General features: G+C 62.5%; 42 protein-coding genes (2 of these 42 only partly in view). 13 read left to right on the forward strand and 29 right to left on the reverse strand.

Annotated elements, in window-relative coordinates; translation table 11 throughout:
- The 5 genes from IPM84_02565 to IPM84_02585 all read left to right on the forward strand — a co-directional run.
- Positions 1-53: the end of a CpsD/CapB family tyrosine-protein kinase gene (locus tag IPM84_02565; protein MBK9091655.1), read on the forward strand. Its footprint begins 625 nt before the window's first position; only the last 53 of its 678 coding nucleotides appear in the window; its start codon lies beyond the left edge, outside the window; the stop codon is at positions 51-53.
- Between the two features lie 35 nt (positions 54-88).
- Positions 89-1,162, forward strand: coding sequence for a glucose-1-phosphate thymidylyltransferase (locus tag IPM84_02570; protein ID MBK9091656.1), 1,074 nt, complete (start codon positions 89-91; stop codon positions 1,160-1,162).
- Between the two features lie 47 nt (positions 1,163-1,209).
- Entirely contained in the window at positions 1,210-2,232 is a 1,023-nt protein-coding gene (gene rfbB, locus IPM84_02575; protein ID MBK9091657.1) for a dTDP-glucose 4,6-dehydratase, read from the forward strand.
- A 513-nt stretch (positions 2,233-2,745) separates the two neighbouring features.
- Positions 2,746-6,039, forward strand: coding sequence for a right-handed parallel beta-helix repeat-containing protein (locus IPM84_02580; protein ID MBK9091658.1), 3,294 nt, complete (start codon positions 2,746-2,748; stop codon positions 6,037-6,039).
- Positions 6,029-7,516, forward strand: a complete 1,488-nt coding sequence (locus IPM84_02585; GenBank protein ID MBK9091659.1) for a glycosyltransferase family 39 protein — start codon at positions 6,029-6,031, stop codon at positions 7,514-7,516. The genes IPM84_02580 and IPM84_02585 overlap by 11 nt, the downstream gene beginning before the upstream one ends.
- Positions 7,517-7,810: 294 nt before the next feature.
- Here IPM84_02585 and IPM84_02590 read toward each other — a convergent pair whose 3' ends face one another.
- The 11 genes from IPM84_02590 to IPM84_02640 form a co-directional block, all read right to left on the reverse strand.
- On the reverse strand, positions 7,811-8,896 hold the full coding sequence (locus IPM84_02590) for a COX15/CtaA family protein (protein ID MBK9091660.1): 1,086 nt from the start codon (positions 8,894-8,896) through the stop codon (positions 7,811-7,813).
- Positions 8,897-9,017: 121 nt separating this feature from the next.
- Entirely contained in the window at positions 9,018-10,625 is a 1,608-nt protein-coding gene (locus IPM84_02595; GenBank protein MBK9091661.1) for an ATP-binding protein, read from the reverse strand.
- 106 nt (positions 10,626-10,731) lie between these two features.
- A complete protein-coding gene (locus IPM84_02600; protein MBK9091662.1) occupies positions 10,732-12,738 on the reverse strand; it encodes a hypothetical protein in 2,007 nt (668 codons plus the stop codon).
- A 9-nt stretch (positions 12,739-12,747) separates the two neighbouring features.
- Positions 12,748-14,532 (reverse strand): hypothetical protein, encoded by a 1,785-nt coding sequence (locus IPM84_02605; GenBank protein ID MBK9091663.1) that lies wholly within the window; start codon positions 14,530-14,532, stop codon positions 12,748-12,750.
- Positions 14,533-14,538: 6 nt separating this feature from the next.
- A complete protein-coding gene (locus IPM84_02610) occupies positions 14,539-15,600 on the reverse strand; it encodes a PD40 domain-containing protein (protein ID MBK9091664.1) in 1,062 nt (353 codons plus the stop codon).
- A gap of 250 nt (positions 15,601-15,850) precedes the next feature.
- Positions 15,851-16,837, reverse strand: a complete 987-nt coding sequence (locus IPM84_02615) for a polysaccharide deacetylase family protein (GenBank protein MBK9091665.1) — start codon at positions 16,835-16,837, stop codon at positions 15,851-15,853.
- On the reverse strand, positions 16,827-16,976 hold the full coding sequence (locus tag IPM84_02620) for a hypothetical protein (GenBank protein ID MBK9091666.1): 150 nt from the start codon (positions 16,974-16,976) through the stop codon (positions 16,827-16,829). The genes IPM84_02615 and IPM84_02620 overlap by 11 nt, the downstream gene beginning before the upstream one ends.
- A 139-nt stretch (positions 16,977-17,115) precedes the next feature.
- On the reverse strand, positions 17,116-17,871 hold the full coding sequence (locus tag IPM84_02625; GenBank protein ID MBK9091667.1) for a methyltransferase domain-containing protein: 756 nt from the start codon (positions 17,869-17,871) through the stop codon (positions 17,116-17,118).
- A gap of 61 nt (positions 17,872-17,932) precedes the next feature.
- A complete protein-coding gene (locus IPM84_02630) occupies positions 17,933-19,156 on the reverse strand; it encodes a glycosyltransferase family 9 protein (protein ID MBK9091668.1) in 1,224 nt (407 codons plus the stop codon).
- On the reverse strand, positions 19,153-20,397 hold the full coding sequence (locus tag IPM84_02635) for a glycosyltransferase (GenBank protein ID MBK9091669.1): 1,245 nt from the start codon (positions 20,395-20,397) through the stop codon (positions 19,153-19,155). The genes IPM84_02630 and IPM84_02635 overlap by 4 nt, the downstream gene beginning before the upstream one ends.
- A gap of 9 nt (positions 20,398-20,406) precedes the next feature.
- The gene (locus IPM84_02640; protein MBK9091670.1) at positions 20,407-21,564 is read right to left on the reverse strand and encodes a glycosyltransferase family 4 protein; all 1,158 of its coding nucleotides are present in this window, start codon (positions 21,562-21,564) and stop codon (positions 20,407-20,409) included.
- A 196-nt stretch (positions 21,565-21,760) separates the two neighbouring features.
- On the opposite strand from IPM84_02640, the gene IPM84_02645 reads away from it, so the two are divergent.
- Genes IPM84_02645 through IPM84_02655 form a run of 3 tightly spaced genes read left to right on the forward strand, consistent with a single transcriptional unit; the run spans position 21,761 to position 25,531 of the window.
- Positions 21,761-22,954: a hypothetical protein gene (locus IPM84_02645; GenBank protein ID MBK9091671.1), complete on the forward strand. Its 1,194-nt coding sequence runs from the start codon at positions 21,761-21,763 to the stop codon at positions 22,952-22,954.
- A gap of 6 nt (positions 22,955-22,960) precedes the next feature.
- A complete protein-coding gene (gene selB, locus IPM84_02650; GenBank protein MBK9091672.1) occupies positions 22,961-24,877 on the forward strand; it encodes a selenocysteine-specific translation elongation factor in 1,917 nt (638 codons plus the stop codon).
- A gap of 24 nt (positions 24,878-24,901) precedes the next feature.
- Complete coding sequence (locus IPM84_02655; GenBank protein ID MBK9091673.1) at positions 24,902-25,531, forward strand: LysE family transporter; 630 nt, start codon at positions 24,902-24,904, stop codon at positions 25,529-25,531.
- A gap of 6 nt (positions 25,532-25,537) precedes the next feature.
- On the opposite strand, the gene IPM84_02660 is transcribed toward IPM84_02655, so the two are convergent.
- From IPM84_02660 to IPM84_02670, 3 genes are all read right to left on the reverse strand, one after another.
- Positions 25,538-26,569: an ATP-binding protein gene (locus IPM84_02660; GenBank protein ID MBK9091674.1), complete on the reverse strand. Its 1,032-nt coding sequence runs from the start codon at positions 26,567-26,569 to the stop codon at positions 25,538-25,540.
- 73 nt (positions 26,570-26,642) lie between these two features.
- The gene (locus IPM84_02665) at positions 26,643-27,749 is read right to left on the reverse strand and encodes an ATP-binding protein (GenBank protein MBK9091675.1); all 1,107 of its coding nucleotides are present in this window, start codon (positions 27,747-27,749) and stop codon (positions 26,643-26,645) included.
- Positions 27,750-27,832: 83 nt separating this feature from the next.
- Positions 27,833-30,073 carry a hypothetical protein gene (locus IPM84_02670; GenBank protein MBK9091676.1) on the reverse strand — a complete coding sequence of 747 codons (2,241 nt, stop codon included), beginning with the start codon at positions 30,071-30,073 and terminating at the stop codon, positions 27,833-27,835.
- Positions 30,074-30,359: 286 nt separating this feature from the next.
- Between IPM84_02670 and IPM84_02675 the strand changes: the two genes are divergently transcribed.
- The 4 genes from IPM84_02675 to IPM84_02690 all read left to right on the forward strand — a co-directional run bounded on the left by IPM84_02675 (position 30,360) and on the right by IPM84_02690 (position 37,167).
- Positions 30,360-30,992 carry a sulfite oxidase-like oxidoreductase gene (locus IPM84_02675; protein ID MBK9091677.1) on the forward strand — a complete coding sequence of 211 codons (633 nt, stop codon included), beginning with the start codon at positions 30,360-30,362 and terminating at the stop codon, positions 30,990-30,992.
- A gap of 67 nt (positions 30,993-31,059) precedes the next feature.
- The gene (locus tag IPM84_02680) at positions 31,060-32,631 is read left to right on the forward strand and encodes an AMP-binding protein (protein MBK9091678.1); all 1,572 of its coding nucleotides are present in this window, start codon (positions 31,060-31,062) and stop codon (positions 32,629-32,631) included.
- A gap of 28 nt (positions 32,632-32,659) precedes the next feature.
- Positions 32,660-36,238 carry a helicase gene (locus IPM84_02685; GenBank protein ID MBK9091679.1) on the forward strand — a complete coding sequence of 1,193 codons (3,579 nt, stop codon included), beginning with the start codon at positions 32,660-32,662 and terminating at the stop codon, positions 36,236-36,238.
- Entirely contained in the window at positions 36,235-37,167 is a 933-nt protein-coding gene (locus tag IPM84_02690; GenBank protein MBK9091680.1) for an SWIM zinc finger family protein, read from the forward strand. Before IPM84_02685 ends, IPM84_02690 begins: the two co-directional genes overlap by 4 nt.
- A 227-nt stretch (positions 37,168-37,394) precedes the next feature.
- On the opposite strand, the gene IPM84_02695 is transcribed toward IPM84_02690, so the two are convergent.
- From IPM84_02695 to IPM84_02760, 14 genes are all read right to left on the reverse strand, one after another.
- A complete protein-coding gene (locus tag IPM84_02695; GenBank protein ID MBK9091681.1) occupies positions 37,395-37,772 on the reverse strand; it encodes a hypothetical protein in 378 nt (125 codons plus the stop codon).
- A 287-nt stretch (positions 37,773-38,059) separates the two neighbouring features.
- Positions 38,060-38,533 carry a hypothetical protein gene (locus IPM84_02700; protein ID MBK9091682.1) on the reverse strand — a complete coding sequence of 158 codons (474 nt, stop codon included), beginning with the start codon at positions 38,531-38,533 and terminating at the stop codon, positions 38,060-38,062.
- Positions 38,534-38,564: 31 nt separating this feature from the next.
- Positions 38,565-39,470 (reverse strand): IS982 family transposase, encoded by a 906-nt coding sequence (locus IPM84_02705; GenBank protein MBK9091683.1) that lies wholly within the window; start codon positions 39,468-39,470, stop codon positions 38,565-38,567.
- A 189-nt stretch (positions 39,471-39,659) separates the two neighbouring features.
- On the reverse strand, positions 39,660-41,813 hold the full coding sequence (locus tag IPM84_02710) for an RHS repeat-associated core domain-containing protein (GenBank protein MBK9091684.1): 2,154 nt from the start codon (positions 41,811-41,813) through the stop codon (positions 39,660-39,662).
- Positions 41,723-42,424: a hypothetical protein gene (locus IPM84_02715; protein MBK9091685.1), complete on the reverse strand. Its 702-nt coding sequence runs from the start codon at positions 42,422-42,424 to the stop codon at positions 41,723-41,725. The genes IPM84_02710 and IPM84_02715 overlap by 91 nt, the downstream gene beginning before the upstream one ends.
- A 221-nt stretch (positions 42,425-42,645) precedes the next feature.
- Complete coding sequence (locus IPM84_02720; GenBank protein MBK9091686.1) at positions 42,646-43,209, reverse strand: hypothetical protein; 564 nt, start codon at positions 43,207-43,209, stop codon at positions 42,646-42,648.
- Between the two features lie 525 nt (positions 43,210-43,734).
- The gene (locus IPM84_02725; protein ID MBK9091687.1) at positions 43,735-44,271 is read right to left on the reverse strand and encodes a hypothetical protein; all 537 of its coding nucleotides are present in this window, start codon (positions 44,269-44,271) and stop codon (positions 43,735-43,737) included.
- Between the two features lie 11 nt (positions 44,272-44,282).
- Positions 44,283-44,861, reverse strand: a complete 579-nt coding sequence (locus IPM84_02730; GenBank protein ID MBK9091688.1) for a hypothetical protein — start codon at positions 44,859-44,861, stop codon at positions 44,283-44,285.
- A 257-nt stretch (positions 44,862-45,118) separates the two neighbouring features.
- Positions 45,119-47,161 carry a recombinase family protein gene (locus IPM84_02735; GenBank protein MBK9091689.1) on the reverse strand — a complete coding sequence of 681 codons (2,043 nt, stop codon included), beginning with the start codon at positions 47,159-47,161 and terminating at the stop codon, positions 45,119-45,121.
- Positions 47,148-47,324 carry a hypothetical protein gene (locus tag IPM84_02740; GenBank protein ID MBK9091690.1) on the reverse strand — a complete coding sequence of 59 codons (177 nt, stop codon included), beginning with the start codon at positions 47,322-47,324 and terminating at the stop codon, positions 47,148-47,150. Before IPM84_02740 ends, IPM84_02735 begins: the two co-directional genes overlap by 14 nt.
- A gap of 302 nt (positions 47,325-47,626) precedes the next feature.
- Complete coding sequence (locus tag IPM84_02745) at positions 47,627-52,588, reverse strand: hypothetical protein (GenBank protein MBK9091691.1); 4,962 nt, start codon at positions 52,586-52,588, stop codon at positions 47,627-47,629.
- Positions 52,589-53,155: 567 nt separating this feature from the next.
- A complete protein-coding gene (locus IPM84_02750; GenBank protein MBK9091692.1) occupies positions 53,156-53,686 on the reverse strand; it encodes a hypothetical protein in 531 nt (176 codons plus the stop codon).
- A 27-nt stretch (positions 53,687-53,713) separates the two neighbouring features.
- Positions 53,714-54,319, reverse strand: a complete 606-nt coding sequence (locus IPM84_02755; GenBank protein MBK9091693.1) for a sulfotransferase domain-containing protein — start codon at positions 54,317-54,319, stop codon at positions 53,714-53,716.
- Between the two features lie 131 nt (positions 54,320-54,450).
- The gene (locus IPM84_02760) at positions 54,451-55,878 is read right to left on the reverse strand and encodes a thioredoxin domain-containing protein (GenBank protein MBK9091694.1); all 1,428 of its coding nucleotides are present in this window, start codon (positions 55,876-55,878) and stop codon (positions 54,451-54,453) included.
- Positions 55,879-56,246: 368 nt separating this feature from the next.
- Here IPM84_02760 and IPM84_02765 point away from each other — a divergent pair, with 368 nt between their 5' ends.
- Positions 56,247-57,509, forward strand: a complete 1,263-nt coding sequence (locus IPM84_02765; protein MBK9091695.1) for a family 10 glycosylhydrolase — start codon at positions 56,247-56,249, stop codon at positions 57,507-57,509.
- 77 nt (positions 57,510-57,586) lie between these two features.
- Here IPM84_02765 and glnA read toward each other — a convergent pair whose 3' ends face one another.
- On the reverse strand, positions 57,587-57,671 hold the final stretch of the coding sequence (gene glnA / locus IPM84_02770; GenBank protein ID MBK9091696.1) for a type I glutamate--ammonia ligase. It continues 1,256 nt past the right edge of the window; only the last 85 of its 1,341 coding nucleotides appear in the window; its start codon lies beyond the right edge, outside the window; it ends in the stop codon at positions 57,587-57,589.

Raw genomic sequence — 57,671 nt, forward strand, 5'->3', positions numbered from 1 at the left:
GCGTGTTGAACAATGCCGCGCCTGACCGCAGCTTGCGGCCATATTACAGGTGAAATCAATTGGGAAGCCCTGACAGAGAGGTAGTTTTGTGAAAGGACTCATTTTGAGCGGCGGCAAAGGCTCGCGCCTCTATCCGCTGACATACACGAACGCCAAGCAGTTGGTGCCGGTCGCCAACAAACCGGTCCTGTTCCGGGTGATCGAAGCCATTCGCGATGCCGGTATTCAAGACATCGGCATCGTGGTGGGCGTGGATGACAACGCGCGCCAGGTGCGCGAGGCGGTGGGCAACGGCAGCCGCTGGGGCGTGAAGACGACGTTCATTGCGCAGGAGGTTCCGGCGGGCCTGGCGCACGCGGTCAAGATCAGCCAGGAGTTCCTGGGCGATGATCGCTTCGTCATGTTCCTGGGCGACAATGTCATCGAAGGCGGCATCAGTCCCTTGATCCGCGAGTTTGCCTCCAGCGCGTGGAACAGCCAGATTGTGCTGACGCCGGTGGCCGAGCCGCAGCACTTTGGCGTGGCCGAACTGGACGAGACCCAGCGCATCGTGCGCCTGGTGGAAAAGCCGCGCAACCCGCGCTCCAACCTGGCGCTGGTCGGCATCTACATGTTCGATCATCACGTCTTCGAAGCGGTCAACGGCATCCAGCCATCGTGGCGCGGCGAGTTGGAAATCACCGATGCCATTCAGTGGCTGGTAGATAACGCCTACCAGGTTCATCCCTACGTCCACCGCGGCTGGTGGATTGACACCGGCAAACCGATTGACATGCTGGAAGCCAACAGCCGTGTGTTGGACGAGATCGAACATGTCATGCTTGGCTATGTGGATCGCGATTCGCAGATTGGCGGCAAAGTGACGGTCGAGCGAGGCGCGGAGATCATCAACAGCGTGATTCGCGGCCCGGCCATCATCGGTGAGAACACGCGTATCATCAACAGCTACATCGGACCGTTCACCTCCATCTACCATCACTGCGTGATCGAGGATAGCGAAATCGAGCACAGCATCGTGTTGGAACACAGCCGTATCGTGGGCATTGCGAGCCGCATCGAGGACAGCCTGGTCGGCCGTTACGTCGAGGTGGCACGCTCGCCCATCAAGCCGAAGGCGCTCAAGCTGACCCTGGGCGATCACAGCCGTATCGGCATCCTGTAAAGAGCCGCCGCGGGCAAAAAAGAGAAGATGAAGAGGAATGACTGACTGTGCGTAACTATCTGATTACCGGGGGCGCGGGCTTCATTGGCGCCAACTTCACCCACTACCTGCTGCGTAAATATGCAGACATCAAGGTGGTGGTGTACGACAAGCTGACTTACGCCGGCAACCTGGACAACCTGCTCGACGCGGACGACGATCCGAGCTACGCCTTTGTTCTGGGCGATATTGCTGACGCTGACACGGTGGCCGCGGCTATTCGAGACCATCAGATTGACACCATCGTCAATTTTGCCGCCGAGTCGCACGTAGATCGTTCGATCATGAATCCCGACGCGTTCGTCAAGACCGATGTCTATGGCACGTATGTTTTGCTGGAGGCGGCGCGGCGCTTCAACCTGGAGCGCTACCACCAGATTTCTACCGATGAGGTGTACGGCCATGTACCCGTTGGCTCATCGCGCGAAACCGACCCGCTGGAGCCGCGCTCGCCCTACGCGGCCAGCAAGGCCAGTGCTGATCTGATGGTCAACGCGTACCACATCACCTACGGCCTGCCGGTGACGATTACGCGCGGCTCCAACAACATCGGGCCTTATCAGTACCCGGAGAAGGTCATTCCGCTCTTTGTCACCAACGCAATGGATGACGTACCGCTGCCGCTGTACGGCGACGGCCTGCAGATGCGCGATTACCAGTACGTCGAAGATCACTGCGAAGGCATTGATGCCGTTTTGCAGCACGGTCAGATCGGCGAGGTTTACAATGTGGGTACCGGCAGCGAACTGCGCAATCTGGAGATGACCCACCTGGTGCTCGACACCCTGGGCAAGCCATCCAGCCTGATTCAGCCGGTGACGGACCGCCCCGGGCATGATCGCCGCTATTCCCTGGATGTGAGCAAGCTCAAGGCTTTGGGCTGGCAGCCGCGCCATTCGTGCGCGGAGGCGGTGGTCAAAACGGTGCGCTGGTACCAGGCCAATGAATGGTGGTGGCGCAAGATCAAGAGCGGCGAGCATTACCGCGAGTTCTACCAGCGCCTTTACGCGGGGCGCGAGGTATCGAAATAGGTTTGGGCAGTCTGCCGTAGGTCACGCCTCCGGCGTGACGACACCCTCTCTCGCAGAGCTTGCTTCTCTCATCCAACGTCGTCCGGCCAGGAGGCCGGACCTACGGGAACGGGGAACCGTAGGTCACGTCTCCGGCGTGACGGCGTCGTCTGTCGCAGAGCTTGCTTCTCTCATCCAACGTCGTCCGGCCAGGAGGCCGGGGGGAGCGGGTACGACGCCTCCGCCGCAGAGCTTTTCCAACGTCGTCCGGCCAGGAGGCCGGACCTACGGGAACGGGGAACCGTCGGTCACGTCTCCGGCGTGACGACACCCTCTCTCGCAGAGTTTGCTTCTCTCGTCCAACGTTGTCCGGCCTCCTGGCCGGACCTACGGGAACTGCACCTTCATTCCTGTGACTTCATTCCTGTGACTTCATTACTATTGCCTCTCGTATGATGACCTGATAGACTGATTTCCGGTTATGGTTACTGCTGATCCCATTGTCAGCCTGTAGATTCATTGACGGAGAGGATTATGATTGTCTTGCGTGCCTGGTTTTTCATTATTCTTTCATTGCCGCCATTGCTGCTTCCCGGCGTGCGCGCTGCCCGCGAACCGGCGCTGCCAACCGTTGTGCGCACCGTGTGTCCCGTGGGATGCGCCTATGCCAGCATTCAGGCGGCCATCAACGCCTCGGCCGCGGGCGATCTGGTGGATGTGTTGGCGGGTGTTTACGTCGAGAACGTCATGCTCAAGGCGGGGGTTTCGGTGCAGGGCGCCGACCCCGCGACCACGATCATTGATGGCAATCAGGCCGATCATGTCATCACGTCGCTCGATGCCGCCCTGGGGCCGGATACGGTGGTCAGCGGGTTTACCGTGCGCAATGGCCGATCGGTCGAGGGCGGCGGCGTCGAGTTGTACCGGGCCTCGCCCACGCTGCGCAACCTGATCATCGAGGATAACTTCGCCGGCAACAACTTTGGCGGCGGTATTGCCGTCATCTCCGGCGCCAAACCGATCGTAGAGAACTGCATCATTCGTCACAACACGGCCCTGCGCGGTGGCGGCATCGGCGTGTACGACGCCAACAGCTCGATCACCCTGCGCAACACCACGATCATCAGCAATACGGCCAGCGAAAGCGGGGGCGGTCTGTTCCTCTTTCAGTTGGCAACCGCGACGCTCAGCCAGGTTGTCATCGAGGGGAACCGCGCGACCCGGCGCGGGGGTGGTGCCACTGTTGCGAATCAGAGCACGATGTGGCTCGATCAAGTCACGGTGCGCGGCAACGAATCGGTCACTGGGAGTGCAGGTGGGATCGCGGTTGATCTTGCCTCGCAGGTGACGCTGGAGCGCACGACGGTCATCAGCAACACAGCCCTGTTGGACGGCGCGGGCATCCAGGTGGATCGCTCCACGTTGGTAGTGCGCAACCAGTGTACGTTCGATGGCAATGTGGCCGGCCGCAATGGCGGCGCCCTGGCCACCAGCGGCACGGCAACCGCTGCCAGCCCGGTGACGTTGCAGGACACCATCTGGCGCGCGAATCGGGCGGCCAACCTTGGGGGGGCGGCGCTTTTCAATCCGAACACCAACCTGGTTTTCAGCGGCAACCGCCTGGAAGAGAACCGCGCCCTGAACGGCGGCGCCCTCTACCTGGTGACGATCAGCCCGACCCTGCAAGGCAATCAGTTTCGCCGTAATCAGGCCACGCAGTACGGCGGCGCGGTTGTGGTTGACCAGGGATCAAGCCCGACCCTCTTCGATAATGAGTTCAGCAACAATCAGGCGGCCAACCTGGGGGGGGGCGGCGCTCTGATGCTGCAAAGCGCATCCACGCCGCAGGTGATCAGCAACACCTTTACCAGCAACGTCGCGACCGCGGGCAGCGGCGGCGCGATCGTCATTCTGAACAACGCCAATGCGACGGTGAACGAAAACCGCTTCGAGAGCAATGCCGGCCTGGATGGCGGCGCCGTTTTGGTCTCCGCGGCGCAGGCGCAGATGCAGCGCAACACCTTCAGCAACAATACGGCGCAGCGCCTGGGCGGCGCGTTGGTGACGACGGCCCAGGCCAACCTGATCCTGCAGGACAACGTGTTTAGCGCCAACTCGGCGCAGACCAGCGGGGGCGCCCTGCTCATGCAGGGGAACTCCAGCGGGCTGCTGACGCGCAACCAATGGCTGAGTAACAGCGCCGTGAGCGGAGGCGCCGTCTACCTGATCGCGTCCGGCCCGACGCTGGCGGACAGCCTCTTCCGTGAGAACGTGGTTTCGCAATACGGCGGCGCATTGGTGGCCGATCAAGGCAGCCAGGTGACGCTGCGCGGCAACACCTTCGAGCTGAATGTGGCCGGGCTGAACGGCGGCGCCGCGCTTTTGCAGTCGGCCTCCACGCCGTGGGTGGAGGGCAACCGTTTCTTCACCAACACCGCGGCCTCGGGCGTTGGCGGCGCGTTGATCCTGAGCACTGGCGCCAATGGCGCCGTGCTGGAGAACGATTTCGCTGACAACCTGGGCCTGGATGGCGGCGCCCTCATGATCAGCAGCGCGACGGCGACCATCACGGGTAACCATTTTCGCACGAACACCGCGTTCCGGATGGGCGGCGCGCTGGTGGTGACCGACAATGCCAGTGCGATTGTGAGCAGCAATTGGTTTACAGCCAATACCGCGCTTTCCGATGGCGGTGCGGGGCTTGTGCAGCTTCACTCCAGCGGTCAGTTCAAGCAGAACCAGGTGCGCGACAACGTGGGGGGCGGCAAGGGCGGTGGGCTGCGCATCTTCGATGATGTCAGCATGACCGTGGATGACAACCTGTTTGCCGGTAATCAGGCGCAGGATGGCGGCGCTTTGCAGGTTGAGCAGGCGCAGGTGACGGCTGCACGCAATCGCTTCGAGGCCAACGTCGCATCCTTGCGCGGCGGGGCCGCGCAGGTTGCCGCGGCGGGAGAGCTCACCGTGCGCGCCAGCACGATCGTTTCCAACACGGCCGGCAGCCACGGCGGCGGTCTGTACGCGGCGTCCGGCGCCGTGCTGATCGTGCATGACACCCTCCTGCAGGCCAATCGCGCCACGTCAGCCGGTGGCGCCATTCGTTGGATCAGCGCCGGCGGTGAATTGCGCAACAGCCGCGTGCTTGACAACTGGGCAGGCGCCACCGGCGGCGGAGTCGCCAGCAGCGGCAGCAACCTGCTGCTTTTCGGCAATGTGATACAGACAAACAGTAGTGGTCAGTTGGGCGGGGGCGTCTACCTGCAGGGCGTCTCCCAGCCTGAGCTGCGCAATAACCTGATCGTGAAGAACAGCGCGTCTGTGCAGGGCGGCGGCATTTTTGCCATAGACGGGCCGGTTGCCAACCTGTTGTACAACACGATTACAGACAACGATCTGTCCGGGGCCGGAGAAGGGGTCGGCGTGGCCGGCGGCAGCAGACTCACCCTGCGCGGCAATATCGTCACGCATAATCAGCGCGGCATCGTGGTCAGCAGTAACAGCACAGCGACCCTGGTGCGTAACGATGTGTGGAACAATAGCCAGGCCAACTATGCCGGCATCGCTCCTGGCGCAACCGATTTGAGCGTTGATCCCCGATTTGTCACCGACGCCCTGGGCGATTATTATCTCAGTTGCCGGCGGGCCGGACGCAGCAGTGACAGCTCTCTGCTGGACGCCGGCCCGGACACGGCCGCAACCGTCGGTCTGGCGACGCTGACGACCTGTGGCTTCAATTTGCTCGACCAGGGTCAGGCTGATTTGGGGTATCATTATCCGTTGTTTGTTTATGCATGGGTTCCACGCGCCTTCTTCCCCTATGTCCGTTGATCGCGCCGCGCCGCTGTCGCTGCGTCTGCGCCGCAGTGCGCGCGGGGCCATGCATCGTTTTCCCCACGCGCTGCTCGTGGGGATCATTCTGTTGGGCGCCTGTCTGCGCTTTCTACGCCTGGACTGGCAGGACATCTGGCTGGATGAGGCCTTTTCGCTGCACATGGCGTCCTTGCCCTGGAATGCAACCCTGGCCGCCCTGCAGCAGGACGTTCATCCGCCCTTGTTCTACGCCCTGCTCCATGTCTGGCTCTCTGTGCTGGGAGACAGCGCCTACGCCCTGCGCCTCCTGTCGGTCATGACCTCTGTGCTGGCTCTGCCCGTTCTGTACACCCTGGGGCGGGCGTTGCGACTGGAACGGCCCTGGAGCCGGCTGCTCACCTTTTTGCTGGCCGTGGCCTATTTTCATGTGCGCTTCGCCCAAGAGACGCGTTCCTTCAGCCTGCTGGTGCTGTTGACGCTGCTCTCCATGCTCGGCTTCGTGCGCTGGCTCGCCCGGCGTCAGGCGCGCACACTCCTGCTGACTGCTCTCGTCAGCGCCGCGTTGGTCTACACCCACTACTATGGCCCCCTTGTACTCCTGGTGCAAAGCGCGTGGTTGGCCTGGCATGGGCGCTCCTACCGGGCATGGCTCTGGCCCTGGACGCTGGCCCTGGCCGGCGTGGGGCTGGCCTTCTGGCCCTGGCTGTCCATCGTTCAGCAGCAGGCAAGGACATTGCCCAGTCTGACGCACCAGACGCCTTTCGCGCTTGCCACCCTGGGTGATCTGCTCTACCGCTTTAGCGGCCGTAGTGGTTTGCTCGCCGCGCTGTGCTGTCTGCTGATCGGGCTGCCGAGGCTGGCGGCGCGTTGGCCCGGCGCGGCGCGCGCGCTGGGTTTGACGCGCGCGCGTCCGCCATTGCCCCTGGCGAGCCTGCTGCTGTTGTGGCTGACCCTGCCCGTTCTGCTTCCCCTGTTGTTCAGCGGCCTGGCGGCGACGTTCACCTATCGCAATGCCATCATCAGTCTGCCGGCTTTTTGGCTGTTGGTGGTCATGGGTTGGCGGCAGATTCGTGCGTGGCGCGTGCATGGGGTGTTGTTGGCCCTGGTGTTGACGCTGAGCTTGCCAGGACTCTTCCGCTACTATGTGGAGCCAGACAAAGAACAGTGGCGCGCGGCTGTGGCCTGGATAGCGCAGGTCGCGCAGCCCGGTGATCTCATTTTGTTCGACACCGGCCCCACGCGCCAGCCCTTCGAGATTGCGGCCCGCGCCACGCTCATGACGCTGCCGCGGGAGACCTTTCCCAACTTCGAGGGCGACCCTGCCGCCTTCGTGCGCCGCTACGCCCGCCAGTACCCGCGCATCTGGCTCATCGCCACGGTCTATGGCGAAGCTCGCCTCGACTGGCGCCTGGGTCTGCTGGCGCCCTACTATCGCCTGCAGGGGCTGATGCCCTTCACCGATGTCATGCCGGTCCTCCTCGAACGCCGGCCCTGATCTCGCCCCCCCTTCCCCTCTCCGTACCGCGGAGAGGAGAAGGGGTCGGGGGTTGAGGAGAGGCTCTCGTCCCCCCTTCCCCTCTCCGTACCGCGGAGAGGAGAAGGGGTCGGGGGTTGAGGAGAGGCTCTCGTCCCCCCCTTCTCCTCTCCGTACCGCGGAGAGGAGAGGCTCTCGTCCCCCCTTCTCCTCTCCGTACCGCGGAGAGGAGAGGCTCTCGTCCCCCCTTCTCCTCTCCGTACCGCGGAGAGGAGAAGGGGTCGGGGGTTGAGGAGAGGCTCTCGTCTTTCTACGTCAGGCGGTCGCGTGAATGAGCCGGTGATTGAGAAAGATGGCGGCGGCAAACAGCGTAATGGCCGTGGCCTGGTGCAGCAGCGCCAGCGGCAGCGTCACGTCGAAGAGCACCACGCTGATGCCGAGCAGAATCTGCACGCTGACGATGGCGACCAGGGTTGCCGCACCGGTTCGGGCGCTGCGCAGGCTGTCGTCGCCGGCCGCACGCCGGTAGACGACGTAGGCCAGCGTGAGCACGACAAAGGCCAGCCAGCGATGGATGAATTGCACCGTGGCCAGACTGTCCACCAGGTTACGCCACCACGGCTCGATCAGCGCCAGCAGCCCCGGCGGAACCAGGTAGCCGAACATGAGCGGCCAGGTGTTGGACACATGGCCGGCCTTAAGCCCGGCGGTCAGCCCGCCATAGGTGATTTGCAGGAGCACAACGGCGGTGAGCACCAGGCCGAGGGAGGCAAGGCGTACACGGACGCCAGGCTGAGCGGGTGTGATCCGGTAAGTGTGATTGAGCGCCGTCCACAAACAAAGGGCCAGCAGCGCGAGCGCGGTGAGCAAATGCGCAGTCAGGCGATAGTGACTGACGCTGGGGCGGTCCACCAGGCCGCTGGCAACCATGAACCAGCCCATGAAGGCCTGAAAGAGAAACAGGGCGCCGATGCCGATGTAAACGCCGGATTGACGCCAGGGGATGAAGCCGCGCAGCAGGAAGTAGGCCAGGGGTAGCGCCAGCACCAGCCCCACCAGGCGCGCAATCAGCCGGTGAACGTACTCGACATAGAAGATGGACTTGTACTCGTCCAAAGACATGCCTGCGTTGACTTTTTGATATTCGGGCGACTGCTGATACTTGGCAAATTCCTCCTGCCAGGCTTGTGCTGTCAGCGGCGGCACCACACCGGTAATGGCATTCCACTCAACAATGGAGAGGCCGGAGCGGCTCAGGCGGACGTAACCGCCGACCACCACCATCAACGCGACCATGACCGCCACGGTGTACAGCCAGGTGGTGACGATCGGGCGCGTCTGTGGTTGGGCGGCGGCGCGTGCGGTGTATGGCGCGCCGGACAAAGCAATCGAGTCTTTCATGCAAACTCCTCGAACAACATGGGTTCAGGTTGGCGCATCTTACCACGTTCTCCGCGCAGGAGAGCGTGATCTGTCGCAGAGAGCGCCGTCGCGCCTCTGGCGTGACCTACGGCAGGGTTTCTCACATCCCCCACACGGTGATCGGTCGTCCCTGGCACGATTCATCGCGGCGGAAGATTCTCTCCTCCCACGGTTTGGCCGGCGTGCGGTCGAAAATCACCAGGTGGGCCTCTTCGGCGCCGCAGCGGTCGGCGTACTCCCAGGTCTGCGCCAACCCTTCGGCCAGGGTTGCCTCCAGCGATTTGTGCAGCACTTTCAACTCGATGACGCCGCGCTGGACAGTCGTTTTGCCCTCCGCGTTTGGCGTTGCGGTCGGCCAGAGCACCAGCAGATCGGTGCGCTTGCGTCCCAGGCCGTACTCGCGCTCGACGCGGCCGCCGCCGTTGACGATGCGCTGCAGGAACGCCTGCAGGAGAAGCTGCGGCCCCGCCTCCTTGTAGTCGAACCGCTCGACCCAACTTTCCGAATGTTCGCGGAAGAACTGCTGGAAGGCGGTCAGCAGCCTGGACAAATCCAAGCGGCCGTCGGCTCGGGTGTACCAGGCGGACTGAAAGGTGCTCTCGAAGTTGAGCTGGGTGACAAAGGTTAGCTCGCGGGGGATGATCTCGCCGTAAATGGGATTGGCGATCTGTGGGCCAAAGGCTGTGGGGCGAATCAGGCCCAGGTCGGTCACGTAGCGCATGTCATCCTCGCTGACCGCACGCTCCAATTCGTACCCTTGCAGCATCGGTGCGATGACGCGACGCACGCGCGGTTCCCGCAGCTTATCGGTCAGTTGATCCAGGTGCGTTTCGCGGCGCTGGATCAGGTTCTCCTTCGCTTCCTGGACCATCTCGGCCGTGATGGGCCGGCTGCGGTCGCGGCCCTCCCGCATGGTGAAGGTGGTCTCGTAGGCCAGCGCGTTCACCAGCCAGGGCTGCCCTTGCGTCAAATGCCAGACCGTCGCCAGCGCCTCTGGCTCGAAGACCTGACCGGTCTCCGCGGTGTGCTGCAAGAGCAGGCGCTCCACTTCCGGCTGTGTGAAATCGCCCAGGCGCAGTGACACCGCCTTGATGTTGAACGCGCTGCCACCGGTGATGATCTCCTGGCTCTGGCTCGAACGGATGCGGTAGTCGCGCACGTCGCGCACCCCGCAGAGAATGATCGTCAAGGGAAAATGCGCCGGTCGCTTGTCATAGCCCGCACGCAGTTGGCGCAGCACCGAGATCAGCGTGTCACCGATCAGGGCATCCACCTCATCCAGCAACAAGATGACTGGTTGTGCGCTGTGCTCCGCCCAGCGCGTCAAAAGCTCGCCCAGGGCCGCGTGCGGTCCATTTTCCTGCAATACCTGTTGGGCAATGGCTTTGAGAAACGGCTCATTCAGAAAGTCACGCGCGCGTGAGGCGATTTCGCTGACAATGGCGCGCATCGCCGCGGCGACATCCTCGCGGGCGGCCTGCGCGCCTTCGATGTTGGCGTACAGCGCTCGATACTGCCCTGCGCGGTTGAGATGTTCCATCAGCGCCAGCAGGGCGGAGGTCTTGCCGGTTTGCCGCGGGGCATGCAGCACAAAATACTTCTCTTGGGCGATCAGATTCAGGATGTCAGGCAGATTGATCCGTTCAAGGGGAGAAAGACAATAGTGCTTTTCACAGTTGACCGGCCCGGCCGTGTTGAAGAAACGCATAGATACCTCGCTTATCAGGCAGACCTCATTATAGACCCGGAGTATAGACCCGGAGTATAGACCCAGAGTATAGACCCGGAGTATAGACCCAGAGTGGAATTCCTGCTCACGGCGGGAAGGGGATGACCTGGAGCCGATAGGGAACGAGCGGCAGGCGCAAGCGTTGGGGCGCGATTGGCACATCGCTGGCGTAGGCGCTGAGCAGCCCGCCTTCGCCATCGGCCACGTAGAGCAAATTGCCCAGCAGGTGCAGTCCGCGCGCGTAGCTGGGGGTATCCAGAGTGCTGAGCCAGATGGGCGCGGCCGGGTTACTGACATCGAGCACCTGGACGCCGGTGGTTGCGTCGGCCAGGTACGCGACCGTTCCCACCACTTCGACATGATGAGCGTCCTGGGTCTGGGTATAGGCGCCGAGCAGGGTGGGCGTCGTCGGGTCGCTGACGTCGAAAATGCGCAGGCCACCGGTGCCGTCCGCGATGTAGGCCAGGGTGGTGGTCACGGTGGCGGTGGGAGGGCCGCTGACCGAACGGGTCAACGCCAGGCCAAACGCGTAGCCCGGTGTGTCCGCCGCGCCAATGCCGGTCGGCGCGGCCGGGTTGCGAATGTCAACGATGGTCAGCCCGCTGACGCCATCGGCCAGATAGGCCAGGTTGTCCAGCAGGCGAATGGCTTCGGCGTCGCCAGGCGTGTCGAATGAGCCGATGCGGGCCGGGAACATGGGGCGATTGACATCAATCACCTGCAAACCGCCGCCGTAACCATCGGCCACAAAGGCCAGGGTGCCGGAGAGGGCCACATCTTGCGCGCTGCCCGGCGTGTCAATGGCGCCGCGCAGGGTGATGGCCGGCGCATTGCTGACATCAATGATGTGCAGCCCGCTGGTGTCGTCGGCCACATAAGCGAAACTGCCGCTCACCACCACGCTGCGCGCAATGGCCGGCGTGTTGTACGCTCCGAAGGGCCGCGGCGCGTTGAGGTCGTGAACGTCCATCACCTGCAGGCCGCTGTAACCCGCAGCCACATACACCAGTTGTGCGCGCGCGGTGACGCCGTAGGCATAGCCAGGAATGGTGTACGCGCCGAGCAGTTGCGGCGCCGGCGGGTTGGTCACATTCAACAGTTGCAGCCCGCTGGTGTGATCGGTGACGTAGGCGACCCGGCCCGACACAACGACGCTCGATGCCGAACGCTGTGTGTTGAAGAACCCGAGCAGGCTAGGGGTGATCGGATTGGCCACGTCAATCAGTTGCAGACCGGCCCGTCCGTCGGCCACGTAGGCCAGCGTTCCGCTGATGCTGAGGCCACTGGCGAAGCCTGGAGTGTCATAGGTCCCGCGCAGTTGGGGCGCGGCCGGGTTGGTCACATCTACGATCTGCAGCCCGATGTCGCCATCGGCCAGGTAGGCCAGGTTGCCGCTGATCTGTATCTCGCGCAGATTGCTTGGAAAGGGGGTGGTGTAGCGGCTGCGCATCTGTGGGCTGAAGGGGTTACTGACATCCACGATCTCCATGACCCCGCTGCAGCCAAGAAAGGTGCAGGTGCTTTCGGAGAGGTAGGCCAGGCCTCCGCTCACGACGACATTCTGAGCCGCGCTGGGAGTGGCGTAAAGGCTGAGCAGGGTGGGCGCCAGGAGATTGCTGACATCTACGATTTGCAGGGAAGAGTAATCTGCGAGGTAGGCCAGACTGCCGACTACACTGACCCCGAGGGCAAAGCCGGTGGAATTGTAGATGCCCAGGAGTTGCGGCGCGCGCGGGTTACTGGCGTCGTAAATGTAGAGGCCGCTCTCGCCCAGGGCCACGTAGACCAGGCCGCCGATCACTTGCAGGCTGCGTACGATGTCTGGCAGCAGCGGCGTTTGTCCCAGGAGCACGGGCGTCCCCGGAGTGGAGATGTCCAGGATTTGCAGACGGAAGCCGGCGCCCAGGTAGGCAAAGGGGCCTGCGACCTTGACCGTGTAGCTGGGCCCACCGATCTGACCGAGAAGGGTCAGATCGGCGGGCGCCGCGGGGAGGATCGCCGCGGGCTGCGTGGCGACAGCGTACCTCGGCGCCAGATTTGTGATCAGCAGGAGTGTCACCAGGGTGAGTCCCACTCGGACACGATTTTTCATGCCCATGATCTAGCGGCGCCTGATGGCCGGGAGGAAGGTGCGGGCGACCGGTACGCTGACCTGTATAAAGATCTGGTTGTTGTCTACATCGGCGTCGTCGGGCGCCGGCGGGATGTAGGCATAGATACGGTAGACTCCGGGCGCGACGTTGGGCCAGGCGAAGTTGGCGACGACCGGCAGGCTGGCGGCGTTCTGAGCGTTCAGGATGACGCTGCCCAGGTGGGTGCCGATGTCGGGGCGACCTTGCCAGAATTGAACTTCCAGGTCGCCGCTCACGCCGCGGCCGCCGATGTTGGAGATGTCCACGCTCAGCGGCACGGTGACGGTGACGGTTGGCGGGACGAGGGGCCAACTGCGCGGCGTCGTGTGCAGGTCGCTCAGCTTGAGGTCGAGCACGACGGGCGGCGTCACGGTCATGGTCTTGGTGTTGTCGTTTTCATGGAACTCGCGCACCATGTCGTAGGGGTCAGCCTGCGCAAAAACCGTCAGCGTCTGGCTGACGACCTGTTCCCAAGCCACCTGCACATTGCCCGGCGGGCTGTGGCGTGCGGGCAGGCCGGCGCTGAGTGCAGCTTCGCCGATGGGCGGCGCGACCTGATCAGGTGAGCCGAGGCCGAAGCGGACGGCAAAGGGGCCGGTGGCCAGGTTGCCGGTGTTGCTGACCGCCGCGTTCAGGGTGAAGCGGCTGGGCTGTTCCGCGAACACCGCCCAGGTTGCGGAGTAGGTTGGGCCGGCGCTGATCTGCAGGTCGCTGTACCAGGTGCGATGGTTGTGGCCCCAGGCGGCGAAGGCCTGGCCGATGGGGGTTAGTTGGCGGGTGCTGTGGTTGAACAGGGAGCGGACATACTGCCCTTCGAACTGCTCGCTGTCGAGCGAGAACCAGCACCAGCGCTGCAGTAGCCGATAGTCATCCTCCGGCATGCCGAGCGTGGGGTCGCGCAACGAGTTGAAGAGATCGAAGGTGCCGTTGAGAAAGCGCGTGACGCGGGCATAATCGAAGCCAAAGTTGATCGGCATCAGGATGCCGTACTCGGTGTTGATCAGGGGCTTGTTCTGCTGCCCATGATCCTTCATCCAGCGGCGGAAGCGAATGACTTGCTCTTGCACCAGGTCAACGCGGTCGTGGTCGTCAATTTCCCACAGCATGCCCTGGGTGGCGTTGACGCCGGGCGGGATCGAGGCGCCCCACGAGTTGATCTGTTCGCGCAGGACGAAGGTGTGCATGTTCCACACATCCACCGGCATGTCGCTGCCGTAGCGGGCGCGGTAGCTGTTCCACACCAGGTCAAGCCACTGCAGGCGCAGCGGCGTGCCCTGGGTGACGCCATTGATGGCGATTTGGGCCGTGGGATCGCGCTGTTTGATGAAGAAATAGGCGTCGTGATACGCGACGGCGTAATCTTGCGGCAGGACGTTGTCTTGCCAGATGTTGTCAGCCTCGTTGCCGATGATCCAGGTGCGGCCAAGGTTGTTGGCAACGCCGGCGGCCAATTCAACGCCGCTTGGGATGAAGGTGCTGCCGGTCACGCGCAGCATGGGCATGTAGATGTAGCCGGCCGGCTCGGCCGGCGCGGGTTGCACATCCCAGCGGACGAACCAGCCACCGTTGAGCAGGCTGACATCGAAGTCACTAATTTGGGTCGTGACGCCGAATCCGGCCCGCTCGTTGTCTGAGCCGATGTAGCTTGGCGGGGGCAGGGAACCCTGGTGCGTCATCGCCAGCACGATGAAGATCGGCCCGGCGATGTTCCAAAAACCTGCCGGCCAGCGCAGCCGGCGCTGTTTTGCGCGCATAATTCTCTATCTCCCGTGCCAGGTGGGGAAACGATCTACAGTCTTTTGGTTGGTCAGGCGGCGCAGGTTCGAACCGTCGCGATCCATGATGTACAGATCCCAGGTCGGGTCATCACGATCCGACGCAAAGACGATGGCCTGACCCTTGCGCGCCCAGGTTGGGGTGATGTTGTTGGCGGCCAGGTCGCTGATGCGCTGCACGTTGCTGCCGTCGGCGTTCATGACATAGATGCCGAAGTTGCCGTTACCCTCCTGATTGCTCTGAAACAGAATCTCAGAGCCGTCAGGCGACCAGCGCGGATAGAGTTCGTCGCTCTTGACGGTGGTCAAGGCGTGCTGGTTGCTGCCGTCTGCGTTCATGACATAGATGTTGCGGTCGCCGTCACGTTCGGAGACGAACGCGATCTGTTGTCCATTGGGCGACCAATCGCCGCGGCTTTCGTTGGAGGTGGTATGGGTCACGTTTTTGATGTCGCTGCCATCTACGTTGCAGGTGTACAACTGGAAGATGGCGTTTTCGTCGCGATTGGTTTGGAAGAGGATCTTCTGCCCATCGGGCGACCAGTCGGGCGACCAGCTGTGCGTGGCCTGGAAGGGCATGATGGCGCGCAGATTGCTGCCGTCCACACCCATGGCGTAGATCTGCAGGGCTTCGGGGTCCAGGCGATCGGTGACAAAGGCCACCTGACTGCCATCGGGCGACCAGGCCGGTTCGACGTTGGTGCCGATGGCCTCACCGGCGGTCAACTGGCGTTGGTTGCTGCCGTCGTCGTCCATGATCCACAGTTGCAGGTTGTCGCTGGGGCCTGCATGCCAGAGGATGCGACCAGGCTGTGGGGTAGCCGTGGGCGCCGGGGTGGCTGTGGGGGTCAGCGCGACGGTCGGCTCCTGGCTCAAGCGCGGCGCGGCAACCGTTGGGTTCAGGTAGATGAAGGCGGCGGCGCCCCAGACGATCACGGTGAACGCGGCCAGCGCCAGGCGGCGGCGGGCCTGACGCCCAAAGATGGCGCTGCCCAGGCTGCTCAATCCCAACAGAATCAGTAGGGCAATCAACAGATATCGTAACACGGCTTCACCTCACTTTGCAGTCTGTTATGTTTAGTTTAGTCTCTGGAAGCCGCGGGGCACGTGGCGTCGGCATCTCCATTCTGACGAGTCTGACGAGGTTGCATGGGTAACTTGCGGCTATTATAGCATGAGTGGGGTGCATCGTTCAAAACCTGGGGAAGCCTGGGAGTGCGGGCGCCTCGCCCGCCGCTCATCTCCCCAACGCGTGACGCTCACCCTGGGGAAGTCCAAACCAGGCAGGTCGTTGATGTTACCAATCCGTGGTCAGCAGGCGCATGACATCGGCCACGGTATGGCCGCCGCGGATGCGCACGCGCGTCAGCTCGAAGAGGTGTTCGCTGTCATGGGTGGCGCCCTGGCGGGTGGTGACAGCTCCCCAGAAATTGGCCGACTGCACCACCTGGACGGCCAGGGGGTCGTAGCGGCCGCTGGGGTAGCAGAAGGCGCGCGGGGTGAAGCCCAGGCGGCTTTCGATCATCTCGCGTGAGCCGAGCACTTGCCAGACCAGGAAATCGGCTGCGCGACCGGCCAGATCAGGATGATCGCGTGAGTGGGAGCCAATGTCCATGCCGGCGTCGTGCAACTCACGCAGCTCATCCCAGGTCATATAGCCAGGGCGGCCGGCATCTACGAAATCGGTGATGACGAAGAAGGTGGCTGTGAACCCGGCCTGCTTGAGTAACGGGAAGGCGTTGTCGAAGTTGTCCTGGTAGCCGTCGTCGAAGGTCAGCACCACGCTTTTGGGGGGCAGGAGGGGCCGGCCGGTCGCCAGGTAGCTGATGAGATCGCTCAGGCGCACGCTGACGAAGCCGGCCGCGGCCATGGCCTCGATCTGCCCGGCCAGTTGATCCGGTGTGACTGACAGATCGCGGCGGTAGATATCGGCCTCGGGCGGCGGCGCGGAGACGTAGTGGTACATCAGTATGGGCACGTTCGCACTGCGCACCTGGGCATCCGGGGTCGGGCCGGGGGTGACCGTGGACGTTGGCGTGAACGTGGGCGTCGGTGTCCTGGTGGCAGAAGGCGTCGGCGTGAGGCTTGGGGTCAGCGTCGGCGCGACGCTTGGGGTTAGCGTCGGTGTGAGGCTTGGGGTCAGCGTCGGTGTGGACGATGGCGTGGGTGTTGGCGTCCACGTGGCTGTGGGGGGGGCGATGGGAGCGCAGGCGCCCAGGGTAATCATCAGCCCGCCGACCAGGAGAAGCAGCGGCGCGACACGGGGCAGTAAGTTAGAACTCAATGTCAATGCTCTGGCGTCGGGGGACGATGACCTCTTTATTGGCGGGGGAAGCCGCGGCCGATTTGGCTGCATTGCGCTCCAGTGCATTGTCAATCAGGATGCGCCAGGCCAGCAGGAACTCACGTTCGGATGCATGCATGTGCGTCCAAAACTCATCCGGTGGGCGGAACTGTTCTGTTTCGTTGCGTAGGCCCGCGAACCCTTCGAGGAGCCATAATGCCCAGGAAAAATCAGCGGATGAATTTCGATGTGGAGCAGGCATACGCAGAAGCCTTTCACTATCGTAGAGGCTTGCGCGCCAGGCAGATGATGGATGTGCCGATGGGCAGCGCCAGGCGCCGAACCAGGGCCGCTTCGACTTTGCCCACGCCCGTCAGCACGGTGTTGACCAGGGGCGACGCCGCTTCCATTTCAACCTGGTAGGCTTCGTCATCGAAATGGGGCGACGCCAGTTTAGGCTCGGCCCGGCCGCGACGCAGCAGAATCAAGCTGGCCGCCAGCGGAAAGATGAAGAAGTTGTTGTAGCTCTTGTGCAGCACCTGGAAGTCCTGCTGTTGCAGCTTGGAGGCCAGCTCGGGCGCGGTGTAGCGCCGTTGATGGGCGTTGAGAACGTCGTTCTGGCTCCACAGCGCCATCAGCGCGGGAACGGTAATCAACAGGTGCCCGCCAGGACGCAGGACCCGGTAACATTCGGCAAAGACGCCGGTCTCGTTGGGCACATGCTCCACGGTGTCGAGCAGCGCCACCAGGCCAAAGGCGGCGTCGGCAAAGGGCAGGGCGTCGGCGCTGCCCTCGCGCACGTCCAACCCACGCGCCTGCGCCACGCGCAGCGGTTTGGGATTGGGGTCAATGCCGATGACGCGACCATAATGAGCGAGGTGATGCGCCATGTTGCCCGCGCCACAGCCCACGTCAAGCACCAGGCGTTGGGGGTCGGCCGGCAGGAAGCGGTCCAGCAGGCCCAAGATGGCCCGCGTGCGACTGGCGAACCACCAATGTTTGTCTTCTGCGAGCACGAGGTTACTATTGTCCATAAGCTCTATTGTACACCAGGCATGGCGTGACCACAAGAATATGTAGCGAGTAGGGTTTGATTCAGGACACTGCGGCGGGCAGGGCGGCCAGCACTTGCTCGACGGTGATGGCGCGCACGCAGGGATGCAGGGGCAGGTCGGCGTCCGTGAAGTCGAGCCGATTGCAGGGGATGCAGGCCCAGGCGGAGGTGATGACCCGATGACGCGCCGGATCGCCCCAGGGGCCAAAGCTGGCCGCGCTCACCGGGCCGTAGAGGTGGATGGTGGGAACGCCCAGCGCCGCGGCCAGGTGCATGGGGCCGCTGTCCAGGCCGATGACCAGGGCGCTGCGCTGCAGGAGGGCGGCTAACTGCGCCAGGCTGGTTTCACCGACCGCGGAAGGCAGAGGTTCTGGCAGGCCGGGGTTGATGGCCTGCGCCAGGGCGACCTCGCCGGCGCCGCCGGCCAGGAGCGGGGTCAGCCCTCGTGCCTGCAGGGCGGCGGCCAGCGCGGCCCAGGACTCGGCGCGCCAGAGTTTGACGGCCGCGCCCGCGCCCGGCAGCAGTGCGACGAGCGGCCGGTCAGCCAGGCTGCGGCCAGCCAGCCAGGCAGCGGCCCAGGCCGCGGCGGCCGGCGGCACGCTGAAGTGCAGCGGCCCTGGTGTGATCTCCGGCTGGCCGCTGGCCGCGGCAACCAGCGCCAGGTTTTGTTCGACCTCGTGGCGCCGCGGGACGTAGGGAACGGCGGTGGTGAGGAAGGGGGCACATTCGGGGACGGCAAAGCCGAAGCGGCGGGGGATGTGGGCACGTTGGGCCAGCCAGGCGCCCCACCAATGGTCGAAGCGCAGAATGAGCGCCAGGTCGAAATGGCCGGCGCGCAGGCGGTCAGCCTCCGCGGCAAGGAGCCGGTACGGCGCCCAGGGACTGGTGGCGGGCTGGCGCGTGAAACCGGGAAAAGGGAGGGTCAGGATCTCGTCCAGCGCCGGGTGGTCGGCCAGAATGGGCTGACCCCAGGGGCCAACCAGCGCGGTGATGTGCGCGTTGGGCCAGACCTGGCGCAGGCGCTGCAGGGCCGGCGTGGTGAAGAGCAGATCGCCCAGATGATCGGGCCGGATGAGCAGCACACGCTGCGGCGGCGCGGTCGGCGGGGCGGGTGTGGTCCAACGGCTGACGGGCGCCAGGCTGCGCAGGAGCAGCAGGCGCAGGGTTTGACGGGCGCTGCGCTGCCGGCCGGCGGTGCTTTCTGCCTGATGGCGTGCGGCCAGGGCAGCCTGTGCCGGCGCCGGCCAATTCAGGGCATCGTTCACGGCGCGTAGACCGCTTCGAGTCGGGGGACGATGCGTTCCCAGCCGTAGTTGGCCGTGGCGAAGGCGTGCGCCTGCGCGCCCAGGCGCGCGCGCTGCGCCGCGTCGGCCAGCAGGGCGACCACGACCTGGGCGAACGCTGCGGCGCTGTCGGCCAGGCGCAGCTCGTGGCCGTCACGCAGGCCGAAGCCTTCGGCGCCCAGGGTGGTGGAGACGACGGCCCGGCCCAGGGCCAGCGCTTCCAGGACTTTGAGGCGCGTGCCGCTGCCCATGCGGAAAGGCAGCACGCACACGGTCGCGCCGACCAGGAAGGGGCGCACGTCGGGCACGCGGCCGGTGAGGGTGATGTCGGGGCGGTCGGCCAGTCGGGCCAGACGGGGATGTGGCTGCTGGCCGACGATCCAGAAGTGTGCGGCGGGTTCATGGGCGCGTACGCGTGGCAGAATTTCGTCGGCAAACCAGAGCACGGCGTCCACATTGGGGCGGTAGTCCATCTTGCCGCTGAAGACCAGGGCCGGCGCGGTCATTTCCGGCGCGGGAGCGCAGCAGTCGGGCGCAAAGGTTTGCAGATCCACGCCGTTGGGCACGACGGTGACGGCGATGTCGGGCCACAGGCGGCGCAAGGCGTCGGCATCGGCTGGCGAGACGGCGACGACGCGGTCGGCCAGGCGGCAGAGGGCGGCTTCGTACGCGGCCAGTTTGCGCCATTGCACCAGGGAGTAGGCCGCGCCGGCCCAACGCGCGGGGTGGCGCAGATCGGCCAGGGCGGTGCGCTGCTGCAGGATGGTCTCGGCGTTGTGATCGTCGAAGACCAGGCGTAGATGACCGGCCTGGCGCGCGCTTGCCCACGCGGGTTGCCGTTGCAGCCAGGTGACGTAGGGCGCCATTTCGATGCCTTCGACCTGCAGCACGGCGTAGGGTGTCGTTTGCACCAGGTTGAGCAGGGTGTCCTGGAAGGCGCGCACACCGGCCAGGCGCAGCGCCATGTCGGGCAGCGGTGTGCTGATGGTGGTGAGGAGACGACGCCAGGCCGCGCGGGGCGGCGGCGCCGGCAAGGCAATCACCTGGCGGCACAGCGCGGGCAGCGGCGTTTGGGCCGGCGCCAGGTCGGTCGGCTGCATCAGGCTGAGCAGGTCAATGTCATGACGCGGGGCCAGGCGGGCAATCAGGTTGAAATTGCGGATGGTGGTGCCCTGGTGCGGAGGAAAGGGCAGTTGCGGTGTGAGAATGAGCAGGCGGGCCACCAGACGATCTCAAGGCTCCGTGCGTGGGGATGGCAGAGACACCGGGACTGCTGCACTGACGCACTGGTAGACGGCGCGGGTTTCACGTGCTGCGCGCGCCCAGGAGAAGCGCTCGGCGCGTTTGAACCCCTTCTGCTGTAATTCCAACCAGAGTTGGTCGTCGGTGAGCAGCCGCCAGAGCGCGACAGTCAGTTCCTCGGTGTCGTTGGGGGCCACCAACAGAGCGGCATCGCCGACCACTTCCGGCAGGCTGGAGACATTGGCGACGACGGTGGGGGTGCCGCAGGTCATGGCTTCCAGCGGCGGTAAGCCAAAGCCTTCGTAGAAGGATGGATAGGCCAGGCAGCGCGCGGCGTTGAAGAGGAAAACCAGGTCTTCATCATCCACCGCGCCGAGGAAGAGGCAGCGCTTGTCGAGCTTCAACTCATGCACCAGGTCGTAGGCCTCCTGCGAAAGCCAGCCCCTGGCGCCGGCCAGGACGAGGGTGACATCGAGTTTGTAGTCGTCGAGCAGGCGGCGGAAGGCTTTGAGCAGCCCTTGCACGTTCTTGCGTGGTTCGATGGTGCTGACGAACAGGATGAAATCGTCGGGCACGGGGTAGCGAGCTTGCACCTGCGCCAGGGCGTGGGCGCGATCCATGGGGCGGTAGATGGGATTGGGCGCCTCGTAGATGACGGTGATTTTCTGCTCTTCCACGCCGAGCAGGTTGACGATGTCGCGACGGGTGCTGTTGGAGACAGCGATGATGTGATCGGCGCGCTTGACCGCGTCTTCGATCTGACCGTAGTAGCGGGCGCTGGCTTTGGTCAGGAAGTGCGGATAGTGCATGAAAGCCAGGTCGTGAATGGTGATGACCGATTTGCAGCCGCGCGGTTGCCATTGGGGCGGGATGAAGTCGGTACTGTGCAGAATATCGAGTTCCAGGCCTGACCAGATCAACTCCAGGCCCAGCAGGTAGATCTCGAACCGGTTGTGGCTGGGCGTCCAGACCGCGTGGTGTTGAAAATTGCCCTGGCGCGTGAACTGGGTCCGGTCTTTACGGTGTCTGAAGATGTGGAATTCATCGGCACGGTCAAGCGCAGCCAGGGCCTGGATCAAGCGCCAGGTGTACTGGCCGATGCCGGCACGGGTGTAGTAGGCGATGCGTGCATCAATTCCGATACGCATAGAGATGTTGTTTCCCCAGTGGGATGCACGGGATTCGGGGTTCGGGATTCAGAAGAAAGGGCCGGGCGACATCTTACCATCAGGTGTTGACTCCGTCAAATGGTATCGCGGACTTCGGGAGTCTTGCGCGGTCATAGACTCATGCTATAATGGACAGCGGTAACGGGGACGGCAGACGTACAAAAAAAGAGGGTTCATGGATACAACACAATTGGCGCAGATGGTCTCCTGGTTGGACGAGGAACATCGTCGGGACCGGGGTGAAGTCACCAAGCTACAACAGCGGATCGAGAGCCTCAGCGTTGAGTTGGTGGAGCAGGCACGCCGGATCCAGGAGATGGAGGGGCGCCTGGTCAGCACCCAGTCGCAGTTGGTGCGCTTTACCCAGGTGGACGAGGCGCTGCAGCAGTTGAAGAACGAGGTTGTGCTGATGCTGCAGAAGCGCGAGGAGCAGATTGATACCGATCTGCGCGAGCGCGAGCGTCTGCGGGTGAGCGACCGCGAGACCGTGGCGCGCAATGTCAGCGAGATTCGCAAGGAACTGAACCGCTTTGGGCGCATCGAGGAAGAACTGGCGCTGCGTCGTTCGGAAGATCAGCGTTTGAGCGAGCTGGTACTCAATCTGCGCCAAAGCGTGGCGTCGCTGGGTAAGGATGTGGATGAGCGTACGCGCAGCTTGCCCTATCTGGGCGAACAGCGGGTGCAGGACAATAAACGCATCGTGCAGTTGCAGCAAGAAACTGTTGATTTGTTCAAGCGCATCGAGGAGCAGGCCAGTAAGACGCCGATGATGCAGGAGAAGCTGCAGAAGTTGGAGCGCACGGTGGTCAGTATTCAGCCCATTCCGCAGGACATCAAGCGCGAGCAGCAGCAGTTCATCGAGCAGATGCGCGTGGTGGATGTGGATCGCCAGCGTGAGATGACGAAATGGCAGGATGAATTTGTGGCGCAGCGCGAGATCATCGCCCGTCAGCGCGAGGCTATGTTGGCTTTTTCTGAGCAACTCGAAGTGAGCAAATATGCCGTTGCGGAGATCGCTGGATTCCAGGAGGCGATACGCCGCGATATGAACCAGGTGGCGGAGTTGGAGCGCCTGACCGAAGATCGCCAGCGCAGGGAGATGGAAACCTGGCAGGCGGAAAACGAAAAGCGTTGGAAGCGCCAGGTGTTGCAGTGGGAGCATGAGGTGCAGGAGCAGGACAAGATCAACCGCCAGTTGGCCGCACGCTTCCCCTCGTTGGAAGAACGCCAGCGGGTACACGACGGGCAGATTCAACGCCTGTGGCGTTTGCACGAGACACACGGCCTGTCGCGCCTGGCCGAGGCTCAGCGCTGGCTGGGGCAACTCGAAGAATCGCTCAAGGATCGCGCCGCAACGCACGGGGAGTGAGCGGAAATGCGAGTCATTGGAACGGCCGGCCATGTGGATCATGGTAAATCTACCCTGGTGATGGCCCTGACCGGGATGGATCCAGACCGGCTGCAAGAAGAAAAAGCGCGTGAGATGACGATTGACCTGGGCTTCGCCTGGATGACGCTGCCCGCGGTCAACGGACAGACCGAGCGCGTGGGCGTGGTGGATGTGCCGGGCCACATTGACTTCATCAAGAACATGCTGGCCGGCGTGGGCGGCATCGATGCGGCGCTGCTGGTCGTGGCGGCCGATGAAGGGGTCATGCCGCAGACGCGTGAGCATGTCGCCATCCTCGACCTGTTGCAGATTCCCACCAGCGTGGTCGCCCTGACCAAAATTGACATGGTTGACGATCCGGACTGGATCGAGCTGGTGCAGGAAGAGATTAAGGATTTGCTGGCCCCCACCTGCCTGGCCGGCGCGCCGATGGCGCCGGTGTCCGCGCGCAAGCGGCTGGGCCTGGAAGCCCTGCTGCAGACCCTGGCCCGCCAGTTGGCACAGGCGCCGGCGCGGCCGGACCGTGGACGGCCGCGCCTGGCCGTGGATCGTTCGTTTAGCATCGCCGGCTTCGGCACCGTGGTCACCGGCACCTTGCTCGATGGCGTGCTGCATGTCGGCGATGAGGTTGAGATTTTGCCGGCCGGCCTGAAGAGTCGCGTGCGCGGGTTGCAGACCCACAAGGAAAAAGTGGAGTCCGCGCGGCCGGGCAGCCGCGTGGCGGTCAACCTGATTGGCGTGCGACCCGATGAAGTGCCGCGCGGCCAGGTGATTTGCGTGCCGGGCAGTCTGAGCAACAGCATCCTGCTCGATGTGAGCGTGCGGCTGTTGCCCACGGTGGCGCCTCTCAAACACAATCAGTTGGTAGATGTCTTCAGCGGCGCGGCCGAGGTGCCGGCCTATGTGCGCCTGCTGGACTGTGAGATTTTGGAGCCAGGACGCCAGGGCTGGGTGCAACTTCGCCTGGAACGACCGCTGGCCCTGGCGCGGGGCGATCATTTCATCATCCGCCAGCCTTCGCCCAGCCACACCCTGGGCGGCGGGCTTGTGGTGGATGCACGTCCGGCGCGGCGCTGGCGGCGCTTCCGGCCTGAGACGATCAACCGCCTGGAAACCCTGTCGCACGGCACGCCGGCCGAAATCTGGCTGCAGGCGCTGAGCAAGGAGGAACCGGCGCCGGTGCGCAGTGTGCATGGCCGCAGCGGCCTGGCTGACCACCTGGCGCAGGCGGCCCTGCTGGAGGCCCGCGCGGCCGGCGATGTGATCGTGCTGGGCGGCGCCGCAGAGCCGGGGTCGGAGACGCTGGTCATCTCACGCAGCGGATGGGGTCAGGTCAGCGGCCGGCTGAGCGCCATCCTGGACGAGACCCATCGCGCCTTTCCCTTGCGTGGCGGGATGCCCAAAGGGGAATTGAAATCACGGCTGGACCAGGGACGCTCCGCGCCATTGGCGCCGCGGGCTTTCAACGACCTGCTGAGCTACGCCGAAGGCACGGGGCTGCTGCACGTCAGCGAGGCGGCTGTGCGGCGGGCCGGCCACGCGGTGACCTTCGACGCCAGCCAGCAGGCGCTGGTCAAGCGCCAACTGGCCGCGTTTCGGCAGCAGCCGTACACGCCGCCCGGCCTGGCCGAGGTGCGCGCGGCGCTGGGCGATGAGCTGCTGGCCGCGCTGTTGGAGCAGGGGCAGTTGGTCAAACTCAACGAGGATGTGGCCTTCAACGCGGCGACGTATCAAGAACTGCTGGCCGCGGTCAAAGAGATCATCCAGCAGGAGGGCAGCGTCACCGTCGCGCAGGTGCGCGACCGCTTCAACACCAGCCGCAAATACGCACTGGCGCTGCTCGAATACCTGGACAGCATCCGCGTCACCCGTCGCGTCGGCGACGCGCGCGTACTTCGCTAAATAATGACTGTATCGAGCGAGACGATGGACTGGCGAGCGTTTGGAGAAGGCGTGATTGCCGGCTATGGTATTGCCATACCGGTGGGCGCGATTGCCATTCTGATTGTGGATACGGCCCTGCGCGGCGGCTTTATCGCTGGTTTCATGGCCGGCGCCGGCGCGGCCTCGGCCGATCTGCTCTACGCCGCGCTGGCCGCAGTGGCCGGACAGACTCTGGCCCTGGCGCTGGCGCCGTTTGCCGTGACGCTGCGTCTGCTCAGCGCGCTGGTGCTGCTTGCCCTGGGCGGCTGGGGCTTGTGGCGCTTGCATCGCCGCACGGCCGGCGCCGCGCCAGACCCGGTCGTGGCCGCCAGCGCCTGGCGCACCTACACGCAGTTCCTGGGCCTGACCCTCCTCAACCCGCTGACCGTCGCCTACTTCGGCTCGCTGATCCTGGGCAACGGCGCCGGTCACCTGGCAACGACCGCGGGCCGCGTCGTGTTCGTCCTGGGCGCGGCCGTGGCCTCCCTCTCGTGGCAGTCGCTCCTCGCCTTGATCGGCGCGGCGGCCCATCGCCGTCTCTCGCCCCGCTTTCAGCTCCTCACCAGCCTGCTCGGCAACCTGATCGTCCTGCTGCTCGGCCTGCGCATCGCCTGGCAGGTGCTGGCCGCGTAGAGGTTGTTACGACGGCCATTGCGGAATGAGGCCCGCGAAAATAGAAGAGAAGATCCTGGGCAGACCGGCCCACGACACGATGTAACCGCGGCGTTCGAGTTGGCGCAGGAGATAGTGCTGCGTGTCCGGCACGGGGACGCCGGTCGCCAGGCTGCGCAGGACACTGCGCTCTTCAGCTTTCAGATGCTGCCAGATGTACTGGAAATGATCCTCAGTTTCGTCCGCAAATTCGATGGCAGCCCGCGTCATGTCTTGATGGCTGACGCCCTGGCCGTTGTGCCACTCGAACAACACGGCACAGGCAGTCTGCAAGAAGAAGGGATGCGTTCCGGCCCACTGCAGCAGTGTGTCGGCGTAGGGCGCCAGCGGTCGGCCGGCCGCGGCCGAGGGCTGTGCGATCAGCGCCAGCGCTTCTTCACGACTGAAGGGGCCGAGCGAAACCCGCGTAAAGATGTTGAAGAAGGGCGATTCTTTGATCTCCCCGCTGTGCCCCAACTCCTGCAGATCAATTTGCGATGAGGTGACGTAAGCCACAGCATGGCTGTTGGCAATACCGCGTAGAAAGGCCAGGAACTCGGTCACATTGGCCGCGGGAATGTTCGGGTTGCTGGCAATGGCCTCGAACTCGTCGAAGAAGATCACCAGACGCCGGCCCGAGGCTTCGATGCGCTGTACGGCCGCCTTGAAGGTGTCATAGCCGCTGCCCGCGTCGGAGGTGATCGTTTCGCCCAGGGCGCGGCTCAGTTCGGCAAAGAGCGCCTGGAAAATCTGCGCGGCCTGATAGTCCTTGCGCTCTGACAGATCCATGAAGACGCACACCAGGCTGGCTGCATCGGGAATAGATGCCTGCCGGTTGGCGGGGTGATAGGCCTGGTAGAGCAGCGACGATTTGCCGATGCGCCGTTCGCCCACCACCGCCACCGACTGCGGCCGCTGATTGCCGATGCGCGCGAGAATCTTGCGCAGCTCGCGCTCCCGGCCAAAGAACTCGGCCGGGTTCGTGATCATCTTGCGGTTGAGGTATGGGTTCGTCGTCATGGCGGATCCTTGGCGGGGCGCATGAGCAGATGCTCCTGGCTTGCCTGCACGTTCTTCAGTGTCTTCAGTGTCTTCAGTGTTCAGCCAGCGTCTGCCACAGGCTGTGATCTTCCGCAATCCAGTGACGCAAGAAATCAATCCGATAGCGGAAGCGATCGTCCTGGCGCTCCAACAGTTCCTGGCGCACCAACGCGGCCAGGGCGGTTCGCTCCTGGTCGGGCGTCAGGCCGCTGTGGTGTGGTTCCAGTTGCGCGGTCAACGCGGCCGCGCTGAGCCAGGCGTCGCCATCCGTGAGAAAAGCCGCCAACCCCGCCAGCACCAGTCGTTCCGCGCGATTAGCCTCATTCCACAGGTAGATCATGTGCGGTAACGGGTTTTCCACCAGGTCGGTCACGGCCTCCTGCAGCGCTGCGAGGCTGACGGTCGGCTGTGACTCCTGCAGCGCGGCGTCTACGATGGTGGAACAGAGGCCCTGCGTAAAATAGGGGTGGCCAGCGCCCAGGCGCAAGACCGCGGCCAGTGCAGCCTCATCGTAGGTCAGAAACGATTCGACCGGTTCCACGATCAGGCGGCGGGCGGCGTCATCGGTCAGGAAACTGATGCGCTTGTAGCGGGCCGGGCTGAAGGTGCGCGCCCAGTCCCAGTATTGGCCGCGCATTTCCTCCAGCGGCCGCGAGCCGGTGAACAGGAAGGCCAGGCGCCGCGGCTGCTCCATCAGGCTCTTGAGATAGGGGAAGATGTCGGCGCTCAGGCGGCCGCCATCCACCAGGCGCTCCAGGATTTCGTACTCGTCGAACATCAGCAAGAGGGTGCGTTGTCCCGCGGCCTGAGTCGCCTGCATCAGCAGGGCTTCGAACAGGCTGTAGGCGTTCTGTCCGCGGTCGGCCAGTGCGTCCAGACTCGCCTGCAAAGGCGCCTCCGGCAAGGCCAGGCTGATGGCGCGACCGATCTTGCCAAAAAACTCGTGCGTATCCACTTCCGCCATGACCTGCATGTCCACGTAGACCGGCGCAAAGGTCGTTCCCAGGCGCCCGCGCTGAATCTGGCGCAGCACGGAGGTCTTGCCGGTGCGCCGGCCGCCGTAGAGCACCAGGGTGACATTGTCCGCGCGCGTGGCCAGACCGCTGCGCACATAGTCGAAGACATCCTCGCGGCCAAAGAACAGCGCGCGGTCTTCCACCGGGGGGCCGACGATGTACGGGTTGCGGTGCAGTGGCGCCGGGGTGACCGCGGTTGACCTGTCGAGCAGCGGCCAGATGGGCTTCAGGGCAGCGGTGTGCGGCCGGTTGGACGCGCCCCGGGGTGCGTGTCCGCGGCGGTTTGCGTCCCTTTTTCGGCGTCTGGCTGCGGAGGTTCCACCAGGGTGTAGACGCTGCCGGCCCTGGAGGCAAAATCACCGGCGCGGGGCATGTATGGAGCGCCTGTTCTATTGAGGGGAATCGTCAAGGGGCCGAGCTTGATCGCGGTTACGGAGGACGGCAGGAGCAGATCCAGGATTCGGTTGTAACTGGTCAAGACCGTGATGAAAAGAACCAGGAGGATGCCGCCAATGGCGGTCCACGGCGAACTCGACTCTGTAGCAATGTCGGCCGACCAGGTCCAGGTGCGCAGATTGTCGAACGCAACGTGGTTGTCGGGCGGCACAGCGCCGGCAAAAGCAACCAGGCCCAGCTTGCCGCCGCTGAATGCGGCATCATCGGCCAGGCCCAGGAGGTGTCCGTTCGCATACAGCGATAGTTGCGCGCCGTTGGCAATCAGGCCGAGGGTGTTGGTCACCGCGCCGCGTTCGATGAATTCTGATGAACGCCAACTGACCAGGGTGGCATCTTGACCGGTCTGAAAGCGACTCAGGCCGTAGAAGCCGTCCTGGCGAATGACGAATTGGTAATGGTTGGTTTCGTTCTGATAGCGAAAGACCAGGCCGGCGACATGGTCCGCGCCGGCGAGCTGCGGGCTGATTTCGACCTCTGCGGCGAAATCAGCGAAGCTCCCGCTGTCAACGGCCATCCAACTATTGGCCGGTTCATGCACCACGACATGGTATTGCCCGTCGGCATAGTAGCGCTCGCGGTCATCCAAATGTTCGTTGCGCATGAAGCCGCTGGCGGGATCGTCGAAAGTCTCGGTCGCTTGCAGTCGTGCGTTCGCGGGCAGGGCATCGTTGAATGATGCGGTTTCCGGCCAGGTGAAGATGGATGCGTCGCGAAAGATCGCGTGAACCGGCGTCTGCTGTGCCACGGCCACCAGGCCCACGTAGCCCTCGCGGTAGGTGTCATCGGACACGGCGGCGACCTGTTGGCCGTTGACAAAGAGCGTAAAGCGATCGTTGTTGACGAGTGCGCTTAGCTCGTTGCGGGCCGCGTTCGCCTTGAGGAATGACGCCGCCTGTCCTTCGGCCAGGATGGAGGGGACGCCACCTCGATTCTTGCGCAACAGATAGTGACCTTGCGGAGAGAGGAGGAATTGGTAGCTATCCCCGGCAGCCGACTGGGCACGCAGGGCCAGCCCGGCGCTGCCATCGGTTGAGTTATCGGTAAACTCAACCCACACAGCGGCGGCAAAATCACGATAGAGAGTCTTTCCCCACGCACTTTGCCAATAATCCTGGGGCGCGGTCACCATGATGTGATAGTTGCCCGCGCCATAGAAGCGCTGCGAACTGGTTGTGACACCCTGGTCTAACGTGACGTCCTGGCGCAGATCAAAGGTGTCGGAAAACGCCAACGACGCGCCGACCGGCAGCTTGGGCAAAAAGACAGGGGTTGGTGTTGGCGACGGAGGCTGCGGCCAGCCCCACACCGTTGCATTTTCGAACGCCAACCGCACTGGGTCCGGGTCGCCAGATCGCACCTCCAGCATGATCTGGCCCGTGGTCAGTGCATCATCGGTTACCGCGCTCAGGAGGTGCCCGTTGGCATAAACAGAAATGCGGTTCCCATCGGCCACCACGCCCAAGCGGTTGCTGGCCACGCCTTGATTGATGAAGGGCGAGGTTCCCTCCGCCAGTGTCGTCTCCGTCTCCAATTGGCGGCGCAGGGTGAACCAGCCGTCTGCCTCGATTAGAAACAGGTAGGCATGATCGTCACGGACGCGAAAGCGCAAACCAACGCCGCTTTGACTGCCCACGGCTTGCCAGGTTGCTTCCACCTCGAACGCCATGTCGGTGTAAAACTGCGCCCAACCAGGCGAGACGCTCTGATCTTGGAGCGCCACGGTGACAATGTACTGACCATCGGCATAGGCCGTGGTGCGACGAGCATCGGTCAGCACGGGCAAACCGCCGTTGCCAGGGCCGTCGAAGGTGTCGGTGAAAATCGGCTCGGCCTGCGCGGGCAAGATCTGTGTGAACGGCAGATCTGGGACAGGGGTCGGCGTGGCGGATTGCGCCTGCGCGCCGCGCAGGCCGACGGCGACCACGCTCAGCAGCAGGCAAAGCCACAGGCTGACGCCGCCGACGCGGCGCCAAACCAGGCGTGATGATGGCAGAAGAAGCGTTGAGCGCACAGGAATACCCGACTTTCTGACCTGAGAATCTACGGCTGGGAGTGCGGGGGTCCCCGACAAGCAGATTGTACCACAGAGCACACGCGAAAGCTCAAATATCCTGTGAATTCTGGCAATCCTGTCCGCATTCCTGGCAGGCTGAGTAGCCACACAGTGACTGAGTACGCCTCGGCACAGTCATAGCCTGTATTGGCCTGTAATAAACGTGCGCCAACCAGGACTATGCCGATGGATGCCTGCAAGATGGGCAATCCGGTCATCCTGGATTACTGATGGGAGACAGTCTATGTGGTTCGATAATCCATCGAAGAAAGTGGAGCGCCTGAAGAAGGCCAATGTGCCGACGCGATCGGCCAACCAGCGCGTACCGCCGGGACAGGTGTTGTCCGAGCGCTTCCCGGTGCTGCACTACGGCAGCGTGCCGGCCTACCGGGATTTGTCCAAGTGGGACTTCCGCATCTTCGGCCTGGTCGCGGAACCGCTGCGCCTGACGTGGGATCAGTTGATGGCGCTGCCGCGCAAGACGATCACGGCCGATATCCATTGCGTGACGCGCTGGAGCAAGCTGGACACGACCTGGACCGGCGTGCCCTGGAGTGAGGTGCTGAAACTGGTGCAGGTCAAGCCCGAAGCTACCCATCTGATGGAGCACGGCGAGAATGGCTTCACCACCAACATCAGCCTGGAAATCCTGGCGGCAGACCCGGACGCCATGCTGGCCTTCGAATATGACGGCAAACCGCTGACGCCGGAGCACGGCTATCCGCTGCGCATGCTGGCGCCCACCAAATACTTTTGGAAGAGCGCCAAGTGGCTGCGCGGCCTGGAGTTCATGGCCGGCGACCGCCCCGGCTTCTGGGAGCAGAACGGCTATCACATGGAAGGCGACCCCTGGCGCGAAGAACGCTTTGGATGGTGACGATCCAAGAATTCATGCATTAGCAAAAACGGCTCCGTCATGGTAGAATTGTGATCAAGGAGCAGGAATGACGCATCCAGCAGCTACCCATCTGAGCGCCCTTCTCGACGCCGCGGCCGACCGGTGGCCCGACCGAGAAGCGATTGTTTTTCAGGACATGCGGCTCACCTGGCGGATGCTGGCGCAGCAGGTTGATCGGTTGGCCGCCGCGTTCATGGCCCTGGGCATCGAACACGGCGACTGTATCGGCCTGCAGTGTACCACGCGGCCCGAATACATCATTACCTACCTGGCGGCCATGCGCTGCGGCGCGGTCCTGGCCGGCTTCAACAGCCAGTACACGCCCCTGGAGGTCAGCCGCCTGGCCCCGCTGGCGCGACCGGTGCTCCTGGTGCTGCAGGCCGATGCGGCCGCCCGCTTGCAGCCCTTCCTGTCCACCCTGACCAGCGTGCGTCACCTGGTCATCATCGGCGATGCCATGACTCATGCGGATGGCGTTGCCGATGGCGCCCATCTGTTGACCGATCTCATGACCGCCCAGGCTCAACCCGGGTTGAGCGCCGCCCTGACCGCGCGGCAGGCGCAGCTGCAAGCCGACGATGATGCCTTGATCGTTTTCACCGGCGGCACCACCGGCGCACCCAAAGGCGCGCGGCTCAGCCATGCCAACATCATCAGCAACATCAGCGCGCAGGTCCGTCACCTCGGCTTCCGCAGCACTGACCGCATCATCCTGCACCTGCCCATGAATCATGTCAGCGGCGCGGTGCTCATCACCGTGGGCGCCATGTTCAGCGGCGCTGCCCTCATCATGCTGGAGCGCTTTCACCCCGTTGACACCCTCACCCTGGTGGCCCAGGAGCGGGTCACGATCCTGGGCCAGGTGCCGACGATGTGGATCATGGAGTTCCTGCTGCCCCATTTCGCCGATTTCGACCTGTCCTCCCTGCGCATGACCATCGTCGCGGGCGCGCCCACCCCTCCGACCGCCATGCGGCGCATTGCATCCCTGGCGCCTTTTGCCGTGCATGGCTATGGCTTGACCGAATCCGCCGGCATGGTGACTTACACCCGCCCCACCGACAACGCCGATACGCTGGTGCGCACGGCTGGCCGCGCTGCGTCTGAGTTCGACGTACGCATCGTGGACAGCGCCCGCCAAACGCTGCCGCCAGGCCAGATCGGCGAGATCGCCGTACGCGGACCCTGCGTGATGAAGGGTTATGTGCAAACTCCGCTAGACAACGATACCGCGCTCGCCGCCGACGGCTGGCTCTACACGGGCGACATCGGCCGCCTGGATGAGCAAGGCTACCTGACGGTCGTGGGGCGGAGCAAAGAGATGTTCATCACCGGCGGCTTCAACGTCTATCCGGCGGAGATCGAAGCCTACCTGGCGGAGCATCCCAAGGTCGCCTGCTGCGCGTGCCTGGGCAAGCCGGACCCGGTCATGGGTGAGGTTGGCGTGGCCTTTGTGTTGCCGCATCCCAACATGCCGTTGACCGTGCAAGAGTTGCGCGCCCATTGCCGGCATGGTCTGGCGCGCTACAAGACGCCGGCCGAGTTTCGGATCAGTGACAGCCTGCCGCTGACCGCTGCGGGCAAAGTGGACAAGGCGGCCCTGGCGCGCTTGCTGTAAGCCGCTCAACTTAGATTGAGTCACATTCATGCTCATTTTACATGCATCCTGGTTGGCTGCCGAGACGGTCGAAACATTTTTCATCTGGGGCGAGGTTGCGGCCGACGCTGAGGGGCGTAAGGGGCGCCGCCGCGCGGCCCCACGCAAGCCGGCCGGGCATCCGGCCCAGGCGCCCACATCCAGCCTGTTGACCGCGGCGCGGCTCAGCACGGGCAGCGGTGTGACCAAAAGCAGCGCCCTGGCCCGCCTGCCCACCGACGATGGACAGCCGCTGACGGCCAGGCCCTTGAGCGCGCAGGGCGACGCGCAACCGACCCTGGCCGATTGGGCGATTGATGGCTTGGCGCTCACCGCGCCGGCCGCCTTGAGTGCCCTGGTCACCTGGCCCACTGCAGCCGCGCCCGGCGTCACCCTGGGCGCCGACCTGCGCTTCTGGATTGCGGCGGCGCGCTTTGCCCTGGAACTCCTGGCCCGCCAGCGCTATATCCCCACCCTGGAGGAAGCAGGCAAAACCGTCGTTGCGCGCTGGCAACCGACCTGGGTGGATGCCGATGAGCAGGCGCGTTTCCAATGGCTGCTGAACGCGATGCCGCCGGCCTGTCGCAGCCTGCGGCCGGCCAACGCCGCCTGGCGCCCCATCGGCCCGCTGACCCTGCTCACCGCCGCGCTGACGACGTGGGTGGATCAACAGGTGCGCGCCTGGGCCGGCCCCGTGCAACGCGCGCTGCCCCGCCGCTTGGCGCCCGGCGCGGTGCGGTCGTGGATTGACGCCCTGTTCAGCCCTCAGCCACAGGTGAGCGGCGCCAGCTTTCAACTCAGCGGCTTGGTTGGGCAGATCAATCGCTGGCTGGAGGATTTGCAGCAGGCCACCACGGCCGGCTTTCGCGTCTCTTTCCAACTCGCCACCCCGCCGGCCGCGGCTTCCCCTGGCGAACGTAGTTGGGTCGTGCATTACCTGCTGCAGGCCACCGATGATCCAAGCCTGTTGGTGCCGGCCGAACAGGTGTGGCAAGAGGCCAGCAGCACGTTGACCTTGCTCAATCGCCGCCTGCTGCAGCCGCAAGAGCGTTTGCTCAGCGGTCTGGCTAAGGCTGCGCGCTTGTTTGCCCCGCTCGAACAGACCCTGCGCGCGGCGTGTCCGAGTAGCGTTGCCCTGACCACGCCCGAAGCCTACACCTTTCTGCGTGAGGCGGCCCCGCTGCTCGAACAGAGCGGCTTTGGTATCCTGACCCCGCCCTGGTGGCAAAAGCGCGCGGCCGCGTTGGGCGTGCGCCTGAAGCTCAAGCAGAAACAGACGGCCAGCGAGGCCAGCGGGCTGTTGTCGTTTGCCAAAGTGGTGGAGTATGACTGGCAACTGGCCCTGGGCGAAGACCCGCTGACACAAGAGGAGTTCGAGCGCCTGGCTGCATTGAAAAGCCCGCTGGTCAACATTCGCGGGCAATGGGTTGAATTTCGGCCCGAACAGGTGGAGGCCGCCATCCGCTTCTGGGAAAAGCGTCGCGCCCAGGGCGAGCTGGGCCTCCTGGATGCCATGCACCTTGCACTGGGCGATGGCGAGCAGGGCGCGGTGGATGGCCTACCCGTCACCCATGTCGCCCTCGACGCCTGGCTGCAGGACCTCTTTCAGAACCTCAGCCACCACGATCAACTGCAGCCACTGCCGGCGCCGTCCGGCTTCGTTGGCGCCTTGCGTCCGTATCAGGAGCGCGGGCTGGCCTGGTTGGTTTTCTTGCGTCGCGTGGGTCTCGGCGGCTGCCTGGCCGATGACATGGGTCTGGGTAAATGCCTGAGCGCAGAGACGCTCGTCACGGTCAACGGTGCGCCGCTGGCGGCCGAGACTCTTTGGGACACCTACGCCGGGGAGGCGTATTTCGATGGGGAAGGCTTCTGGGCGCAGCCGCGGGCGTCGCTGCACGCCCAGGCCCGGCAAGAGGCCGATGGACGCCTGGTGGCCGCGCCGGTGCAGCGCCTCTATCGGCAACAGGTGCAGGAGCCCCTGCGCACCATTACCCTGGCCAACGGTTGCCGCATAACCATCACCCGCCGCCATCGCCTACTCACGCCGGCCGGCTGGACCAACGATCTGCAAGTCGGTGATGCTGTGTGTGTCACGCCGCCGGCCGGGGGCGAGCCTGGGCAAGTCACCGTCTTCAGCGCCATCACGGCCATCGAACCCGTGCCGTACACCGGTTGGGTCTATGACCTGGAGATCGCCGGGCGCCACAACTTCGTCGCCAACGGCATCGTGTGCCATAACACCATCCAGACCATCGGCATGGTCTTGCACGGGCGTGAACAGAACCCGCAGCCTGACCCGGTGCTGTTGATCTGCCCCACGTCGGTGCTTGGCAACTGGGAGCGCGAGATTCAGCGCTTTGCGCCCTCGCTGCGCGTGCTGGTACACCAGGGCGCCAACCGCTTGGGCGGCGAGGAGTTCGTGACGGCCAGCCAGCAGACCGACGTGGTCGTCAGCAGCTACAGCCTGCTCGCGCGCGATCGCGAGCTGTTGGGGCAGGTGGCCTGGGGCGATGTCATCCTGGACGAGGCGCAGAATATCAAGAATCCTACGACCAAACAGGCGCAGGCCGCGCGTGGCCTGGCCGCGCGTCATCGCCTGGCGCTGACCGGCACACCGGTCGAAAACCGCCTGACCGATCTGTGGTCCATCATGGAATTCCTCAACCCGGGCTACCTGGGGTCGCAGCAATCCTTCCGCAGTAAGTTTACGTTGCCTATCGAACGCTATCACCAGCCCGAACCGGCCGCGCAACTCAAGACCCTGGTGCAGCCGCTGCTGCTGCGCCGGGTGAAATCCGACCCAACTATCATTCAGGACTTGCCTGAGAAGAACGAGATGAAGGTCTATTGCAACCTGACCGCGGAGCAGGCGACCCTGTACGAGGCGGTGGTCAAGGATTCTCTGCGGCAGATCGAGGAGTCGGAGGGGATGCAGCGTCGCGGCCTGGTTTTGTCTACGCTCATGAAGCTGAAGCAGGTCTGCAACCATCCCGCGCACTTCCTGGGCAACCGCACGACCAGCGATTTGGCCGGCCGTTCCGGCAAGCTCAACCGTCTGTCTGAGATGTTGGAAGAGGTGCTGTCGGTCAATGACAGCGCGCTGATCTTCAGCCAATTCTTCGAGATGGGCGAGATGCTGGTGCAGCACCTGACCGCATCCTTTGGCGAAGAGCCGTTGTTTTTGCACGGCGGCGTGCCGGCGCGCCAGCGCGATGAGATGGTGAAGCTGTTTCAAAGCGGCAACGGCCCGCGCCTGTTCATGCTTTCGCTCAAGGCCGGCGGTGTGGGTTTGAACCTGACGCAGGCCAACCATGTCTTTCACTTCGACCGTTGGTGGAATCCGGCCGTGGAGAATCAGGCCACCGATCGCGCGTTCCGCATCGGGCAACAGCGCAACGTGCAGGTACACAAATTCATCTGCGCGGGCACCCTGGAAGAGAAAATTGACCAGCTGATCGAGAGCAAGAAAGAGCTGGCCAACAGCATCGTGGGCGCGGGCGAATCGTGGTTGACAGAGCTTTCCACGGCGCAGTTGCGCGATCTGCTCGTGCTGCGGCAGGATGCCGTGGCGACCGAGGAGGGGGTATGAGTCCACGCCGCGCGTCCTACCGCGAGGACAACGATCACTACTTTGCGCCGTCGCGGCCATTACGGGCTGACGGCATCCGCGCTGAGCATCAAACGGGCGCGTTTGCCAAGAGTTGGTGGGCCGATCGCTGGATTGCTGCCCTGGAGCGCCTGGTGGACAGCGGCCGCCTGGCGCGCGGCCGCGCCTATGCGCGCAAGGGGCAAGTTCTGGAGATCAATATCGAGCCGGGCAAGGTGAGCGCCCGTGTGCAAGGCTCCAGACCAACTCCGTATAAGATCACCATCAACATTGGGCAGTTGACAAACCAGGAGTGGGAGCGCGTGCTGACGGCGCTGGCCGCACAAGCCATTTTTACGGCCAGCCTGCTCAACGGCGAGATGCCGCCCGATGTCGAGACCGCCTTCGACGCGGCCAAGGTCTCCCTCTTTCCCCAAACCCAGCAGGACCTGACCACCAAGTGCTCCTGCCCTGATGCGGCCAACCCGTGCAAACATCTGGCTGCGGTCTTCTATCTGCTCGGTGAGCGTTTCGACCAGGACCCCTTCCTCATCTTTCGCCTGCGCGGACGCACGCGCGAAGAGATCCTGGGTGCGCTGCGCGCCGGGAGACAAGGATATGGCGCCGAGCGACAAGGACATGGCGCTGCGGCCGCGATTGGCGCCGCGGCCGAAAAACTGACCGACGGGCGCCCACTGGAGGAACTCATTCCAACGTTTTGGCAAGAGGGTGCGCCGTTGGAGCATTTCACCGTGAGTATTGCTGCGCCTGAAGTCGGCGCTGTGCTGCTCAAACGCCTGGGCGCGCCACCGTTGGGCCAGGACGCCACCGAGGTGAGCGCCACGCTCACGCGCACCTACGCCATCGTCACCAGCCAAGCCCTCGATCTGGCCTTTGGCGGCGAGGAAGAAGATGAGCCTGCCACGGCATGAACGGGCTTTTCGTGGCAAGAATCCGCTCAGTTTTCTCTGCCACGAATTTCACTAATCTTCACGAATTCCAGGGCCTTTTCGTGTCAATTCGTGCAATTCGTGGCAAGAATCCGCCCAGCTTTTTCTGCCACGAATTTCACTAATTTGCACGAATCGAGCTTCTGTCTTCGTTTCGATTCGTGCAATTCGTGGCCAAAAACCGGGCTGATTGCGCAGCTCGTGGTAGATCACGGCGATGGCGTCGGGAGTGATGCCATGGCCGCTTGCCACCGATCATCGAGTTTGACCAACAACTCGCCCAACTCATCCTCGTCAAGGGCCAGCGGCGCCGCGGGGGCCGCGGGTGCTATCTCGGCCGAGAATCGGACGACGAACTCGCCATACCGGGCCAGCATACCACAGAGCTTAGCCTCTTTCACCTGCGGTGCATAGTAGCTGGCGCACGCCACATAGGCCTCGTCGGCGAAGTCCAGTTGCCTTGCCACCCCGGGTTTTTCCTCCCATGCGCCGTAATACCGCGCACCGGGATACCAGACGTCTAGTTGGCGATGGTACTCACGCTGCGCCGATCGCACCCGCTCATACCGATAGATCTCATGAATCACCGTACCAAATCCTTCCATAGTACGCAACATGTGTTCTACAGCGCCGTGAGAGTCGGCAGTCGGGATGATGGATCGGTTACGCCATCCTGATGGGAACAGCGTAGCATCCATCAACATGGACTCAGTAGAGAATGGTCGTTGCGGTGCAAGGCTTTCAGATGTGCAGGCGGTGATCAGGACGGGCACAACCGAACTTGCCAAGAGCAACCAGGCCACAGACCGTGCCTTTGCTGTGTTCATGGTCTTAACTCGTTTGATTGAGCAAACGCCCAGTCTGGTATCCGTACCTAAGGTTGCCCCATCGCGGGTCCGCACACCTCAGGGATTGGCCCGTCAGAGAGTCCAGGCGCCTTCGTGTTATCTATCCGTTCCACTACTTGGGTATCTAGATTGATATCAAAGTAGGTACAAAATCCGTGAAATTGGGTCAGCAGGTAGGCATAGCTTCGACTTGTCACCTCACCTGTCGGCAACTTGGACTCTTCGACGGCCACTGGAAAACCCTGCAAAGCCGTCGCAACCTCAGGGTATGTCGTCCGGTTTACGGGGAACCGTTGTTTCACGGCGTGCATGAGTTCGGTCGTCGTGACGCGTGCTCCGGCTTGACAGAATGGATCATTTATCTCCAGTTGCAGCGCCTGGCACAGCTTGGTCTTGTGTTCTTCATTGATCGCTTCGACGGTCCAGGGATAGCGCGCAGCCTGACGGGTCTCGTAACGGTGGATGTTGTCCGGAATCTGCGCTAACCCACATCCAGCCAAGCCAATGACACATAACGTGTGATGTGAAATGCTATGCGTTGACGGTGTAGGTCAGGACATCAATGGCAAAGAAGCGGCGCAAGTACAACCGAAGGATGCCACCAGCGATCTTGGCAATAATGCGAGAGCAGAGTCCCTTGACGGTATGGGCGAGCGTATGCTCAACCGAACGCCCCCCTTCTTTCAAGATGTCAAAAGCACCTTCGATGCGTTCACGGACGCTGTTCAGCAGGCGGTCGAATTCGCGGGGATTCTGGACCTTTTGGTTTTCGCGCTTGGTCGTCCAGACATGGACACCTTGCCGAGACCAGTCGGCTTGCCACTCTTCACCGATGAAGCCTTTGTCGGACCAGACGTTGCTGTCTGGTGGGAGTGAATCGAGGATTTCGTCGGCAGCCTCGCGCTCATCGGTGTTGGCGGGCACGAGTTCAAAGGCATAGGGCGTGCCATTGAGTGTGGTCAACATGACCAACTTGTAGCCGAAGTACTTCAACCGACGGGCTGCACAATAGCCGTACTCGGCTGAACCGCGAAAGTCACTGTGGCTCTTGTCCCGCCGATAGCCCATGGCGATGACGGGTGTGGTGTCGAGCAGAAAGTGCCGCTCGAACTGCACCCCCAGTTCGGTCGCCCACTCTTTGCGCAACTCGTTGAGCAAGTACTGCAGACTGCGCGCACGACGATTGTACTGGCTCTGGGTGAGCAACTTGGGAAACAACGCCAAGTGATCTGCCCGAATGAAGCAGACAAAACGTCGTTCGCTGGTGAACTCGAAAATGTCAATCGCCAGCATCAGGGTCAGCACCTCACTATCGCTGAATTCCGGCTTTGACCCGACGGTGCGACCTAGCAGACGTGCGCCTTTGCGCTGATACCAGTCGTCGACCAGACAGTAGGTAACAAGCATCAACTCTGCCGTGCAAATAGACATGGACATCAAACACCTCCTCTACCCTAGATAACGCTACTTTCATCACAGCGTTACTTTACCCAACTTTGGTAGTGGTGTCCAGTCCTCATTTCACATCACACGTACATAACAAGCTGCCGAGCGCCAATCTGACTTTGCCTCCCACTGAGATCGTTGGGGCCTTGAGATAGCGTGATCGTAGCATGGCGTGCCTCCTCAGCGGAAAAGATCAACCGCTTGCTGCATCCAGACGGACGGCCACCAACCTGTACCGGTAGATTTCCAGAAATCGTAGGCTGGTTCCACCGGCGCGCTGAGGTTGGCTTGCATCCAACTGCCAGCCTGATCCACGGTGAGTGCGCCCGAGTGCAACATCTGCCCCATCTCCAGCCCTTTCAGGGAAAGGAAGTAATCTTCCCATGAGGTCCCGCGCTCCTGGGGTGGCTTGAGTGCTTCTGACGGATCGGCCATCTCATGCACGACGTTGGCGACAAGCCCGATGCCTTCACCCAGGTTGCCGCCCTGCGCAGTCGTGTTGACGTTCGCCCAGAAGTGATAGGGTTGATTGTGCCGATCTCGATAATTGAGATGGAAGCCAGTATCCCCGAAGTTCGGCAGGTTCAATGGTGCGCCACCCAGGAATTCCTGACCTTTCAGAATGAACCCGCCCAGCAGCGTCATCGTGCCGCCGCTTCCGACCAGGGTGTAGCTGACATCTTCTGAGGTCGTGACAGCATCTTTGCCATACAAGCTCGCGAACCCCCACAAATCAGTCATGGCGTCGAGAGCCGTCATCCCATTCTTCTGCACCTGTTTTTCCAAGAAGCGCGCATACCCACGCAACGAGTGCCGCCGCGCGCCGGCCGGTTGGTCTTTGTAGCCAGCCCAACTACATTCATCCGGCGCATCACCGTAACATGGTATGTGGCCGCTGGGATCACGGTATTTGACAGGGTTATTCAGCACATTGCTGTATCTGTTAAGACTTTGTGGATTTTGGGGATTGGGGACGATGGTGTCGGCCTGCAAAAATCGCCCCAGCGCCGGGTCGTAATAGCGTGCGCCGTAGTAGTAGATGCCGGCGATGACCGGATCGTGCGTCTGCCCGGTGAAGCGTCGCGCGGTGGGCAGGTCGCCGACCACGGGGATACTCTCACCCCAAGCCTCGTAGAAGGTAGATGCCACCAACTCACCATTGGCGCCGGTGGCCGTGGTCGTGCTGCCCAGGGCATCGCTCATGAGCCAGTGCAACACGTCGCTCGCACCCGTCTGGGTGCGCATCGCCACTCGTACGCCGCCCGCAAAGTAGGTTTTGACAGTGCTGACCACACTGCCCACCGTTCGCTGCTCGAAGTGGTTGCCGGCGTACGCTACGATGGTGATGTTGGGGGCGCTGCCAAAGCTTGCCTTCACCCGTTGCCCATCGGCATCGTACACGAAGGTTGCCGCATCATCCCCGCTGATCTCCGTCAGGTGATTCTCCGCATCGTAGTCGAACCAGAAGACCTTTTCGCCCCCGATTATCTGCCGACGCAGATTGCCATTCTGGTCGTAACAGTAGGTGGTCGGCCCGTAGGTCAGCGTCACGGCTGCTACCACGGCATGCGCTTTGGCCAATGCACCCTCAGGGCAATCGGCCGCTTGTGCGCCATAGCCGTAATCGTATCCCGGCGCACCCTCCGGATAGCGGGCAACCAGGTTCCCTGACTCTGCATACGCATATGATTCAAGGAGATAAGGTGTGCCAGGACTCATCAGATTCACGCGCGTCAGACGGTTCAGAGCGTCGTACTGATAGCCACGCCCAATGGGCGCCTCGGGGTCTGGCGTCTGGTAGCTCATGCGGCTGACGTTGCCGACGACATCGTACCAGTAATGCAACGATTGAATCTCACCCATTGGTACACTCAATTTGCGGGTGTCAATGCTCCCTACGCGCCCACGCCCATTCACATCGGCCCAGCCGTAGTACCAGAAACTCGTTTCCAGGATCGGTAGGCTTCCCAGGCGACGCTGAATCACTCGCCCTGCTTCATCATACGTGGTATCTTGCACGTAATCGGTTCCGCTGGCAAACACCCGGTTGACCAGGCCACGCGCGGTGTAATCCGTGTTGACCTGCTCGACCGTGGGTGTGCCGGGGTATTTCAGCCACCGCTGGCGATCGGCGGCGTCATACCCCCACTCGGTGATAAAAGTGCCTCCGCCACTCCCATTGATCACGCGCGTCTCTCGCGTCGTGCGGCCGCGCAGATCATACGCCCAGGTTGCCCGGTTACTCAAGGATCCATCGGCCAGGTACGCATCGGCCCGCGTGCGCCGTCCCAGGCTGGCGCCAGAGCCAGCTTCGTCATACCCGTAGCTCGCCATGATGCCATCTTGTCCGGTGAAGGCAGGTATTGTGGCAGGGCAGTTGGTGTCACTTCGATAATGTTTGCCTTGCAGGCGATAGACACCATCGTAGTACGAACACGTGTATTGACCACGGGCATCCATTTGCCTGACCAGGTTGCCCACCGGGTCATAGCTGTATTGCCAGTTGCCCATATCCGGGTCGTGCATACCACCTTGTGCCCCAGCGGATCGTAAGCCATCGTCGTTGTGACACCAGTGGTGTCTGTCACAACTGTCAGGTGGCCCAACACATCATAGGCGTAGTTCGTGGTTGCATACAGGCTGACCGTTGGCACAGTACCTGTATATTCGCGCACCTGCGCCAATTGTCCAAATGCATCGCTTGCGTAGCTGCGTTGATGGCCGTTTTCGTCCACGACCGAACGTGTCCAGCGATCGTAACTGGTGACCACAGCGCTGCCATCCGTATGCGTCACCTGGGTGATGCGACCCAGGCCATCGTAGGTGTAGTGGGTCGCCGGCTGGCTCCAGTTCGGCGTCAGATATCCGCCCGGCACGGTGGGTTCCAGGTAAGGAACGCTCTCCCTGGCCAGCTGCCCCATGATATCGTACACCCGGTTGCGCACGATGACCTGGCTGCCTGATCTTGACCGTGTCGCCCCGGTTGACCAGCACGCTGGTGGAACGCAGATGGTCGCTTACCACGTAGAACACGCCGTTATCGGTCGCGTAGCCGGTACGGCGAAGCGCGCCGCCCTAATAGAGCAACATGGCGCTCGCCGTCCCGTCGACCGCGCTAATCAAACGGTTTAGGTCAGCGACGCCATGAGGAGCCGGAGATTCATCATCAAGGCCCGACAGGCGCTTCCTCCCAGTACTTCCCCGGCACCACAAAACAGGCTGTGTCCGAAGCCTTGAAGGTTTCATAGAAGCTGGTGAGGGTCAGTGTAGATACCTCTGTCAATGGATAAATCAGCGCTGTTGGATCGAGGTGATCCAATTCGAGTATAGGCCGCGTGTAATCAGGCGCGTGCAAGTCGAGGCTAATCGCGGTCGCGTTGTCAAGATTGAGGCAGATCTCAATCGGATCAGTACGCTTTGTTGTGCCGAAATAGTTCACAGCGATGCCAGCCTGATCGAAGATCACATATAACCAATAGCGCGGATCACCGCAGTCGTGCTCCATACACAGGTAAGCCACATCCAATAACACGGTTGACGGCTTGCCATGCCGGGTCAGCATGGGGCGTAAGGCATATCGCTGCCAGTCGGCGGCAAAAACCGGCGAGTATGTGTAATAGCCAGGAACACTAGCGCCTATTCTAATTCCACGAACTATTCCATCCTTGATGTCGAACTCTTCTATAACTGAGTAATCGTACTCCCGTGTAGGATGAGGAACGTCAAACACGCCACCACCATAGCCTCTGTACTACCTCAGTGTTGCTTCCCAAGGCGTCTGACCCGGCGTCACACCAATACGGTAGCTCACAGCCATCGTTGGTGCGCAACATCTCGCGCAGCAGGTCGATCCCGGCTGCAGCGTCCAAAGTCGGTCGAGGCGAGGGCGTCGCTGTCGCGTGTGGCACGACCTCGGTAGCACAATCTGTGGGCATCAAGGTCTGCGTGGCAGGCGCGGTGGTGGTGTCGCTGGGGTGCATGGCCACGACCGCGGTCTCAGTTGCTTGCTGGGTACTGTGTCGCTCGATGGTAGCCCCTGGAATGCCATCCGGCGCCGCAGGTGCTCTGGTGGAACTACTACACCCCGTTACCAAGAGGCTGCCCAGCCCGATTACTGCCAGCATGAATATCAGAGTCCGCAGTACGTTACGCAACATGGGCTTACATCCGTGCGTTATCGGATGGCCTGCTGGATCCCCCGCCAAGTGCGTCCCCATCCAGCCCCAACACCTGGCGTGCCAGGTTGGTTCCGTACCTAAGGCTGTCCCAGCGCGGGTCCGCAAACCTCAGGAATAGGCCCGTCAGAGAGCCCCGGCGCTTTCGTGTTGCCGATTCGCTCAACCACCTGTGTGTCCAGATGGACGTCAAAGTACGTACAGAAGCCGCGGAACTGGGTGAGCAGATAAGCATAACGCCGACTCGTGACGATACCGGTCGGTAACTTGGATTCCTCGACGACCACTGGAAAGTCCTGCAAAGCAGTCGCGACTTCAGGATATGGTGTCTGGTTCACGGGAAATCGCTGTGCTACGGCTTCCATAAGTTCGGTCGTGGTGACGCGTTCCCCGGCTTGACAGAAGGGATCCTCGACCTGCAGCTGTAAAGCCTGGCACAGTTTGGCCTTGTGCTCCTCATCGATCGCTTCGACGGTCCAGGGATAGCGCGCAGCCTGACGGGTCTCATAACGGTGGATATTGTCCGGAATCTGTGCTAACCCACACCCAACCAGGTACACGATGCAGACCAAACCGCCGAGCGCTGCGCTGAGTTTACCGCCAAATGAGATTGACATGATTCACCTCCTCAGCGGAAAAGATCAACCGCGTGCTGCATCCAAACCGACGGCCACCAACCCGTGCCGGTGGATTTCCAGAAATCATAGGCTGGCCCGGCCGGTGCATTGAGGTTAGTTTGCATCCAACTGCCGGCCTGATCCACCGTGAGCGCGCCAGAACGCAACATCTGTCCCATCTCCAGTCCTTTTAGGGAAAGGAAATAATCTTCCCAAGAGGTTCCGCGCTCCTGGAGTGTTTTGAGCGCCTCCGACGGATCCCACCCCTCATGCAGGTCGTTGGCAAACCTACCTATCGCTTCACCCAGGACTCCACCTTGCGCAGTCGTATTGACGTTCGCCCAAAAGTGATACGGCTGGTTATGAAAATCTTGGTAGTTCCGATTGAAGCCGGTATCTCCGAAGCTCGGCAGGTTCAACGGCGCGCCCCCAAGGAATTCCTTGCCTTTCAGGATGAACCCGCCGAGTAGCGTGAACGTCCCGCCGCTCCCCACCAGAGTGTAGCTGACATCCTCTGAGGTTGTAACGGCATCCTTACCGTACAGACCCGCGAAACCCCACAAGTCAATCATGGCGTCAAGGGACGTCATACCACCTTTCTGCACTCGCTTCTCCAAGAAACGTGCATATCCCCGCAGCGCGTGCCGTCGCGCGCCCACGCGTTGATCTTTGTAGCCGGCCCAACTACATTCATCTGGGGCATCACCGTAACATGGTATGTGGCCGCTGGGATCGCGGTATTTGATAGGGTTATTCGCCGAATAAGCGTATCTATTCAGCGCCTGCGGATTCCCCGGCTGTGGTACGATCGTATCATCACAATGCCCTCCTAACCTTGCAATTAGTATCACGCCTGGATCTGCAGGCGCGATATCAATGCTGGATCATCCTGAATCCAGTACTGCTGTGTCTGTGGGTCGCGGGTCACGTATTCGGCTTCGATCTGACCGGTATGCAGTCGGCGGTAGACCCACTGGGGCCTGACGCCCAGGCGTTGCGCCAGTGCGGGGACGGTATGATATCCCTCGCGCACGACCGGTCGAGGACCGGTTCGGTCGAGCCACCTGTATGCATGCCGAATCGTCGTCACGGCATCCTCCGCCACATCGCTGCGCCGCGCTGAGTGGAAGCCCTCCCGACTCAGTTGCGCCGCAATCTGGGTGTCGTCCAGGCCCTGCGCATGCAATGCGCCCACTCGTTCCACCATCGCCGCATAGCCGTTGACGGTCGTTTGTACGCCGACCGGCGTCTGCACTTCCAAGTCGGTGTAGTGGCCGGAGAGCCACACGATGCGCACATGCACCCGGTCGGCTATGTCTCGTCTCAGGATCACCCGCTCGACCAGGCTGCGCAGCAGGGTTTTGCGCTGTGCAGGTGTGCAACCTTCCCATACTGCGGGCAGGTGCGCCGAGAGGTGGGCAAATTGCTCACGCAGCTCGGGCGTGATCTTCTGCGGCGCACTGTTGCGTTCACGCCAGCGCTGCGCCGTTTCCTCGACGTTGCGTAACTGGCGTAGCTTTTCCTCCCAGCGCCGCTCCAGTTCGCCCGCCACCAGTCGGTTCTCCGGCTCGACCTGGCTGTACTGCCGCTGCGCCCGCTGCGCTTCGTACTCGGCTTGCTTGACCTGTGCGGCCCATTGCGCCGTCAGCTGTTCCTGTTCTGTGCGCTGTGCCGCTAATACCTCTGCCAGTACGTCGAGGTTGGCCGGGCGCAGGGCCGCAAAGAAGGCTTGTGTGACCGCCGCGTCCACCCTGGGCCCGTGAATCGTGGGACAGGCCGCCACGCCGTACCGGCGCCGCATGTTCTGGCACGGGTAGTGGTGATAACCTTCTTTGTACATCACTTGACGATGGTAGCCGCAGTGTCCGCACACCGCCAGTCCTTGCAGCAAACCAGGCCCTTCCCGTGTTGCGCCCACCGCGCGTAGATCTGCACCGCCGGTGCGCTGTCCATTCCGGACCAACTGCGCCTGGTTCGCTTCGTACTGCGCCCACGTAATGTAGGCCGGGTAGACGTCGCACACAATGGCGATCCATTCCTCTTGCGGCCGACGCCCCCGCACGGCTGGCGGTTGCCCCGGCGTGTGGCGCCTTCGCCCATACACAAACGCACCTGCATAGGCCGGATTGCGCACGATCTCGTAGATCGCCGTGTCTGTTGGTGGCTTCCACACGATCTCTCCGCGCACTGCTCCATGCAGCTGGCGACGCGGTAGCAGCAGTTCTGCGCGCCGCAGGTAGTGCAACACCTGCCCGCAACTCCCCAATTCGGCGAATTTTGCCAGCACCAACTCGATGCTCCCGCGCACCCGCTCGTCCGGGTCTTTCTCCACCCGCCCGTCGGCGGCCCGTCCCAGTCCCGTCGGCAACACCTGGCGGTATGCTCCCCGTTCCACTTGCCGCAGCCGTCCCTCTTCCAATCGTTGCTTCAGAATGTGGAGTTCTGCCTCACTCATTGTCCCCTTCAGTCCCAACAAGAGCCGGTCGTTGAATTGCCGCGGATGGTAGACGCCGTCGTGGTCGGCAATCAGCGTGTCGCATACAGCCGCCAAGTCAAGCAAATGATACCAGTCTCCGTTGTTCCGCGCAAGGCGCGATACTTCGTAGCCGATGATGATGCCGACCCGCCCCATGCTGACTTCCGTCACCAGTCGCTGGAATCCGCTCCGACTTGCGCTGTCGCTGCCTGAGCGCCCTTGATCTTCGTCTATCACCTCGATGCGCTCCGCCGACCACCCCAACCCAATCGCCCGCCCCACCATCTGCCGTTGGTTGACCTGGCTCTCCGGGTTGCGTACCACTTGCTGGAGCGTGGATTGCCGAATATAGACGTAAGCCATCCGCGCCAAGTGCTTCTCGCTCACTTTGCTGGACCCTTCACGCTGGCTCATCGCACCGCTCCTCGTCCAGCCGCTCCCGGCAGACCTGCGCCACGATCCGACGCACGCGTTCCTGTTGCGCCTCCGTCATACTCCCCCACACTGCGCTTGGCGCCATCGGACTCGATGGCACCGGCCGCAGTTCCGTCTGCTCCCCTCTCATCTGGGCATCCATCTGCTGCGTCCTCCTCTGGCCCGGCGATGATCGCCGTGTAGTGTGCCAGCAATTGTCGCACAGAATGCCAGTCGAGGGGACACGAGGCATGTGGTTGCGCCAGGCTGCTCTGGTCGGTCACGCCCACAGGGAGCCAGCGGCGTATGCCAGGGGCCTGTTCGACCTCGAACCAGGTTTGACCGGGTCTTTCGTGGGTCGCGAGCAGCGGCATCGTCCGTCCGCACAGGGGGTGGCGCGGGTCGGTGACGGTAATAACGTCCGCAGAGAAAACAGGTTGCGATGCTTGGGGTGTAGTTTGTTGGTTACAGCACGATGGTGTCGGCCTGCAGGAACCGCCCCAAGGCCGGGTCGTAGTAACGGGCGCCGTAGTAGTAGATGCCGGCAATCACCGGGTCATGGGTCTGCCCGGTGTAGCGCCGTGCGGTGGGCAGGTCGCCAAACACCGGTGTGGTCTCCCCCCACGCTTCGTAGAAAGCAGACGCCACCAGCTCACCGTTGGCGCCGGCCGCCGTCGTCGTGCTGCCCAGGGTATCGCTCAACAGCCAGTGCAGCACATCGCTCGTTTCCGTCTGGGTGCGCATCGCCACGCGCACGCCGCCCGCGAAGTAGGTTTTCACTGAGCTGATCACGCTGCCCGCCGTCCGCTGCTCGAAGTGGTTGCCTGCGTAAACCACGGTAGTGATGTTGGGGGCGCTGCCAAAACTGGCCTTCACCCGTTGCCCATCGGCGTCGTACACGAAAGTCGCCGCATCATCCCCGCTGATCCCCACCAGGTGATTCTCTGCATCGTAATCGAACCAGAAGACCTTTTCGCCCCCGATCACCTGCCGGCGCAGGTTCCCATTCTGGTCGTAGCAGTAGGTGGTCGGCCCGTAGGTCAGCGTCACGGCTGCTACCACGGCATGCGCTTTGGCCAATGCACCCTCAGGGCAATCGGCCGCCTGCGCGCCATAGCCGTAATCGTATCCCGGCGCACCCTCCGGATAGCGGGCAACCAGATTCCCTGTCTCCGCATACGCATACGATTCCAGTAGATAGGGTGTACCAGGGCTCATCAGATTTACGCGCGTCAGGCGGTCCAGGGCGTCGTACTGATAGCTGCGCCCGATTGGCGCCTCGGGGTCTGGCGTCCCGTAACTCACACGACTGACGTTGCCGACTACATCGTACCAATAATGTAACGATTGAACCTCGCCCGTTGGCGCACTCAATTTGTGCGTGTCGATGCTCCCTACGCGCCCACGTCCATTCACATCGGCCCAGCCGTAGTACCAAAAACTTGTTTCCAGGATCGGTAGGCTTCCCAGGCGACGCTGGATCACTCGCCCCGCCTCGTCATAAGCCGTACCCTGCACATACTCAATCCCGCTGGCAGACATCCGGTTGACCAGGCCACGCGCGGTGTAATCCGTGTAGACCTGCTCGACCGTGGGTGTACCGGGGTATTTCAGCCACCGTTGGCGGTTGGCTGCGTCATACCCCCACTCGGTGATAAAGGTGCCTCCGCCACTCCCATTGATCACGCGCGCCTCTCGCGTCGTGCGGCCGCGCAGATCATACGCCCAGGTTGCCCGGTTACTCAAGGATCCATCGGCCAGGTACGCATCGGCCCGCGTGCGCCGTCCCAGGCTGGCGCCAGAGCCAGCTTCGTCATACCCGTAGCTCGCCATGATGCCATCTTGTCCGGTGAAGGCAGGTATTGTGGCAGGGCAGTTGGTGTCACTTCGATAATGTTTGCCTTGCAGGCGATAGACACCATCGTAGTACGAACACGTGTATTGACCACGGGCATCCATTTGCCTGACCAGGTTGCCCACCGGGTCATAGCTGTATTGCCAGTTGCCCATATCCGGGTCGTGCATGGCCACCTTGTGCCCCAGTGGATCGTAAGCCATCGTCGTTGTGACACCAGTGGTGTCTGTCACAACTGTCAGGTGGCCCAACACATCATAGGCGTAGTTCGTGGTTGCATACAGGCTGACCGTTGGCACAGTACCTGTATATTCGCGCACCTGTGTCAATTGTTCAAACGCATCGCTTGCGTAGCTGCGTTGATGGCCGTTTTCGTCCACGACGGTATGTGTCCAACGGTCATAACTCGTGACGACCGCCGTTCCATCCGTTTGCGTCACCTGAATGATGCGGCCCAGGGTATCATAAGCGTACTGGGTTGCCGGTTGACCCCAGTCCGGTGCCAGGTAAGCGCCGGGCACGGCCGATCCCAGGTAGGGAATGCTCTCTTTTGCCAATTGTCCCATGACATGGTAAATGCGGTTGCTCACAATGACTTGGTCAATCGCATCGCCTTCACCTTGGATTTGGATCAGTCGTCCCGCACCATCGAAGAAACGCCATGACTCGAGATAGGCCGATGGATTGGCGCCCCCCAGGTCCTCCCGTTGCTTGACGTAGACCAGGCTGGGGGTGTTAGTGAAGCCCAGGGTATAGGTCACCTCCACGGTCGGCGCATGCGTGCCCTGGGTCTCGCCCGGCTGCCAGGTCTTCACCAGGCGCCCAAAGGCATCATACTCATGCGCCGTGATCGCACCGTTCGGGTCGGTTACGTTCAGCACGTTACCGGTGCCTGGATCAACTTGCGTGCTCGTCGTATGTCCCAGGGCATCCGTTACTGTTGTTGCGTAGCCGTACACAGGATGGTAGCCGGTTGTTGTGCTGTGGTTATTGGCATCTGTCATCACCGTTGGCCGACCGTAGGCATCATACTGGGTTGTCGTTACGTGATAGTTGCCTGGATCGGTATAGTTGGCGGAGATGGTATGATAGCGCGCCACACCGGTTTGATTGCCCTTGGTCGGTGTGCCGCTGAAGAAAGCCAGGCCATCATAGGCATAAGCCGTCATCGCTTTTTCGGTGCCGTCGGCCGTGCGCACGCTGCCCACAAACAACCTCTCCCACATCGGCCGGTCAACGATATAAGCCGTCGTATTCGCAAAAAAGGCTCGGTCAACCAGGCGATCGTCGGTAGATATGGCCGTATCGCCCTCTTGAACCTCACGGGTGACGTTACCATAGCTATCGTAGGTGATCGTGGCACGCGTCTGCTTGGGGTTTGCACCATTGGCATCGTATGTCCAGGCGGTGACTGCGGACGGCGCCATAAAGTAGGCGCCATCCAGGCCGCTGCCGCCCGTCAACACGGCGTAGTAGTCGGTCACCTGGCGCGAGAATAAGGCGCCACCCGCCGCAAAGGTGCGCACCTCATATTCTCGACCTCGCAGCCAATTGCTATCGGTAAGCGTCGTGCCATCGCTGCGCGCCACCGTGGCGCTAAAACTGCCGCCGGATACCCCCAAACGGTCGCCATCCATCCCTCGGAAGAAGCGATGCTCATGGGAACTCCCATCGGCCTCGCCTACCGTCACGATGTTGTACCCGCGCACGTCGAACCAGTAGTCCTTGGCGCAATTCGACCCGCCGCCCGGGCACGCGCCATTCACCGCCGGTAGCCGGTTGTCATCGTAGTAGTGCGAAATGTGCGGCGTGTAGGTGAAGGTGGTGATGCGCGGCGAACTCGCTAGGCCATCGTTCCAGGCCTGTTGCGTCACCTTGTACTTGCGCCAAATGACCCAGCCACCGCTGCCAGTGTAGGGGTCCCAGGCCACGAAGCAATCGTAGGGCGGGCGAATGTTGTTACCCAAGGTGGTTGGGCAATCGCTGGCGTAACTGAAGCTGACACTGCCTCCCAATTCATTGGTAACCTGGCTCAAGCGACTCATGAACATGGGTGACACGCCCGCCGGGTGATTGTTGCGGTTCTTCAACCAGGTGTAGGTATAGGTGGTGGGTGGCAGACTTTGTGCGCCGTCAGGCGTGCGTCGGGTGACATTGCTCAACTCCAATTTCTTCTGGCTACCATCGCCATCACTGTCGGGGGGCGGCGTCGGAAAGCTGTAAGCCAGGTCCCAACGATTGATGCTGCGCCAGGTATTGTTTTCCCAACTGAATGTGGTGATGCGACTCAGCTTCAACTTGCTCCAAAAACTGGGATAGCTCTTGGTACAGGTGCCAGTGGCGCCGCATTGCAGATCCCCCGGCGTATCGGGATAGTCGGCCGGCCACAGGCATGCGCCTGTGCAGCGATTCTGAGTGAGAAATTCTGCCTGTGCGGTTGGCAGCACACCGGCGTCATTCGCACGTTTGGCGTACTCGATACGGGCTGGATTCCCCGCCCGCACATACAGACGGCGTAAAAACGTACGGGCGTTGTAGTAGTTAGTCTCCTGATTGTAGAAGAAGGTGACAACGTTGCCGTCAGTGTCCTCGATACGATCGAGATTCCACTGCCAGGCTTTGTTGCACACCCGGTAGGGGTCCGCCGCGCAGATGCTCAGGTCGTAAACGGGCACGAAGAATGTCGAGTCCAGGTCAGATCCGGAAGTCACTTCCCCGTACTCAGCGCCGAAACGATACTTCGTACCGTCGGGTGTCGTGACTTGCCAGTATTCCTTATTCGTATCTGGGTGGTTAGGGTTTGCCGATGTGAGTCGCGTAACCTTCCAGTACGGATCAGCCTGCAGCTTGAACTGGCCGGAGCCAAGATTGATCAGCCGCGAACTTACCCCGTTCAAGATCAGGTGATACTCCGAGTTAGCCAGGCACAAGTCGCCTGGCGCCTGTGCCGAATTACAGGTGACCATGCGGCGCACGATGTACCCGGTCCCCAGGTTCCAGCCGATACCCGCCCAGCCAGGCTGATTGTTCTTGTTGGTATGCATCCCATCGATGCCTGCGCTGTCGTAGGTCAACGCCAGGTCTGGTGTAGGGCCGGCTTGCCCTGCGGGCACAGGAAAGTGGTAGCTGGCCGTGGCGCTGCCCATGTAGAGGCCTACCTGGTAGTCGCCCAGATCGCCGGAGGGCTGTACGGCAAAGTCGCCGTCACCGCTGGTGGTTGTGGTTGCCAGCATTATGCGGCCCATGTGCGGCAGTGATGCCCTGATTGTCTTATGCTCCTGATCCACCCGACGCGGCAGTTCTTGCCAGATCGGGCTGTGGGGCGGAAGGGCGTCTTCACGATCTGTTGCCGCGTCCACCGTCTCGTTCAAGGGGCGCTCGAAGAAAAGGGCGAGTCGGCCTTCCGCATCCGCGCCAAAAGGAATTGCGAGACCGGTGTAGTCGAGGGTGAGGGTGAAGGGGGCGGATATGGCGGTTTGCGCCGTGTCGCCTGGCGATGCTGCGGCACTCAGTTCAAAAACCAGGCCAAAGGGCGATATCTCCGCTGCCTCTGGCAGGGGTTGATAGCGCACCGTCACTCTGCTCTTCGGCGGCAAAGAGAAATCGAGACGCACGCGGCCGGCGGCCAGAGATACGGTTGGCGTGTCGGCGCCTATCGTAAAGTAGATAGAAAAGAGAAAATAGAAGAGCGGCGTAACATGACAACGGACTCCTTTCGTGCAGCAATCGAAGCGGATGGGGTCAGGGACATTTTCCTGACTGCTGAAGGAGGTCGCGGGCGGGAGCGGTCTCTCGCCGGGGACTTCCGAATTCGGGAGGCGACTCGGAAAGCGGGGGGCAGGCTTGTGGCTGGTCACAGCATACCACGGCCGCGGCGATCTGTCAAGAGGTAAAATTTGGGCGCAGCAATTCTGAATTGGGCGGACGATTGACCACAAGGAACGCATAGAACACAAAGCAACGGCAGAAGATTCGCAGATTGGCGGCGTCTTTGCGCTCTTTGTGTTCTATGTGGCAAAAATCCGCCCAGCTTTCTCTGCCACGAATTTCACTAATTTGCACGAATTCCAGGGCCTTTTCGTGTCAATTCGTGCAATTCGTGGCAAGAATCCGCCCAGCTTTCTCTGCCACGAATTTTACTAATTTTCACGAAGTGGTTTCGTCAGTGGCTGTCTGCTTGTTCCATGACCGAGCCGCCACCCCACCCAGGCAAAACCCACGATGGCCAGGAGCGAAGGGCCGACCAGCCAGAAGAAGAAGAGGTAGTAGCCAGCAAGGCCCGGTTTGGCCGGATCAATCAGCCCCTCGTTGAGGGTCAGCAGGGCGATGGCTGCGACCAGCAGCCCCAGGCTGGCGCCAATGGCCGCACGACCCATGTCGTTGATGTGATCGTGCAGCGGGATGAAGATCGCGCCCAGCAGCGTGCCGCCTACCAGGCCCAGGAGCGCGGCCGGCGCGATGCCGAGCACGAATGCGAACGGCCCGGCGCACAGGGACAGCAGAGTCACGCCGACCAGGGCGTCCAGCAGGCGGCCGTTGTTGCTGTTGGTCAACAGCAGCCAAAAGGCCAGCGCGGGAACGGCCAGGGCCGCATAGATCGAAGCCAGGACCACGCCGGTCAGGGCGCCGAGCGATGCCCCACGTGTGACCAGGCGCCACGGTTGCTGCATGACCGTTCTGTTTCCTTTCAAGTCAAGTCAGGCGGCGCGATTGCGATACAGGGTTCGATCAACGGCCGCCAGCATCTGTTCACTATCCAGGCGTTGGTCGAGGAAGCGGTTGATCTGCGCAAGGAAGGGTGACGGCGCGGCGATCATCTCGTTGTAGTTCACATAGAGCACCGCGATGTTGGGCTGGCCGGCCAGCCAGGCCTCGACTTTCTGCAGATGCTTTTGGAAAAGGCGCGTCAACTCCGCGTCATCAATGCGGGCCGGGTCTTCCCCGCGATGGATGAGCATCTTGCGCTGTGAGGCCAGCGTCTCGGCCAGGGTGCGCTGCATGAAGATGACCTTGTAGCGCTGGTTGGACGGCAGATGCTCCAGCAGGGCCGAAATGATCTTGATCGCCTTGCCCTGCGCCTCGCTCATCCAGGCGCCGTCGCCATCCTTCAGGCGCTTGACTCGCTCCACCTCGAAGTAACCGCGTGGGTTGTCGGCATCGGCCTGGCGAATGGCGTCGGTCATCGCGCTCAGCCCGCCGGCCGCCAGCATCTGCATCATCATGGAGGTGCCGGAGCGCGGCAGGCCGGAAACGACGGTGACATAGGTTGGTGTTTGTTGGGTTTGGGTGTGGGTGAAGCTCATTCCTGGCAGTCCTTAGTCCTCTCCTCAGGTCCTCAACCCCTGACCCCTTCTCCTCTCCGCCATACTGGAGAGGAGAAGGGGGAAGGGGTTGAGGAGAGCATCTTGTTATATCGGCTGGCGGGGGGGAGCCATCACTGTGTGACTGTGGGCGCCGTCTGCGGGCCTTGCTGAGCACCGGTTAGAATCTCGGTCAGGGCCTGGTCGAACTGCTCGTAGGGCAGCGCGCCCGGGATGCGGGTTCCCTGCCCGTCCTTGATGAGGAAGAAGTTGGGCGTGCCACGCACCTGCGCCTGCTGCCCCAAGTCCAGGCCATCCTGCACCTTCGCTTCCATCTGGCCTGAATCGAGGCACTCGTTGAACTTGCCGGCGTCAAGGCCCAGGTCCTGCGCGTAGGTCTTGAAGATCTCCGTCGCGTTGCTCTTGCCGGACCACAGCGCCTGTTTGCTAAACAGCACATCGTGCATCTCCCAGAATTTGCCCTGGGTCGCGGCGCACTCCGAAGCCTCGGCCGCCTTGGGCGCCTGGGGATGGATGGGCAGCGGGAAATGCACGAACACCATGCGCACCAGATCCTTATCTACCCAGTTCGTGTCAATCTCGGGTTCCGCTTGCTGGTAGTGCTGCAGGCAGTAGGGGCACTGAAAGTCCGAGAACTCGATGATGAGAATCGGTGCTGCGCTGTTACCCCGGTAATGATAGCCGCTGTAGGTCAGGCCAGGGTGTGCCGGGTCAGGGGCAAAGGGGTCAACACCCTGCGGGAGCGGCGTCGGCGTGGGTGCGGGCAGTTGACCAGACTGCGCCTTGCTAATGGTCTGCTGAAAGACCTCGAACGACTGCGCGCCGGAGACAAACCAGGCGTTGATGAAGAAGGCCGGCGTGCCGGTGACGCCGCTCTGCGCGCCTTCCTGCAGGTCTTTGGCGACCTCGGCCGCGAACTGGCCCGAATCAAGGCATTCATTGAACGCGGCGCTGTCGAGGCCAAGATCAACCGCGTATTCCTTGAAGATCTCCGGCGCTTCGGTCTTGCCCGACCAGGCCTGCTGCAAGGCAAACAGCTTGTCGTGCATGGCCCAGAACTGCTGCTGCGCGCCCGCGCACTGCGCCGCTTCGGCCGCCTTGGCCGCCTGTGGGTGAATGCTGTTCAGCGGGAAATCCTTGAACACATGCTTGACCAGCCCCTTTTTGACGTACTGATCTTCGATGAGCGGCGCGGTCTGCGAGACATGGCGCGAGCAGAACGGGCACTGGTAATCGGAAAATTCGACCAGCGTCACCGGCGCGTTGGGATCGCCGCGGAACCAATCGCCCTCGGCGGTCTGGCCTTCGGTTACCGCGGCCGGATCGCCGACCGATTTGACGGCCGGCACGTTAGTGGGTGTGGCGGCCGCCGCCGGTTGAGGCTGGCCGCCTGTCGCCGCCGCGACCGGCGCGGCCGTGGCCTGGTCCGCACCAGGGTTTTGGGGGCTTGTCTGCGTACACGCGCCGAGCAGCAGGAGCAGCGCGCCGGTCACCAGCAGCCACCCCGGTACACGCCTTGTGGATTCATAAAATCGTTTCATAAGATTGACTTTCTTTCGGCTTTCTCTTGACTTTCTCTTGACTTTCTTTCGGTTTTCTTTCACCACCACTCGTTGCGTCAAGCCGGTCACGCCCGCGCGGCCCCATGAATTTACTGCGGTGAACCACTGTTTGATGTAGGCCCAATTCCGCAACGATTTTCCCTCACCGGGCGCCCACGAAAAGGCCTGTGGGACTGTGGGAAGAAAGTCCCGGTTTTTGCCAGCCGCAATTTGGGCTTTCAGCGCGCTTGTGTTAGACTCCGGCAGCAGAATGGCGCCCCAGTTGGTGGCCTATGATACCACAGGAGTCAAAAATCGCCATGACAAGAGCCAGCTCTCCTGCAGTTTCACCCGTTGATGCACCGTCTTTGACAGACGCAGCCAATCAGGATTATCCGGATCTCTATGCGATGACGCCGCCGCCGCACGTTGATCTGCCGGCTACACGTGAGACGGCGGCCGCCGGCACGCGACCGATGGCGCCCATGGCGCGCGGGATCGGCCTCGGCCTGGAAGAGGGGCGGGCGCTGTGGGTCTCACGCTTCGATTTTCGCAGCGCCGATGACATGCGCCGGGTGATTGACAAGGCCGCTGCGGCCAATTTCAACCAAATTTGGCTGCAGGTGCGTCCGGCGGCCACCGCCTTCTATCGCTCGGCCCTGGAGCCGTGGGACGAACGATTGACCGGCCGCCTGGGCGGCGTGCCTGATTGGGACCCATTGGCGCTGACGATCCAGGTTGCGCACCAGGCCGGGCTTGAGGTACACACCTGGCTCAATGTCTATCCCGCCTGGCAGGGCACAGAACTGCCGCCGTCTGATGTCACTCCAACGCCCATGATCACACAGTTCACTAATCTGTATGGCGACCAGTGGAAACAATGGGGCCGCGAGACCGGCGCCATGGGGCTGAGTGATAGCTATCTCTACGGCAGCCCTGGGCATTGGGCGGTGGCCGAGCGGGTGCTGCAGGTGTGTCGGGACCTTCTGCTACACTACTACCTGGACGGACTGCACCTGGATCATGTGCGTTACTCTTCCTCGCTCTTTTCGTGGGACCCGGTGACGCAGGCGCGCTACGCGGCCGACCGCGCCCTGGAGCCAGAGCTGACTCATCCCGAATGGCAGCGCCGCCAGGTAACGGCCCTGGTGTCCGCCATTCATCGCCTGATACGTGAACTGAAGCCTGGCTTGGCGCTGAGCGCGGCGGTCTGGCCGGTCTATCGGCGCAAGGCCGCCTGGACCTGGTATCCCAACACCGACGGCTATACTTCCTACTGCCAGGATTCGATTGGTTGGTTGCGCCAGGGGGTGATTGACACGATTGCGCCCATGCTCTACGGCTCTATTCTTGGCCCGGCGGCCAACACGCCCTATTTCGAGCAGGTGGTGCAGGCCTACGCGGTCGAGACGGAGGGGTTATCGGTCTATGCCGGCATTAGCGCTGAACGCATTGATGCGGCCGAAATCTGCCGTCGCATTGACATCGCGCGCACGGCCGGCCTGCCCGGTCAGGCCATCTTCCGCGCCGCGCTGCTCGACCCGATCAACGCCTGGGAGGCACTGCGCCAGGGGCCGTATCAAAGCGCGACCTTTGTGCCGCGGCCGCAATCGGCTGAGGTTGCGCTGTAGGCTATCATGTGCTGAGGTGTTCGAGGCGCCGGTTTATGCCTAGGCCGCCCGTTCTCTCCGGATGGATCGCACGCGCTTCAGTAGATCGGTAAGTAACGATCCACTTCCCACTGACTGACCGTGCGGCGGTAGTCGTCCCATTCGCTGGTTTTGGCTTCGATG

Source organism: Candidatus Amarolinea dominans, assembly GCA_016719785.1.
Classification (GTDB): domain Bacteria; phylum Chloroflexota; class Anaerolineae; order SSC4; family Amarolineaceae; genus Amarolinea; species Amarolinea dominans.

What these genes read in the sequence shown, in the direction of transcription:
- IPM84_02680 (MBK9091678.1), top strand. Translation starts at nt 31,060, where the DNA reads ATGACGCATCCAGCAGCTACCCATCTGAGCGCCCTTCTCGACGCCGCG.
- IPM84_02605 (MBK9091663.1), bottom strand. Translation starts at nt 14,532, where the DNA reads ATGCGCGCAAAACAGCGCCGGCTGCGCTGGCCGGCAGGTTTTTGGAAC.
- IPM84_02585 (MBK9091659.1), top strand. Translation starts at nt 6,029, where the DNA reads ATGTCCGTTGATCGCGCCGCGCCGCTGTCGCTGCGTCTGCGCCGCAGT.
- IPM84_02660 (MBK9091674.1), bottom strand. Translation starts at nt 26,569, where the DNA reads ATGACGACGAACCCATACCTCAACCGCAAGATGATCACGAACCCGGCC.
- IPM84_02675 (MBK9091677.1), top strand. Translation starts at nt 30,360, where the DNA reads ATGTGGTTCGATAATCCATCGAAGAAAGTGGAGCGCCTGAAGAAGGCC.
- IPM84_02710 (MBK9091684.1), bottom strand. Translation starts at nt 41,813, where the DNA reads ATGGCGAGCTACGGGTATGACGAAGCTGGCTCTGGCGCCAGCCTGGGA.
- IPM84_02600 (MBK9091662.1), bottom strand. Translation starts at nt 12,738, where the DNA reads ATGAAAAATCGTGTCCGAGTGGGACTCACCCTGGTGACACTCCTGCTG.
- IPM84_02730 (MBK9091688.1), bottom strand. Translation starts at nt 44,861, where the DNA reads ATGACGTCCCTTGACGCCATGATTGACTTGTGGGGTTTCGCGGGTCTG.
- IPM84_02725 (MBK9091687.1), bottom strand. Translation starts at nt 44,271, where the DNA reads ATGTCAATCTCATTTGGCGGTAAACTCAGCGCAGCGCTCGGCGGTTTG.
- IPM84_02735 (MBK9091689.1), bottom strand. Translation starts at nt 47,161, where the DNA reads ATGAGCCAGCGTGAAGGGTCCAGCAAAGTGAGCGAGAAGCACTTGGCG.
- IPM84_02625 (MBK9091667.1), bottom strand. Translation starts at nt 17,871, where the DNA reads ATGGACAATAGTAACCTCGTGCTCGCAGAAGACAAACATTGGTGGTTC.
- IPM84_02645 (MBK9091671.1), top strand. Translation starts at nt 21,761, where the DNA reads ATGGATACAACACAATTGGCGCAGATGGTCTCCTGGTTGGACGAGGAA.
- IPM84_02620 (MBK9091666.1), bottom strand. Translation starts at nt 16,976, where the DNA reads ATGCATGCATCCGAACGTGAGTTCCTGCTGGCCTGGCGCATCCTGATT.
- IPM84_02760 (MBK9091694.1), bottom strand. Translation starts at nt 55,878, where the DNA reads ATGAAACGATTTTATGAATCCACAAGGCGTGTACCGGGGTGGCTGCTG.
- IPM84_02705 (MBK9091683.1), bottom strand. Translation starts at nt 39,470, where the DNA reads ATGTCCATGTCTATTTGCACGGCAGAGTTGATGCTTGTTACCTACTGT.
- IPM84_02690 (MBK9091680.1), top strand. Translation starts at nt 36,235, where the DNA reads ATGAGTCCACGCCGCGCGTCCTACCGCGAGGACAACGATCACTACTTT.
- IPM84_02640 (MBK9091670.1), bottom strand. Translation starts at nt 21,564, where the DNA reads ATGCGTATCGGAATTGATGCACGCATCGCCTACTACACCCGTGCCGGC.
- IPM84_02580 (MBK9091658.1), top strand. Translation starts at nt 2,746, where the DNA reads ATGATTGTCTTGCGTGCCTGGTTTTTCATTATTCTTTCATTGCCGCCA.
- IPM84_02590 (MBK9091660.1), bottom strand. Translation starts at nt 8,896, where the DNA reads ATGAAAGACTCGATTGCTTTGTCCGGCGCGCCATACACCGCACGCGCC.
- IPM84_02755 (MBK9091693.1), bottom strand. Translation starts at nt 54,319, where the DNA reads ATGAGCTTCACCCACACCCAAACCCAACAAACACCAACCTATGTCACC.
- IPM84_02595 (MBK9091661.1), bottom strand. Translation starts at nt 10,625, where the DNA reads ATGCGTTTCTTCAACACGGCCGGGCCGGTCAACTGTGAAAAGCACTAT.
- IPM84_02740 (MBK9091690.1), bottom strand. Translation starts at nt 47,324, where the DNA reads ATGGATGCCCAGATGAGAGGGGAGCAGACGGAACTGCGGCCGGTGCCA.
- IPM84_02655 (MBK9091673.1), top strand. Translation starts at nt 24,902, where the DNA reads ATGGACTGGCGAGCGTTTGGAGAAGGCGTGATTGCCGGCTATGGTATT.
- IPM84_02750 (MBK9091692.1), bottom strand. Translation starts at nt 53,686, where the DNA reads ATGCAGCAACCGTGGCGCCTGGTCACACGTGGGGCATCGCTCGGCGCC.
- IPM84_02685 (MBK9091679.1), top strand. Translation starts at nt 32,660, where the DNA reads ATGCTCATTTTACATGCATCCTGGTTGGCTGCCGAGACGGTCGAAACA.
- selB (MBK9091672.1), top strand. Translation starts at nt 22,961, where the DNA reads ATGCGAGTCATTGGAACGGCCGGCCATGTGGATCATGGTAAATCTACC.